This window comes from Arthrobacter sp. NicSoilB8 (genome assembly GCF_019977355.1).
Taxonomy (GTDB): Bacteria; Actinomycetota; Actinomycetes; order Actinomycetales; family Micrococcaceae; genus Arthrobacter.
Genome location: NZ_AP024655.1, coordinates 911,869 through 968,620, shown reverse-complemented (window position 1 = coordinate 968,620; position 56,752 = coordinate 911,869). Strand labels below are relative to the sequence as shown.

Below are 56,752 nucleotides of genomic sequence, written 5' to 3'. Positions count from 1 at the left end.
CGCCGAGCCGCTCCGCCAGGTGCGTGGCCCGGGATTCGCCTTCCCCCACAAAGCGCAGAACGCCCTGCAGGGCCACGCCGGTGTCCTGTCCGCGCAGGTTGGCGGCGGCGACGCAGCGGACCGCGCGCTGGAGGTCGAAGATCTGGTAGACGAGTTTTGCTGCAGCGTTGGATTCAACTGACATGATGGACACCCCTCTTTTGTTTGCCCCAGGCAACTATATACCTAAATTGGTTACTTTGGGAAACTAACCCTTTGTGCCATGGGCACAAGAGGGCCGCTGGAGGGGCCGCCGGGGTGCCCCTGAAGGGGCCGTTGGAGTGGCCCTGAAGGGGCCGTTGGAGTGGCCGGGCGCGTGCTTCAAAGGCCCTTAAACGCGTGACGCGGACCGGCCGGTCAGCCCCTCACGGTGAGGGGCAGACCGACGGGTCCACGCCGGTGTTGCGGTGTTGCGGTGTTGCGGTTAAGCGCTGCTGCGGTGGAGTTGCGTGGCGGTGCCGGGGCGGCCTGGTGGCGGTCCGTTTAGGCGGCCGGGCCGCTTAGGTGGCCAGGTGGGTGGGGCCGAACATCTTGAGCAGGGTTTCTACGACGACGACGTTGGGGCCGTCCGCCGCAAAGCCGGCCCTGAGGGCGTCCCCGATGTCCTCGGGGGCGACCCGGACGGCCGGGACGCCGAAGGCCTCGGCAAGCTTGACGAAGTCGGGCCGGGCGAGCTCGGTGGCCGTGGCCTTGCCGAACGCGCCAACCATGTACTCGCGCAGGATGCCGTAGCCGCCGTCGTCCACGATCAGCCAGGTGACCGGGACGTTGTGCTGCTTGGCGGTGGCGAGCTCCGAGATGGAGTACATGGCCGATCCGTCGCCGGAGACCGCGAGCACCCTCGCCGAGCGGCCGGTCTTGCCGGTGGTTTCGAGGCCGACTGCGCCGCCGATCGCGGCGGGGAAGCCGAAGCCCAGCCCGCCGGCGCCCTGCGCGGAGTGGAACTGGCCCTCGCGGGCGTCCCAACAGCTCCAAGCCCAGTAGGCCGAGATCGTCATGTCCCAGAACGTCTGCATGCCCGAGGGCACGGCCTCGCGGATGTCGGCCATGAATGCCAGTTCCTTGGCCAGGTCCTGGGATTCGAGCCGGGCCCTGACCTTGGCCAGGGTGTCCTTGACGAGCACCTCGGGGGCGGTGCCGTGCCAGCTGGCAGCCGTTTCCTGCTCCAGCTGGAGTGCGGAGTCGAGGGCAGAGTCCAGGGCGGCGAGGGCCTGGCCGGCGTCGGCCCGGATGCCCAGGCCGGGCCGGTTGGATTCCAGGACGCGGGGTTCGGCGTCGATCTGGATGATCCGGCCGCGCGGTTCGAAGGTGAAGTAGTTCGAGGTCACTTCCCCGAGCGAGGAGCCGATCACGATCAGGACGTCGGCGTCCTCGAGCAGCTCGGTCATGTACCGGTCCTCGATCCATGCCTGGAGCGAGAGCTCATGGTTCCACGGGAACGCGCCGTTGCCGCCGGGCGTGCAGATCACCGGCGCCCGCAGCTTCTCCGCGATCGAGAGCAGGGATTTCTCGGCCCGGCCGCGGCGGGTGCCGCCGCCGGCGATGATCGCGGGACGTTCCGCCCCCGCAAGCCATTTCACGGCCTCGCGGACCAGTTCCACGCGGGGCGGGTTGTCCGCGGCCTCGGCGAGGGCATCCTCCACGGGAGGCACCATGATCGGGTCCAGGAGCACGTTCTGCGGGATTTCGAGCCACACCGGGCCCTGCGGCGAGGAAATCGCCTCGGTCCAGGCGTCCTGGATGGCCGACGGGATGCCGGAGGCGTGCTGGATCAGCCGCTGGGACTTGGTGACGTTCGCGGCCGAGGCCTTCTGGTCATCGAGCTGGTGCAGCATGCCCTTGCGCCGCGCGCCGAGCCCTTCCAGCGGGATCTGGCTCGCCACGACCACCATCGGCACGCCGGTGGCGTAGGCCTCCTGCAGCCCGGCCAGGGACGTCAGCGCGCCCGGGCCCGTGGAGAGGAACAGCACGCCGACCTCGCCCGTGGCGCGGGAGTACCCGTCCGCGGCGAAGGCCGAGTTGTTTTCCACCCGGGACGAGACAAACTGCAGGTTCCCGCGGCCCATCGCGTCGAACAGGCCCAGGGCATGCTGGCCCGGGATGCCGAACACCGTCTTCGCGCCAAGCGCTTCGAGTGTTTCGACGACGAGGTCGCCGCCGTTGCGCACGCCGGTCATCGCGAAGCCACCGGCGAAGCCACCGGGGAGCCGAATCCGGCCGGGCGGCGGGATTCCTGGCCGAGCGCCTGAGCGGCGTAGCCGTTCGGGGCGCCGAAGCGGTCGCCTTCGACGGCGCGGTCCGCCATCAGGGTCACGAGCTCGTACGCGACGTGGCTGGCCGCAACGCCGGTGATCTCGGCATGGTCGTACGCGGGGGCGACCTCGACGACGTCGGCCCCCACCAGGTTCATGCCGCGGAAACCGCGGATGATTTCCAGCAGTTCGCGGCTCGTGATGCCGCCGGCTTCCGGCGTGCCGGTGCCCGGCGCGTGCGCGGGGTCAAGGACGTCGATGTCCACCGAAATGTAAAGCGGGCGGTTGCCGATCCGGTCCCGGACCTTGGCCACCGTCTCCAGCACGCCCTGGTAGTAGACGTCCGCGGAGGTGACGATGCCGAAGCCGAAGCGGTGGTCGTCGTCGAGGTCCTTCTTGCCGTAGAGCGGGCCGCGGGTGCCGATGTGGCTGATGGCCTCGGTGTCCAGGATGCCTTCCTCGACGGCGCGGCGGAAGGGGGTGCCGTGCGTGTACTCGGCGCCGAAGTAGGTGTCCCAGGTGTCCAGGTGCGCATCGAAGTGCAGCATGGCAATCGGCCCGCCGGCGCGCTCGGCGGCGGCGCGCAGCAGCGGCAGGGCGATGGTGTGGTCACCGCCGAGGGTCAGCAGCTTGCTGCCGGAGGCCGTCAGGTCCAGGGCGTTCTGCTGGATGGTTTCGATGGCCTCGTTGATGTTGAACGGGTTGACAGCCATGTCGCCGGCGTCCGCCACCTGGATGGTCTCGAAGGGGCTCACGTCCCAGGCCGGGTTGTACGGCCGCAGCAGCCGGCTGGCCTCACGGACGTGGTTGGCCCCGAAGCGGGCACCCGGGCGGTACGAGACGCCGGAGTCGAAAGGCACGCCGACCACGGTGACGTCGGCCCTGGCCACCTGGTCCAGCCGCGGAAGGCGGGCATAGGTGGCAGCCCCGGCATAGCGCGGGATGCGGGATGAATCGATGGGGCCAAGGTTGCCATTGGCCTCGATGCGCAGCTCTTCCAAAAGAAGCCTCTCCTTCGAGGATTGACCGACGGTTGTGACAGCCATCATACACTCGAAGTTTCTCATTGCGCATCATTTGTTTACCTGAGGCGCGAAGGCGCGGGCCCCTCAGGCGATCGCAGAGGCGCCCCGCTCCCCCGTCCGGACGCGGACGGCGTCACATACGTCAATGATCCATATCTTGCCGTCGCCGAAGCGGCCCGTGCGCCCGCCCTCTTCAATGGCGGCCATGACGCCGCCCAGGGCGTCCTCGTTGACCAGCACTTCCAGCCTCATCTTGGGCAGCAGGTCGGAGTTGTATTCGGCGCCCCGGTAGACCTCGGTGTGGCCGCGCTGCCGGCCGTAGCCACTGGCCTGGCTCACGGTCAGGCCGTTGACTCCAAACCGCTCCAGGGCCGCGCTGACGGCATCGACCCTGTCCGGCCGGACGATGGCCGTGACGAGCTTCATGTCGACACCTTGCCGCGAACGGCCTCACTTTCGGACTGGGCCGGAGCCTGGGCCACTACGGCATCAGCCTTGGCGTGCGGGTCGCCGGGATGGAAGCTGCCGCCGACCATGAGGAGCTCGTAAGCCGTCTCGGCGTGTTCGGTCACATCGATGCCGGAGAGCTCGTCAGCCTCGGAGACGCGCATGCCGATGGTCTTGTGGATCGCGAAGCCGATCAGCGTGGTCATGACGGCGCTCCACGCCGTGACAATCAGCGCGGTGAGAATCTGCGGCCAGAACTGCGCCAGGCCACCGCCGTAGAACAGTCCGCCGCCGGTCTTGGCGGACGGAAGTGCGAAGAACCCCAGAGACAGGGTGCCCCACAGGCCGCCGACGAAGTGCACGGCCACGACGTCCAGGGAGTCGTCCAGCCCGATCTTGAACTTCAGCCCGACGGCGAGCGCGCACACGACCCCGGCGACGGTGCCGATCAGGATGGCCCCGATGGGGTCCACGAACCCGCAGGCCGGGGTGACGGCCACGAGTCCCGCGACGGCTCCCGAGGCGGCGCCGAGCGAGGTGGCATGCCCGTCCCGCAGCCGCTCCACGAACAGCCAGCCCAGCAGGGCGGCGCTGGTGGCAAGCAGCGTGTTGGTCCAGGCCAGGGCGGCCGTGGCGTCGGCGGCGAGTTCCGAACCGGCGTTGAAGCCGAACCAGCCGAACCAAAGGAGTCCCGCCCCAAGCATGACGAACGGCAGGTTGTGCGGGCGGATGTTGGGGTCCTTCATGAAGCCGAGACGCTTGCCCAGCACCACCGCGAGCATGAGCCCGGCAATGCCGGCGTTCATATGAACCACCGTGCCGCCGGCGAAGTCCAGGGCCGAGATCTTGCTGCCGATGATGCCGGTGGGCCCGAAGATGCCGCCGCCCCACACCCAGTGCGCGATCGGAGCGTAGACAAGGGTGACCCAGAGGGCGGCAAAGAGGAGCCAGGGTCCAAACCGGACGCGCTCGGCCACCGCCCCGCTGATCAGCGCCACGGTAATGATGGCGAACGTGGCCTGGAAGCCGATGAACACCATGTCCGGCAGGCCGGCCGCCTTGGAGCCAATGCTGGCGGTCAGCCCGCTGAGGCCGAAGTTGGTGAAGGGATCGCCGACGAAGCCGCCCAGCGTATCCGGGCCGAACGCCATCCCGTAGCCCCACAGGGCCCAGACCACGGCCACCACGCCCATGGCGCCGAAGCTCATCATCATGATGTTGAGGACGGATTTCATCCTGACGAGCCCGCCGTAGAAGAAGGCGAGCCCGGGGGTCATCAGCAGGACGAGGGCGGACGCGGTGAGCATCCACGCCGTCGATCCGGGGTCAAGGGCCTGGGGATCTACATCCATTCCTACTGCAAGAACAGAGAAATTCATCGCGGGAGCCTTCCTCGAGTGCCGGCGCTCCGAGGGCGCCGATTAGGCGAGACCATGTGACGTTCTTGGGACTGTTGGACGTCCCCCCGCAGATGACGCTACCCACGGTGTGTTTCAGGAAGGCGTACCTCTTTTTGCGGGCACGTTACGGGATGGGCCCGGGCATGAATTTGCCGTTTCCGGCAGATTGCCGGAATGTGACGTAAATCTCACCACGGCCCAGTGGCGGTCAGCTGTACTTGAGGCTGAGGAGCAGGCGCTTGAGCTGGCTGTACTGTTCCGTGGTCATCCAGGTCCGCGCGGCGTCGACGGACGCGAACGCGGGACTGCCGAAGAGCACCTTGGCTTCGGCTCCGCCGTTGGGGAACTGGACGTGGGAGTAACCGGCGTCGGTGACTCCGGGCGCGAAGTCGCGTTCTTTGCGGACCCCCATGTGGAAGTCCGACTGGTCGGCGAAGGAATCAAAAGCGAACCCGAAGGCAAGCTGCTCGCCGTCCACGTCCTTCAGCCCCGGAACCGGGGCGGCGTCCAGGACAGTGCGGGCTACGGGACCGGATGCGCTGCTTGCGCTCGTGCTGCTGGTGACGGACGCCAGCTCGTTGCCCGTGGCGTCTGCAATGACGGCCTGCACGCCCCGCAATTTGGCGGCGTTTTCGGCCGAGCCGACCATCCGGATGGACCAGTTGCTCGGGTACGAAAAGGACAGGTGCCCGTCCGGGAAGGTGAAGGTCTTCACGCCGGCCACTGCACTGGCAGTCGGCGCGGCACTGGCGGTCGGCGCCGCGGCGGTGGGGGTGGGTGCCGGCGTGGCGGCCGTGGCGGTGGGCTCGGCCGATGCGGCGGGGCCGGACTCCTGCTGCGTCGGGGCGGTCGCTGCGGCGCTGGCCGGGCCCGTCTCGCCGGCCTTCTGGCCCGCCGCGGCGCAGGAGCTAAGGCCGAGGGCGGCGGCGAGCGCGGCGGCCACTGCCAGCGACGGAAAGACGTTCTTGCGGTTCATGGAATCCCCCAGTTGATGACGCGAGCGGCTTAAGCTCGTCCTGTATGTTTCCGGCTTGGCCATGGTGGTTACTTCCGGAACGGTCATTTCCGTGGTTGTGGCCTTACCTGCTGGCAGCCGGCACGAGCACCCACAGGACCTCGACGGCGTCGTCCGTGGGGTTGACCCAGGTGTGGGGTTCCCGGCCCGGGAACGTCACGGTGTCCCCGGTGCCGAGCTCGAATTCCTCGTTGGTGAGGATCAGCCGGATGCTGCCTTTGACCACATGCAGGACGTCGACATCGCAGTCCACGGCATAGAGTTCGGACTCGCCACGGCCGCGGGGCTCAATCACGGCCTGGATGATCTGGACCCTGCGCTCGGAGCGCGCGGTCAGCAGGCGCTCGACGATCCCCTCACCCCCGAGCGAGATCCGCGGGCCCTCGTTCTGCTTGGTGAGGTGGGTTTCCGGGGCGGCGAAAAGGTCGCCGATCGAGATCGACAGGACCTGGCACAGGGTCACCAGCGAGGCGACCGAGGGCGAGGTGAGGTCCCGCTCGACCCGGCTGAGGAATCCCTTGGTGAGCCCGGTGGCGTCGGCGACCTGCTCTATGGTGAGCCGCTGCGACTGCCGGGCGGCGCGGATCCGCGAACCGATGGCAACGGGAACGTTGCTCGGTTCAACTGGTAGAGCCTTCATCTAGGAACCTTTCACGGCCGGCCGCTTGGCCCCATCATTGGAGCAATCCTAGCGGGAGCGGGGCTTCGTGACGCGGATGCGGCGGCGACGCGCATTGCGCCTTGACTGTTACCGGAATCACAACATACCCTTTGGCAACATGTGTTGCCTATTGGGCAATCTATTCGGCAACACCGGAGGGTCCGACGGACATCCTCCTCCAACCACGTCACGCAGCGTCAGTCTTGCCAAACGCATCGTTGAGGCCCGGCAATGCCCGCGCACGCTGCCAACCCGCTCCAAGGAGCCCTTTTATGGACGCAAGTTTCGTCAACATCGCCATTGTGGTGGTGTATCTGCTCGCCATGCTGGCGTTCGGATGGTGGGGCAAGTCCCGCACCAAAAACAATAGCGACTTCCTCGTCGCCGGCCGCCGCCTGGGCCCGTTTCTCTACACCGGCACCATGGCCGCCGTCGTCCTGGGCGGCGCCTCGACGGTCGGCGGCGTGGGCCTGGGCTACAAGTTCGGCATCTCCGGCATGTGGCTCGTGGTCGCAATCGGCGCCGGCGTCCTGCTGCTGAGCCTGCTCTTCGCCAGCACCATCCAGAAGCTGAAAATCTACACCGTCTCCCAGATGCTGACCCTGCGCTACGGCAGCAATGCCACGCAGACCTCCGGCATCGTCATGCTCGCCTACACGCTCATGCTCTGCGCCACCTCCACCGGCGCCTACGCCACCATCTTCGTGGTGCTGTTCGGCTGGGACCGCGCGCTCGCGATCGCCGTCGGCGGGGCAATCGTGCTGATTTACTCGACCATCGGCGGCATGTGGTCCATCACGCTGGCCGACCAGGTCCAGTTCGTCATCAAGACGGTCGGCATCTTCCTCCTGATGCTGCCGTTCACGCTCAACGCCGCGGGCGGTTTTGAGGGCATCCGGGCCCGTGTTGACGCCAGCTTCTTCCAGATCGACGGCATCGGCGTCCAGACCATCATCACGTATTTCGTGGTCTACACCCTCGGCCTGTTGATCGGCCAGGACATCTGGCAGCGTGTGTTCACCGCCAAGACGCCTGAGGTGGCCCGTTGGGGCGGCGCCACGGCCGGCATCTACTGCATCCTCTACGGTGCGGCCGGCGCCCTGATCGGCCTCGGCGCCCGCGTCGCGCTGCCGCAGATTGACGTCAAGGCCCTCGGCAAGGACGTTGTCTACGCCGAGGTCGCCACCCACCTGCTGCCCATCGGCATCGGCGGCCTCGTGCTTGCCGCTGCCGTGGCCGCCATGATGTCCACCGCCTCCGGCGCCTTGATCGCGGCCGCCACCGTGGCCCGCGCCGACGTGCTGCCGTTCGTCGCCGGCTGGTTCGGTAAGACCGTCAACACCGACGACACCGACAACCCGGAGCACGACGTCAAGGCCAACCGCATGTGGGTCCTGGGCCTCGGCGTCGTGGCGATCGTGATCGCCATCATCACCAAGGACGTCGTCGCCGCCCTGACCATTGCCTACGACATCCTTGTGGGCGGCCTGCTCGTGGCCATTCTCGGCGGCCTGGTGTGGAAGCGCGGCACCGGCGTTGCCGCCGCGGCGTCCATGGCAGTCGGCTCGGTCATCACGCTCGGGACCATGATCATCCTGGAAATCAATGCCGAGGTTCCGCTCGACGGCATCTACGCCAACGAGCCGATCTACTACGGCCTCGTGGCCTCGGCGGTCGTCTACATCGCGGTGTCGCTGCTGACCAAGCCGACGGATCCTGCAGTCATGCAGAACTGGCACCGGCGGGTCGCCGGCGGCGCAGCCGAGGAGGAACAGGCTCCTGTCCTGACCCACTAAAGTCCTGATCGCGAGCGACCAGGTTAAGAGCTAACCAGATTAGAGCCCGACGGCGGCGCTCCCCTTTCCGGGGGCGCCGCCGTCGGGCTTTAATCCGCTCAGAGGATAATGCATTCAGACGTTAATGCATTCAGACGTTAATGCACGCAGAAGTTAATGCACTCAGAAGTTAATGCACTCAGAAGCGGGCGGGGGAATCACTCATTTTCCTCGGGTTCCAGGAATTCCTCGCCTTCCAGCGGCACTACCGGTTTCTCATCGCCCAGAAAGTCCTCCGCGTCCAGGGGAACCAGTCGGTCGGCCTCTTCGAGGAGCTCTTCCTCCTCAGTCTCCGCGCCAGCACTCACGGGTGCGTCCTCGGCGTAGTCGTAGGCGGGATCGGATTCGAGGGAATCCCGGGCCGGCTGGATTGGGCTAGAGCCGATGTTGTCCATGGCAACCTCCGTGTGACTTCGGTGGCGGCAAGGGCCCCGGAGAGCCTGCCCTGGGTTTCATTCGAGCACCGTGTGCGCGGCCGGTCAAGGGCTGGCAATCGCTTCCGGAAACTATGAGCGGGCGGCCCCGCCGGAGCCCGCCGGTTACGGGGTCCCTAAACTTTCCGCTGAGGGCGGCCGACCGGAAACGCGCGGAATTACGCGGTACTCTGGAGTCGCAATGGGGCCGGACCATGCCCGACCAAACCCAGGAGTTTTTTCGTGTCTCAGCACACCGAATCGGACCACAACGATTCTCAGCAGCATCCCCCGACACACGCCTCTTCGGTCCATAAAGCGGACCCGCGCCCTGCCCCGCCGCAGGCCTCCTCCGAACCGGGCGCCGCTCCAAGCTCCGGTCCCGGCTCGACGCACGGCACGACGAACGGCACGACGGCAAGCGCCGCGGACATCAAGCGCTGGCGCCAGTATCTTGCCGATGAGCGCGCCGAGGCCGCCGTCTACCGCGATCTTGCGCAGAACCGCAGCGGCGAGGAGCGTGCCATCCTGCTCGCCCTGGCCGAGGCCGAGGGACGCCACGAGGCGCACTGGCTCCAGCTGCTGGGCGAGCACGCCGGCAAGGACCGGCATGCCTCGCTCCGGAGCCGGTTCCTGGGCTTCCTGGCCCGCCACTTCGGCTCGGTCTTCGTCCTGGCCCTGGCGCAGCGGGCGGAGAGCCGTTCCCCGTACGCGAACGACCCGTCCGCCACGCCGGCCATGGTCGCCGACGAGCAGATCCATGAAGAAGTGGTCCGCGGGCTGGCCACCCGGGGCCGCAACCGGCTGGCCGGAACCTTCCGGGCCGCGGTCTTCGGCGCCAACGACGGGCTGGTCAGCAACCTGTCCCTCGTCATGGGCATGGCGGCCTCGGGCGTCGGAAGCCAGGTGGTGCTCCTCAGCGGTGTCGCCGGACTGCTGGCCGGTGCGCTGTCCATGGGAGCCGGCGAATTTATCTCCGTGCGTTCACAGCGCGAGCTTCTCGCCGCCACCCGTCCCACCCAGATCACGTTGGCGGCGGCTCCGCTGCTGGACATCGAGCACAACGAACTCCTGCTCGTGTACCTGGCGCGCGGCATGTCCCGGGAGGCCGCCGAACACCGCGTCGCGGAGCGCATGGGCCTGCTGGACTGCGACTGTGATCCGAGCCTGTCCCTGCAGCCCGAACTCCCGGAAACCGAGGACCAGCATGAGGCCGTCGGCACCGCGTGGGGCGCGGCGGCGTCGAGCTTCTGCTTCTTTGCCTCCGGCGCGGTTGTGCCCATCATTCCTTTCCTGCTGGGCATGACAGGGATTGCCGCGCTGGTAGTGTCAGCCACGCTCGTGGGCCTGGCCCTGCTGCTCACCGGCGGCGTCGTGGGCCTTCTGTCCGGCACCTCCCCCACCACGCGCGGGCTGCGCCAGCTGGCCATCGGCATGGGCGCCGCCGGCGTTACGTACCTGCTGGGCATGGTGTTTGGCGCCGTGGTCGGCTAGTGGAAAGTCCCGAATTCAGGGACCGCGGGCCGCGGCACAGCCGCCCCGCCACGGCGCTGCGGGTGATCAGAAACCTTGCCGCCGCTGCCGTGATCGCCGGCGCGGCCTTCCTCGCGGCCGGGCTCATCTACGGCGACCCCCGGTTCACGGGGCTTTTTGAGGTCTCCCGCGGAGCGGGGCAGAACACGGGTCACAACGCCGGGCAGAACCCAGGACACAACCAGGGCGCCGACCCGAAGGCGGCGCCCCGGTCCGGCCGGGAATCGGGCCAGCCCGCCGTGCCGGCCGGAGAGTCCCGGGCGGACACTCCCCCGCCCGGGATTGAGGAGCAGGACAATCCCCTCGGCTCGCCCCGGAAACCCGAAACCGCCAGCACCTCGTACAAGTTCCTCGCAACGAACGAGGACGGCAGCCCGGTGGGCTACTCGCCGTGCCGGCCGCTGCACTACGTGGTCAATGCCGCCCTGGCTCCCCCGGGTGCCGGACGGCTGGTAGACGACTCGATCCGGACGATCTCGGAGGCCACCGGGATCAGGTTCATCAATGACGGGCCCACAAGCGAGCTCTCCTCGCCTACCCGTGAGCCCTACCAGAAGGAGCGCTACGGTGACCGGTGGGCGCCGCTGCTGATCGCGTGGACCACGCCGGAACAGGCGCCGCAGCTCAAGGGCCCGGTGATCGGCACCGGGGGCAGCACCCACTTCAGTTTCGGCGACGGCCCCAAGAGCTTCGTCACCGGCAGCCTGGAACTGGACGCCCCGCAAATCGCGGAAGACCTGGACCGGACCCAGGGTGCGGCCTACGCCACGGCCGTCATCCTGCACGAACTCGGCCACGTGATGGGCCTGGAGCACGTCGATGACCCGGCCCAGCTGATGTATCCGGAAATCGGATCCCCCGACGGGCTGGCAGCCGGCGACCTTAACGGACTGTACGAGCTCGGCCACGCCCAGTGCCGCAAGGACCTGTAGCCGGATGACGCGGTCTCGTTAGCGCGACAGCACGTCGAGCGCTTCCTCCACGGTGTCGACCAGGAAAATCCGGCCCTCCATCCGCCGGCCGGAGGCCAGGCTCTGCAGGAGAGGCCATGCCGGGAACCGCCGCAGCCAGTGCTCCTGCCCCACGAGGACCATGGGTGTGATGGTTTCCGGGGCGCCGTAGTAGTTCTCGCAGGCGTCCTGGAAGATCTCCTGCACCGTGCCGCCGGATCCCGGCAGGAAGACAATGCCGCCGTTGCAGAGCTCAAGCAGGACCGCTTCCCGGATGGCGTTCGCGAAGTACTTGGCCACATGCGTGGCGAAGAAGTTGGGCGGCTCATGGCCATAGAACCACGTGGGAATCCCCAACGACGGCGTCCCCTCCGGGTGGCGTTCGACGACGTCGGCGGCCGCCCGCGCCCACGCGGACACCGAGGGGAGGAAGGACGGTACCGCGGCAAGGTCGGCCAGGGCCCGGCGGAAATCCTGCTCCGGGGCCTCGCTGAGGAAAGCGCCCAGATTGGCGGCCTCCATGGTCCCGGGGCCGCCGCCGGTGGCCACCACACGGTTGTTCCGGGCCAGCAGCCGGCCCAGCAGGGCGGCCTCTTCGAAGAGGGCCGTGCCGCGGCGGGCCGCATGGCCGCCCATGACCCCCACCATCGTTCGGCCCGCGCAGAGGTCCGAACGGGTCAGATCATCGAGGGCATTGCCGATCGAGTGGTCATGCAGCGCCGCCGCCAGGGTGGCCTCGAGCCGGTGGCGCTGGCCGGGCCCGATGCTCCACTGGTAGATCCGCGCGTCGAGCATGTCCTCATAGCGTGACGTGGCGATCCCGGCATACAGTTCCTGCGGCGTGTAGAGCTGGCCGCGGTACGGGTTGAAAGGTACAGCCTCGAGCCGGGGAAAGATGAGGGCGCCCCGGCTGCGCAGCGAGTCCTCCGCGCCGCCGTCGAACGTGCAGCCCAGGAAGATCGCGCCTTGCGGGTCCAGCGCCTCCAGTTGGGCCCGGCGGCCGCGGAGGTCCAGCGACTGGACGTGCCAGCCCTGCATGCTGCGGGCCCCGGCCGCGATCAGCCGGTCGAGGCCCGCAACGCTCTCGACCTCCAGGGTGCGGGGGCTGGGATACAGGCTGCGGGTGGCGCTCATGGAGCCAGCCTAGACCGTGATCGGGATGCGCCGGGGAATCGGCGACGGCACGGTTCCGGCAGGGCCTTCCGCCCCCGTTGCGCCGTCACGCGTGGCGGCCTGTTCCAGGGTTCAGGTCCACAAGTGATGACGCAACGGGGGCTGCGGCTACCGGCCGGTCAGGAGACGACCGGTAGGAGACGGGCGGTCAGGAGACGGGCGGTCAGGAGACCTGGAGGCCGCCGTTGATGTCATACGTGGCCGCGGTGATGTAGCCGGCGTCCGGGCCGAGCAGGAAGGCGATGAGGGCCGCGACTTCTTCGCGGCTGCCGACCCGTCCCATCATGATGCCCTCCGACATCTGCTCTTTGCGTTCCTCGCTCAGCGTGCCGCCCATGATGTCGGTGTCGATGGGTCCGGGGGCGATCGCGTTGACGGTGACCCCGAATTCTCCCACCTCGCGGGCCAGGGCACGGGTGAAGCCGATGATGCCGGCCTTGGACGCGCTGTAGGCCACCTTGGAGTAGGTGCCGCCGCCGCGCTGAGCCGAAATCGAGGAGATGCTCACGATCCTGCCGAGCCTGCGCTCGATCATGCCCTTGAGCACGCGCTGGGAGACGATGAAGGATCCGCGCATGTTGATGGCGAAGACCTTGTCCCATTCTTCGACCGTGGTTTCCATGAACGGCGTCGGGGAACTGATCCCGGCCAGGTTGGCCAGGGCCACTATGGGGGGCAGCGAGCCCTCGATTTCGGTGATGGCGCGGTCCACCGACGCGGCGTCGGAGACGTCCGCGCCGACGCCGATGGCCTTGACCGCCCGGTTGGACCCGATTTCGGTGGCAGCGGCGCTGGCGTCCTCGGCATTGATGTCCAGGATCGCGATGGACCAGCCCTCGCTGGCCAGGCGGTCGGCGGCGGCGCGGCCGATGCCGCGGGCCGACGCGGCGCCGGTCAGGACCACGGTGCGTTCAGCGGGGAAAGGGGTAACGGTTGTCATGACTCGGGTTTCCTTCTGGGAGTTCGGGGTTAGGAGACTTTGGCGGGATCGACGGCGGCCGCCGCTGCGACAGCGGGGTCAAGGGCGGCATCGCCTTCGGGGCGCTTGCGGGCGTAGAAGTAGGTGGCCACCGCGGTGATGCACAGGCAGAGGGAGAGGAACAGCAGCCCGCTCTGGTTGCTGCCGGTAGCGTCCTTCAGGAGGCCGACGGCGTACGGGGAGATGAAGCCGCCGAGGTTTCCGAGGGAGTTCACCAGGGCGAGTCCGGAGGCCGCGGCCGCGCCGGTGAGGGCGGCGGAGGGCATCGAGAGGAACGGGGCGATGGCGCCGTAGATCCCCATGGCCGAGACCGTCAGGCCGATCATCGCCAGGACGGGGTTGACGGGCAGCAGGTAGCCGGCGGCCAGAAGTCCAGCGCCCGCCAGGACCATGCTGACGGCGGCGTGCCAGGCGCGTTTGCCGGTCCGGTCTGCGCGCTTGCTCCAGAAGTAGACGAAGACGGCGGCCACGGCATAGGGGATGAAGACGATGAAGCCGATCTCGGCAGTGGAGAACTTGCCGAGGGCTGCGACGATGGTGGGCATCCACAGGCCCAGGCCGTAGATCCCGCACACCAGGCCGAAGTACAGGGCGGAATAGACCAGGGTGCGCTTGTCCTTGAGACCGGCCAGGAAGCTGTGCTTGCCGGACTGGGATTTGGCAGCCAGTTCGGCGTCCATGGTGGCGGTGAGCCAGTTGCGCTCGTCGGCCTGAAGCCATTTGGCGTCCCGCGGGCGGTCCGTCATGAGGATGGGTGTCAGGAGGCCCAGGAGGATGGCCGGGATGCCTTCGATGATGTAGAGCCACTGCCAGCCCTGGAGGCCCATGACGCCGTCCATCTGCAGGAGGAGCCCGGAGACCGGGGCGCCGAGTGCATTGGAGACGGGCTGGGCGAGGATGAAGATGCCCAGCACTGTCACGCGCTGCGCGGCGGGGAACCACAGCGTCAGGTAGAACAGGATCGCCGGGAAGAATCCGGCCTCGGCGGCGCCCAGCAGGAAACGGACGATGTAGTAGGTGCTTTCGCCGTTCACCAGGCACATGGCGGTGGCGAAAATGCCCCACGTGATCAGGATGCGGGCCAGCCACTTCCGGGCGCCGAACCGGTACATGCCTGCGTTGCTGGGAACTTCGAGGAGGGCGTAGCCGAGGAAGAAGATGCCGGCGCCAAGGCCATAGGCGGCGGCGTTGAGGCCGATGTCCTCGCTCATGGTGAGCTTGGCGAATCCGACGTTGTTGCGGTCCAGGTAGGCAACGAAGTAGAGCAGGACAATCAGCGGCATGACGCGGCGGCGGACCTTGCGGAGCGTGCGGTCACCCAGTTCGCCGAGTCCGGAGGACTTGGTGTTTAGCAGAGTCATCATCGACCTTCTTATGTGCAGTTCCCGCCGGCGGCCTTGCCGGGACGGGAATCGTGGGTATGTGGGAGAGGTCCTGCCCGCCGCTGGGGTTGGGCTTTGGCTTGGCTTGGCGTGGGCCGGGGCGTGGCGTGGGCTGCGGGAATCAGGATCAACCTTTGAGTCAGATGTCAGACATCTGACTCAAGAACTAGGCACGAGCTTAGGATGTGATCCGGATTACGTCAAGGGGCCGCAGGCGGACGTCAGGCCTTGGCGCCGCGGACGTAGCGTTCGTAGTCGGCGTTGGTCTGGTCCATGTGCGCGTCCATGGCCTGCCGCGAGCGCTCGGCGTCGCCGCTCAGGATGCTGTCCAGGACCCGCTGGTGGTAGTCGATGGCGTGCTCCTGGATGATGTCAACCGCCGACGTTTCGCGCCGCGTCATGTACAGCAGCTGGCCCAGCTGGGCGAACAGGGCGCGGACAAAGGGATTGCCGGAGGCCCTCAGGACGGCGTCGTGGAAGCCAATGTCCGCCTCCACGAAGCGGTCCAGGTCGCCGGACTCGTGGAACCGCTTCATGTCCTGGATGCATTCGCGCATCCGTTCGGCCTGTTCGGGGGTATAGCGGGTGGCGGCAAGCGCGGCCGCCCCGGTTTCCACCATGCGGCGCATCTCGATCAGGCCAACCGAGACTTGATCGGCCGCGTTGCCGTGCGAGGCTGCCTTGAAGATCGCGTCCAGGCCCGTCCAGTTGTCCGTGGGATTGACGAAGGTTCCCCTGCCGGCCTTCACGTAGAGGATGTTTTGCGCGCGGAGCGCCTTGAGGGCCTCGCGCACGGTCAGCCTGCTGACGCCGTAGGCCTTGGCGATGTCGGCCTCCGGCGGAATGGCGCCGTGGGGCTGGAGCTTTCCGTCAAGGATTTCGGTCAGCAGGCCGTCGACGAGATCGTCGACCAGTGTCCTGCGGCCCATCCCAGTTCCTACCTTCAGTCGCGGTTCATGCTCTCATCCACATTACCCAAGCCGCCGTGCGCAGCCATGTAGGCGTCGAGCTTGGCCAGCGTTTGATCCAGGTTGACCGGATGGCGGCGCAGGTAGCCGGCCAGCCGCAGGAGGCTCTTGCCGCGGACGCGCCGCGCGTCCCATTGTTCGGTGACCAGGGTGCCGGCGGTGCCGTCCGGGCCTGTTGCCGGATCGAGCAGGTAGCGCCACACGTGGCCGTAGAAGTGCCGCCACGCGATCCGGTGGCCTTCCTCGAACTCGCAGACCCTGTTCAGGATCTTGTAGTTCAGCCGCATTTTCATTTGCATGCCGAACTTGGCGCCGAGGTACAGCCGTCCCGGTCCGCGCGGCTGCGCACCCTTCACGGTGTCCGAACCGTCGATCTCGCTGTGCAGGGCCGGCGTGGCAAGCACGTCGAAGATGGCATCCGGGGCGGCGGCGATGAATCTGCTGCGGGACACGAGATAACGGGCATTCATCTGGCAATCCTAGTCCGCGGATCGTGTTGCAGAATGAAGGATGCAGACTTCCCCCAGCGGCCTGGGCAACCGCCCCCGCATCGGCGTTCCTATCCGCCTCACTAGCTCCGCCGATCCCGACCCGCGCGTTGCGGCAGCCAACGGATTGTTCGAGTACATTGTGGAGCTGCTGCGTGAGGGCGGCGGAGAACCAGTGCTGCTCACCGCTGCCGGAATGAACGACGGCGGGTTCGCCGCGGCACTGGCGTCCCTCGACGGCGTCGTGCTTCCCGGCGGCGGCGACCTCGACCCCGGCCTCTACGGCGAGCCGCGAGGCGACTTCTGCTACGACGTCAGCCCCGCCCAGGACGTGCTGGATGTCGCGGTGGCGCGGCAGGCGATCGACGCCGGGCTGCCGCTGCTCGGCATCTGCCGCGGGCATCAGCTGCTTAATGTGCTCTACGGCGGGACGCTCATCCAGGACATGGTGCCGGGGACGGTGGCGCACCGCGAGCCCGCGCCGGTGCACGGGGCCGGCCCGTGGGCCTGGCACGAGGTGTCGGTGCAGGCCGGTTCCAAGGTGGCCGCCCTATACGGCGGCGAATCCGGCGGCGTGAGGGTGAAGATCGCCTCCGGCCACCATCAGGCCGTGGCCCGGGTGGCCGGAGCACTGACGGTGACGGCCACGGCCGAGGACGGCACGGTCGAGGCGCTGGAGGATCCGAACCGCTGGGTGGCCTCGGTCCAGTGGCACCCAGAAGCCCTGGAACTGCCCGCCGGCGAGCGGCTCGCCCCGTTCAGGGCCTTCGTCGAGGTGTGCCGGGCCGCCGCTGAGCCGGACGCCTCGAAACTGGCTGGTCGCTCCCAAACCCAGGCGCATCACGCCAGATAGCCGGAACCCCCGGGGCATTTTGGCCCCGGGGGTTCCGGTTCACTGCATTGCATTGCAGCCTGCATTCCATCCCAGGCCAGCGCTCCCGCACGAGGCCTGGGCTCAGCTGGCGACGCTGACCGCCACGCGGACAGGGACGCCGGTGGCCAGCGATTCCTGCGCGGCATCGGCAACCCGGGAGGCCGCCACGGCGTCTTCCGGCGTGCAGGGATTCTCCCGGCGGCCAAGGATCAGTTCGACGAAGGCAGCCATCTCGGAGCGGTAGGCCTGGTCGAACCGCTCGGCAAACGTCTGGTGCGGCTTCCCCGCCGGGAAGGTGATCCCGGCTTCCGCGGAAGCCAGCGCCGTCTTGTCGTCCAGACCCACCATCAGCGAACCGCGGGAGCCCTGGATTTCCAGCCGGACGTCGTGGCCGGCCCCGTTGTAGCGGGTGGCCGAGACCGTTCCCACGGTGCCGTCGTCGAACGTCACCAGCGCGAGGGCCGTGTCCACATCGCCGGCTTCACCGATGGCCGGGTCCCCGTTATTGGAGCCCTTGGCGTAGACCTCGACGATTTCGCGGCCGGTGAGCCAGCGCAGGATGTCGAAATCGTGGACGGAACAGTCCCGGAACAACCCGCCGGAGCTGGCGAGGAACTCGACCGGGGGCGGCGTCATGTCGCATGTGACGGCACGCAGGGAATGGATCCAGCCCAGCTCGCCGGCCTGGTAGGCGCGGCGGGCTTCCAGGTATCCGGCGTCGAACCGGCGCTGGTGCCCGATCTGGACCACTCCCTGCCGGTCCCGGATGTAGTCGAGCACCGGCAGGGCGTCGGCCACGTTCAGGGCCACCGGCTTTTCGCAGAACACCGGGATCCCGGCGTCCACGCCGGCCTTGATGAGTTCGGGGTGGGTTCCGGTGCCGGTCGCGATGACAAGGCCGTCCACGCCGGAGGCAAGCAGGGCCTCGACCGTGGGCAGGAATTCGGCGCCAAGACCGGCTGCCACCGTCCGGGCATGCTCTTCGGCGACGTCCGTGAGGCGGAGGCGCACGTTGATCCCCTGCGGGTTCAGGACCTCGTTGAGGGCCGCGATGTTGTTGGCGTGCATGACGCCGATGCGCCCCACCCCGACAAGTCCGAGGATTACGTCTTTCATACTTCTACTCTCGTGTTTAGTGCGGGCACGGCGGATGCGGCCCGGAGGGACCCAAATGCTTCAGGGACGGGACAGCCGTTACCCGTAGGTCTTGCCGGTCGTCTGGGCCACGTCGGCGACTTCGCCCTGGACTTCTTTGACGATGTCGCCGTGGCCGCCGAGTTGTTCGAGTTCGTGGGCGAGTTCGGCGAGTTCGGCGCCGCCGGCCATTTGGGCGGTGAGTTCGTCCAGGGTGATGTCTTTCTTGTCGTAGTAGCCGATCGATTTGCCGCGCTTGAGCAGCAGGAAGCGGTCACCGACGGGGAAGGCGTGGTGCGGGTTGTGGGTGATGAAGATGACGCCCAGGCCGCGGTCGCGGGCCTGCAGGATGTAGCGCAGCACCACGCCGGACTGTTTCACGCCCAGGGCCGCGGTGGGCTCGTCCAGGATCAGGACCTTCGCGCCGAAGTACACGGCGCGGGCGATCGCGACGCACTGGCGTTCACCGCCGGAGAGCTGGCCGATGGGCTGTTCGACGTCGCGCAGGTCGATGCCCATCGCGGCGAGTTCCTTGAGTGTGATCTCCTTCATCTGCTCGACATCCATGCTCTTGAACGGGCCGAAGCCCTTGGTGAGCTCGGAGCCGAGGAAGAAGTTCCGCCAGATCGGCATCAGCGGCACCACCGCGAGGTCCTGGTAGACGGTCGCGATGCCCACATCCAGCGCGTCACGGGGAGAGGTGAATTTCCGTTCCTCGCCCATGACCTTCAGGATCCCGGCGTCGTGCTGGTGCAGCCCGGCGATGATCTTGATCAGGGTGGATTTGCCCGCACCGTTATCGCCCAGGACGCAGGTGACGCGGCCGTTGTCCACGGCCATCGTGACATCGGACAGGGCGATGATGTTGCCGTAGTGCTTGGCGACCCCGTCGAGGGAGAGCAGGTGCACGGGGGTGTGGGTGAGCGGGTCTTTTTCGTTTTGCAGCAGGGTCTGCTGGTCGATCTCTTTGGCATTCATGGTTCCCGGGGCCCCTTTACTTCAGTTCCGAGCGGCGCTTGACGATGAGGTTGACGATGGTGGCCAGCAGCAGCATCAGGCCCAGGAAGAACTTGAACCAGTCCGGGTTCCACTGGGCGTAGACGATGCCCTTGTTGGCCATGCCGAAGATGAACGCGCCGATCGCGCCGCCGATCGCCGAGCCGTAGCCGCCGGTGAGGAGGCAGCCGCCGATGACCGCGGCGATGATGTAGAGGAACTCGTTGCCCACGCCTTCACCGGACTGCACGGTGTCGAAGGCGAAGAGGTTGTGCATGCCCAGGATCCAGGCGCAGAACCCGACGGCCATGAACAGGCCGATCTTGGTGGCCTTGACCGGCACGCCCACGGCGCGGGCCGCGTTCGCGTCCCCGCCGACGGCGAAGATCCAGTTCCCGACGCGGGTCCGCATCAGCACCCAGGTGGCGACCGCGACGAGGAGGAACCAGTAGAACACGGTGATTTTGACGTCGACGCCGCCGATGTTCACCGAGGAGGCAAACACCGCCCGGGCCGAGGCGAAGCCGTCCATGGACGAGATGGAAGGCGAGGACACGGAGCCGCCAATCAGGCGGGTCAGGCCCAGGTTCAGGCCGGTCAGCATCAGGAACGTGGCCAGGGTCACGATGAAGGAAGGCAGCTTGGTCTTCATCAGGATCCAGCCGTTGATGAAGCCGATCGACAGCGAGACCACCAGGGCCAGGCCGACGCCGACCCAGACGTTCGTGGTGAAGTACCAGCTGAACAGGGACGCGGTCAGCGCCGAGCTGATCACGGCGACGCCGGTGGAGAGGTCGAACTCCCCGCCGATCATCAGCAAGGACACCCCGACCGCCATGATCCCGATCGTGGAGGACCCGTACATGATGGTCGCCAGGGCACCGGGCTGGGTAAACGTCGGGGACACCAACGCAAAGAAGATGAAGAGGACGATCGCGCCAACCAGGGCACCGACCTCGGGACGTCCCAGCAGCTTCTGGAACGGACTGCGCTTGGCGACGCGCTCATCGGGCGCCGGTGACTTTGTCTTTGTCTGGGTGATGGTCATGTTAATTCTCCTTGCTGCCGGGCCGGCGCGAGCCGGCCCGGCCAGCGGGCTGTTAGCGGATACCCTGCTCGGCGAACTTCAGGACATCGGCCGCATTTGATTTGTCGACGATCGCGGGTCCCGTCAGGACCGGCTGGCCGCCGCCGATCTTGAATCCACCGCGCTTGTTCTGCCACAGCGCATCGACTGCGCCGTAGCCCTGCAGCCATGGCTGCTGGTCCACCGTGAACAGGACAGCGCCATCGACGATCTTCTGCGCCAGTTCCTTGTTCAGGTCGAAGCTGGCAACCTTGGCCGAACTTCCGGCGGTCGCCACGGACTTCAGGAGGGTAAGGGTGATGGGAGCGCCCAGCCCGATGATCACGTCAGCGTCTTTGGAAGCCTGCAGCTTTGCGGTCGCCGTCGACTCGACCGAGGTCATGTCCGCACCGTTCACGTACAGGATCTCCGTCCCGGGTACCTTGGCCTTCACACCGGCACACCGAGCTTCGAGTCCCACGTGCCCCTGCGCCTGGATCACGCAGATTGGGTGCTTGTAGCCGTCATCGGCCAGCTTGGTGCCCACGGCCTGACCGGCGAGTTGCTCGTTGGAGCCAAAGTGGGTGAATGCTCCCAGCTGGGAGGAGACTGATTCGCCGGCGTTCAGGCTGACAATCGGGATGCCCGCGTCAGTGGCCTTCTTCAGCGAGTCCTTCAGCGCGTCCGGCGTGGCCAAGGTTACGGCGATGCCATCGACTTTCTGATCGATGGCCTGCTGGATCAGCTGCGACTGCCGGCCGGCTTCCGGATCGCCCGTGTACAGCAGTTCAACATTGTCCTTCGCTGCCGCTTCTTCGGCGCCCTTGCGGACGGTGTCCCAGAACGTGTCACCGGCCGGAGCGTGGGTGATCAGGGCAATCTTGATCCGGGGCGTCGAAGCGGCCTGGCCTCCACCAGCCGCGTTGCCTGTGTCCGCGGGCTTGCCGCCGGTGCTGGAACACGCGCTCAGGGCCAGCATGGGTACAACGGCCGCCACAAGGGTCGCTTTCCGCCACGAGAACTTGGTCACGATCAATCTCCTTCGATTCCGGGCCACGCCGTCCGCTTCATCGCGTCGGTCTGTGAGCCATCTACCACCGATCATGGTGACTTCAATCACAGATGTCAATAGTTTGTCCTGACATTAGGATGTTTTGACGTAACGCTACGCGATGGAAATGCCGCATTCGTGGGCTTGACCAGCGCAAAGCCATCCACCTGCCCCCTACTCGCGCCGCTTCCCTCAATGGCCCTTGGCTCACTATTGCCGCCCTGCTACTATCAGAAAAAGGCAGTATGTCCTATCAAGCGAACATGCGCCTGACATACGCGGACAGGCCGGCACTTCGGCCACCGCGGAGCACAAGGGAGCACGCCCCGTGGCGAATCAACTAAATCTGCAGATCGACCGTTCTTCCCCGGTACCCCTGTACCACCAAGTGGTACAGGGTATCGAGGCTGCGATACACACCGGGCTCCTCGAGCCTGGCAGCCGGCTGGAAAATGAGATCGATCTGGCCGCCCAGCTCAACCTTTCCCGCCCCACGATGCGCAAGGCCATGGATGAGCTCGTCCGCTCCGGCCTCCTGGTCCGCAAGCGCGGCGTAGGCACCCAGGTGGTATCCAGCCAGGTCCGCCGCCCGCTGGAACTCTCCAGCCTCTACGACGACCTCAGCAACAACGGCAGCAAGCCCACCACGGATGTGCTCAGCTTCTCCCATATTGAAGCCGACGCGGCGATCCTGAAAGCACTGCAGCTCCCCGCCGGCGCCAAGGTCTACCACTTCACCCGGCTCCGGAAAGTGGGCGGCAAGCCTCTGGCTTTGATGGAGAACTGGGTACGCGACGACATCACGGCCCTCGACGAGGCGACCCTGGCATCGCAGGGTCTCTACGGCATCCTGCGCAACGGCGGGGTGAACTTCCGCCTTGCCTCGCAGCGTATCGGCGCAATGATCGCCAACGATTACCAGGCACCGCTGCTCGAAACCACTCCCGGCTCCGCCCTCGTCACCATGGAGCGCACCGCCGTGGACGACACCGGGCGGATGGTGGAAACCGGCCACCACGTCTACCGGGCAGATTCCTACAGCTTTGAGATGACACTCGTTCAGAGATAGGCGATCAGAGATAACCGCTCAATTCTGGGCGCCTCGAGATTGGCGTTTGTAATCAACGTTCAGATCTAGGCGCTTCAGAAAGGCGGTCACGGGCGGTCGCTCAACCACGGGCTCCGCCGCTCCAACTCCGCACACACGCGCCGCTCTCCGGCGCGACAACGAAAGGGCAGCTTCCATGGCCAACTGGGTCTATCCGCTCGGCACCGCCGCCGAAGGCAAGTGGGACATTTCCATCGGAACCTCCGATTCCGGACTGGAGGTGGACGGCTGGGCACACACCGGGCTGAAAGTCGCCACACTGACGGCCGGCGGCGCCGTCGGACTGGACGCGGCGGCGGAGGAACGCATCGTGATCCCGCTCAACGGCTCCTTCGTGGCAACGGTGGACGGACAGGATTATCCCCTGGCCGGCCGGGACAACGTCTTCAGCGGCCCCAGCGATGTGCTCTACACGGGAACCGGCAAAGCTGTCACCATCACCTCGGCCGACGGCGGACGGGTGGCGGTAGCCACCGCCCCGGCCAAGGCCTCCTACCCGACGCGCCTCATCACGGCCGCCGAGACGCCGGTGGAGCTGCGCGGGGCGGGCAACTGCTCCCGCCAGGTCCACAATTTCGGCACCCCCGCCGCGCTCGAAGCGGACCGCTTCATCGTCTGCGAGGTCCTCACCCCGGGCGGCAACTGGTCCTCCTATCCCCCGCACAAGCACGATGAGGAAAAGGACGGCGAGACCAACCTCGAGGAGATCTACTACTTCGAAACCCGGGTCACTCCCGGGGCGCCCGCGCGCCCCGGCGCCGACGACGCCATCGGCTACCAGCGCGTCTATGCCTCCGACGAGCGGCCCATCGACGTCGCGGCCGAAGTCCGGACCGGCGACGTCATCCTGGTGCCCTACGGCTGGCACGGGCCGGCCATGGCCGCCCCCGGTTACGACTTGTACTACCTCAATGTCATGGCCGGCCCGGGCCCGGTCCGCGAGTGGCTCATCAGCGACGACCCGCACCACGGCTGGATCCGCCAGACGTGGGAGGGCAAGGACCTGGACCCGCGGCTGCCGTTCGGCCGGTAGATGCCGCGGAGTGACGCGAGGGCGGCCGAGTAGGCGGCCACCGCCGGCCCGGCTACGGCCGGGTCAGCTTCAGCTGGACCGGCTTCAGCTCGGCTTCGGCCGGGCCGTTAGGCCGGCTGCAGCTCAGTCTCGGAATCCGTCGTGGAACTCTCGACGTCGGCCGGCCGTCCGGCGTCGTGCTTCCTGGCAGCGGCTGCCGCGAACGCCATCACCGCCAGGCCCAGCAGGGTAATTCCGGCGCCGGCCCAGATCGGCGAGGTGTAGCCGAGGCCGGCGGTGATGGTGACGCCGCCCATCCATGCCCCCAGGGCGTTGCCTACGTTGAAGGCGCCGATATTGGCGCCGGAGGCCAGGGTGGGCGCGCTGCTGGCATACTTCATGACGCGCATCTGCAGCCCGGGAACGGTGGCGAAGCCGAAACCGCCCAGGAGCACCATGGAGGCGATGGTCATCGGCTGGTTGCCGGCGGTCAGGGCGAACACCACGAGCACCACCACCAGGACGGCGAGCACCACGAGCAGGGTGCGGTCCACGTTCTTGTCGGCTGCCTTGCCGCCGATCGTGTTGCCGACGAAGAGTCCGACGCCGAAGAGGATCAGCAGCCACGGGACCGTGGTGGCGGAGAAGCCTGTGACCTCGGTCAGGGTGAACGCAATGTAGGTGAAGGCGCCGAACATGCCGCCGTAGCCGAGGATAGTGACCAGGATAGAGAGCCAGACCTGCCCGGACCGGAAGGCCCGGAGCTCGCCGCGCAGGCCGCCAGAGGCAGAACCCGCGGCGGCGTCCCCTGACTCTGTTTTGGGGACCAGCGTTAGGATGCCGGCCAGGGCGAGGACGCCGATCACCGTGATCGCCCAGAACGTGGAGCGCCAGCCCGCAGCCTGGCCCAGCATGGTCCCGAACGGGACGCCCAGCACATTCGCCGCCGTGAGGCCGGTGAACATGATCGCGATCGCGCCGGCCTTCTTGTTCGGCGCCACCATGCTGGCGGCCACCACGGCGCCGATACCGAAGAAGGCACCATGCGCCAGCGCGGCGATGATCCGGCCGATCATCATGATCGAGTAATCCGGTGCAAGCGCCGAGACGAGGTTGCCGGCAATGAAGAGCATCATCAGCACGGCCAGCACGGGCTTGCGCTCGAAGCGCGTTACGGCAGCGGTGAGGCCCAGTGCCCCGACAACGACGGCGAGCGCGTAGCCGGAGATGAGCCAGCCCGCAGTGGCCTCGGTGACGTGGAAGTCTGCGGCCACTTGCGGCAGCAGACCCATAATGACGAACTCGGTGAGTCCGATGCCGAACCCGCCAAGGGCGAGGGCTATCAGGCCAACAGGCATGGAGGTGCTCCTTACAAAGCTGTACGGAAGGGGGTATGGCGCGTAAGCTAGTAGTTGCAGACGCGTTATTTATTGTTGCACAAGCAGATATGGCGCGCAAGCAACTATTATTTGATGTGTCCGGCAGCACCCTCGCCGGGCACGCGAGTTGAAGGGAATTACCAGATGGGCATCAAGGACGACGCCGTCGAGGTCCGGGCGCAAGGGTGGCGGACCCTGGCGGCCCTGCACGGGCTGATCGAGGCAGAGCTGGAGCGTTCCCTGCAGGCCGAGGCCCAGCTCTCCGTCGTGGAGTACACCGTGCTGGACGCGCTGAGCCGGCAGGACGGCTGGCACATGCGGATGCAGCAGCTGGCCCGCGCCACGGCATTGAGCGCGAGCGCCACCACGCGTCTGGTCAACCGGCTCGAGGACCGCGGGCTGTTGACCCGGATCCTCTGCGCGGATGACCGCCGCGGGATATACACCGAGCTCACGCCCAGCGGCATCGCACTTCTCGAGCAGACCAGACCCGTTCACGACGCCACGCTGGAGCGGGCGCTCGCCGAGGCCCAGGAAGTCCCGGAACTGGCCCCGTTGGTCGACGCCCTCCCCCGGCTGCACGCCCGGGTCTAGCGCGACACTTCAGAAGCCACCGCAGGAAGCCCCGCCCCAAGGCCCAACTGACTCGCAGCAGGGGCCGTTATGAGGGCTCATAACGGCCCCTGCTGCGAGTCAGTTGGGTGCCCGGGGCGGGGCTGTCTGCTTGTGTGGCTGTCTGCTTGTGGGGCTATAGGGTGGCGGGCTGCTTGACGGCCGCCTGCTTGAAGAAGTGCTCCAAATCCTCCAGGCTCTTGCCCTGGGTCTCCGGAACCACGCGCTGGACCCAGACGATGGCTGCCAGCTGGATCGCGACGAAGATGAAGAATGTCACCGAGACGCCAATCCAGGACACCATCTGCGGGAAGAAGAACCCGATCAGGAAGTTGATCATCCACAGCACGAAGACACAGATGCCCATGCCAATCCCGCGGACATGCAGCGGGAAGATTTCGGCCATCGTCAGCCACGTCACTGTGCCAATGCAGGACTGCATCGAGGCCAGGAACGTCACCATGAACAGCAGCACAAGGTAGCCGCGGAGCGTGCTCTCCGGGATGACCATGGAAATGATGCCGATGGCCAGCAGGGACGATGACGTTCCGATCAGGCCGGCGACCAGCATGGACTTGCGCGGCAACCGCGACATGAGGGACATCCCGACGACGACGGCGACCACCGAGGTGACGCCGTTGACGACGTTGGCGATGAGGGCGCCCTGGTCGCCGAAGCCCGAGCTGGAGAGGATGGAGGTGCCGTAGTACATGATGGCGTTGACGCCGCTGATCTGGTTGATCACGGCCAAGCCCAGCCCGACGACGAAGATGCGCCGGATCCACGGAACAGTGAGGTCGCGGACGGTGCCGAGCTTGGATTGGTAGTCTTCCCGGGCGGCCTGCCGGACCTCGTCGAACTCGGTGGAAATGTCCTCCGTGGCGCGTGTCCGGCGCAGCACGTCCAGGACCTCGCCGAAGCGGCCGGCCGACGCCAGCCAGCGGGGGCTTTCGGGCAGCAGCAGCATGCCGAACCACAGGATGACGGCGGGCAGCGTGGCAATAACGAGCATCCACCGCCACACGTGGGAGGCCTCCGGGAAGGCGTTGCCCAGGACGGCGTTGAACGTGAAGGCCAGGAACTGTCCCGTGACGATCATGAGCTCGTTCTGCGTCACGATCCGGCCGCGCTGGGCTGCCGGGGACATTTCGGCGAGGTAGACCGGGACGATCACCGATGCCCCGCCGACGGCCAGGCCCAGCAGGGTGCGGGACGCGATGAGCATCTCGGTGCTGGGCGAGACGGAGCAGGCGATCGTGGCCACCGCGAAGATCAACGCGAGCCCCATGATGGTCCTGCGCCGGCCGAAGCGGTCCGACAGCCGGCCCGCCGAGATCGCGCCGAACGCCGCGCCGAAGAGCAGGGTGGAGGTCACGAGCCCCTCGGTCAGCGGGGTGAGGCCGAGGTCCCGCTGCATAAACGGCAGGGCGCCGTTGATGACGCCGGTGTCATAGCCGAAGAGGAGGCCGCCAAACGTGGAGAAGAGCGCCACGCGCCGCATGAAACCCTTGGGATTCGAGGCGCGGCCCGCGGCCCGGGCCGCGGGTTCCTGGAGCGCGGCTTCCCGGACGTCGGAGTCGGCGGAGGAGTCGGCCGTTGATTCGAACGTGGAGTCCGAAGCTGAGTTCGTCAGTGTGCCGTCGGACTTCGTCATAGGCTCGCCTTCTCGATGCGCTGCGTCATCGTCTCCAGCTGGTAGCGGGAGACTTCCGCGGCGTTGTCGTCCTCGGCGAAGACGCTGGAGACCATCACTGTGTCCTCGCGGTCCAGGAAGCCGATTTCCTTGAGTCCGCCGAAGAACTCGTCCCAGTTGACGTCGCCGTCGCCGATCTTCAGGTGCTGGTGCACGCGGACGGGGTTGCCCGGCGGGTTGGTGATGTAGCGCAGGCCGTGTGAGGCGTGGTGGTCCATGGTGTCGGCGACGTGGACCAGGCGCAGCTTGTCCCCCGCGGCCCGCATGATCTCCAGCGGTTCGTTCTTCATGTGGAAGCTGTGCGAGGCCACGTAGACCAGGCCCACATTCTTCGAGTTCAGTCCGCGGATCACCCGGATCGCGGCCAGGCCCTCCTCGACGAAGTCGTCCGGGTGCGGATCGATCAGCAGGTCGATCCCCTCCCGCTCGATGATCGGGAGCAATTCCTCCATGGAGCGGTAGAAGGCGCGCTCGGATTCCTCGGCCTTCTCCGGCCGGCCGGAGAACTCGGTGTTCATGGTGCTGACGCCCAGGTCCACAGTGATCTGGATGGCGCGCTTCCAGTAGCGGACGGCGGCTTCGCGGGCATCCTCGTCCGGTCCGGACCAGCGCAGCACGGGCAGCACCGAGGCGATTTCGATTCCCGCGTCCTTGCAGGCCTTGCTGAGCTGGCCCACCAGCTCGTCGTCGGCCTTCGGGTGGTTGTAGAAGGGAATGAAATCGGCATGCGGGGTCATCTGCATGTACTTGTAGCCGAGGTCGGCAACAACGCGCGGGAACTCCAGGAGTCCGCGGCTGTGGTGGAACGGCGTGGGGTCAAGGGCGATTTTCACGGTGAACACTCCATTGTGGATCTGGTGGGCGTGCAGCCGGCCGGCGCCCCGTACTTTGCGGTAGAAGAGGGGCGCCGGCCGGCAGAGTTTCTAGCGGTAGAGGGCGGGCTTGGCGTTGAGCTTCACGGCGACCTTTTCGCCATTCTTCTGCGCCTCGACGCCGGCCTCGCAGCAGGCGGCCGTGGCGTAGCCGTCCCAGGCGGTGGGGCCGCCGATCTCGTCGCGAAGGGCCGCGTCGACCCATGACTGGATTTCGACGTCGTACGCCGCCCCGAAACGTTCCTCGAAGCCGGGCGTGACGTTGCCGCCCCAGTGGCCGTTGCTGCGGGTGTACGGGCCCTTGTCCCCGCCGATGCTGACAATGCCGTCTTCGAAGGAGGCCTGGGTGGCCACTTCGTAGCCGAACTTCGCGTTGACGTAGATCTCGACGTCGGCCAGCACGCCGGACTCGGTCTCGATCAGGACGTGCTGCGGGTCGTGCTGTCCGGCCGGCGCGTTCCGCGTGGCTTTGCCGAGGCGGACCTGGACCGAGGTGATTTCCTCGCCCGTGAAGTAGCGGATGGCGTCGAATTCGTGGACCACGGAGTCGTTGATCAGCATCTCGTTGGTGAAGCCCGCCGGGGTGGTGGGGTTCCGGTGCTGGTGGTGCAGCATGAGCAGCTCACCGAGTTCGGAGTCGCGGATGATCTTGCCCAGGGCGGCGTATTCGGCGTCGAAACGGCGCATGAAGCCGACCTGGATGCGCTTGTGGCCCAGCTTCTGCTCGGCCTCGACAATCTTCCAGGAGGATTCGGCATCCGGGGTGAGCGGCTTCTCGCAGAGGATCGGGATGTCCTTGGCAATCGCCTTGAGCAGGATGTCCTCGTGCAGGAAACCGGGGGTGGCGATCAGCACGGCGTTGACGTCGCCGTTGTTGAGGGCTTCCTCGGCGTCGGCGAGGGCGACGGCGCCCGGGATGCCTTCGATGGCGGCCTGGGCACGGGCGAGGTCGACGTCGACGACGGCGGCAACTTCGGCTCCGTGGATGCGGGTGTTGAGCCGCTGGATGTGGTCTGCGCCCATACGGCCGGCGCCGATGACAGCAACGCGGAGGGTCTTGGTCATGATCTTGTCCTCAGTTCTAGTTGACGGCGGTGCGGGAGCCGCAGGAGAGCAGGTAGTTGCGGGTGCGCTTGGCGATCGGCATCGGGACGTCGAAGGCCACGGGGTACATGTCCTGTTCCACAATGCCAAAGATCGGCCGGTTGAGCGCCTCGACGGCTTCGATGACGGCGCGCAGGTCCGGCAGGCCGTTCGGCGGCTCGGTCATCACGCCGGCCAGGTTGGCGGCGGCCCACGTCATGTTTTCCTCGTTGACCTTCTTGAGGATGTCCGGGTTGATCTGCTTGAGGTGCAGGTAGCCGATCCGGTCCGGGTAGTTCTTGATCAGATCGAGGCTGGAGGCCCCGCAGTATTCGGCGTGACCGGTGTCCAGGCACAGGTTCAGGTACTTGGGGTCCGTGGCGGCGAGCAGGGTTTCAATGTCCTCCTGCGCGCCGACGTGGGAGTCTGCGTGCGAGTGGAACTGCTGCTTCAGGCCGAAGTCCTCCAGGAGGGTCTTGCCCATGCGGTTGTGGCCGGCGAAGAGGTCGCTCCACGCCTTCTCGGTCAGCTCGCCGCTCTCCACGGCCTCGCCGGTGACGTCGTCGCGCCACATTGCCGGGATGACCACGATGTGCTCGCCTCCCATCGCGGCGGTGAGTTCGGCGACCTTGCGGGCCGGCTCCCAGGCCTCGTCGTACTGGTGGGCCCCGCGGTGGAAAGCGGTGAAAACCGTTCCGGCCGAGATCTTCAGGTCGCGCTGCTTGAGCTCTTCGGCCAGGCGGGCCGGATCGGTGGGGAGGTAACCGTAGGGGCCAAGTTCGATCCACTTGTAGCCGGATTCGGCGACCTCGTCGAGGAAGCGTTCCCAGGGGGTCTGCTGGGGGTCATCCGGGAACCAGACGCCCCAGGAGTCCGGCGCGGTGCCGATGATGAGTTTGTTCTCAGTCATTGTTCAATCCTTGTGTCGACTGCTCCGTAAGTGCCCTTCGTGGGCTCAAAACGGCACTTACGGAGCAATGGGTGGCTGTGGGTGGGCCCACGCCGCCGGGGTTCCCCGGCCGTGGGGCCCCACCGGCGAGGGCCCCTGCCTGAGCTTGCGAAGGCTGGGAGCCGGTGGGGACTTGCGAGGCCAGGGTGGCGGTGGGACTAGTTGGACGGGAAGTTGTAGGAGGCGCCGGAGGCGTGGGTCGGTTCGGGCCACCGGGAGGTGATGACCTTGCCGCGGGTGTAGAAGGAGACGCCTTCGGGGCCGTAGATGTGCTTGTCACCGAAGAGGGATGCTTTCCAGCCGCCGAAGGAGTGGTAGGCCACGGGCACGGGCAGCGGGACGTTGATCCCGATCATGCCCACCGTGACGCTGCGCTGGAACTTCCGGGCCGCGGCGCCGGACGAGGTGAAGATCGCGGTGCCGTTGCCGTACGGGTTGGAGTTGATCAGGGCGATGCCGGCGTCCAGGTCCTCCACCCGGACCACAACCAGGACGGGGCCGAAGATTTCCTCGGTGTACGCGGTCATTTCGGTCTTGACGTGGTCCAGGACGGTGGGGCCGACCCAGAAGCCGTCCTCATGGCCGGGGACCACGAGGTCGCGGCCGTCCACCACCATGGCGGCGCCGGCGGCTTCGGCTTCGGTGACGATCTTCACGATGCGTTCCTTGGACGCCGGCGTGATGACCGGGCCCATTTCGGCGTCGGGCACGGTGCCGTTGTTGACCTTGACGGCCAGGGCACGCTCCTGGACCTTCTTGACTAGCAGGTCGGCGGCTTCGCCGACGGCGACGGCGACGGAGATCGCCATGCAGCGTTCCCCGGCGGAGCCGAAGGCGGCGGCGGCGAGGTGGTCGGCGGCGTTGTCGAGGTCGGCGTCGGGCAGGATGATTGCGTGGTTCTTCGCCCCGCCCAGGGCCTGGACGCGCTTGCCGTGTGCGGTGGCGGTCTCGTGGACGTAGCGGGCGATCGGGGTGGAGCCGACGAAGGAGATGCCGTCGACGTCCGGGTGGGTCAGCAGGCCGTCGACCGTTTCCTTGTCGCCGTGCAGGACCTGGAAGACGCCGTCGGGCAGGCCGGCCTGCTTCCACAGCTTGGCCAGGAGCATGGAGGCGGAGGGGTCGCGTTCGGAGGGCTTGAGGATGAAGGCGTTGCCGGTGGCGATTGCCATCGGCGCCATCCACAGTGGGACCATGACCGGGAAGTTGAACGGGGTGATCCCGGCGACGACGCCGAGCGGCTCGCGGAAGGAGAACACGTCGATCCCGGTGGAGACCTGGTCGGAGTAGTCGCCCTTGAGCAGCTGCGGGATGCCGCAGGCGAACTCGATGACCTCCAGGCCGCGGCCGATCTCGCCCTTGGCGTCGGAGAGGACCTTGCCGTGTTCGGCGGTGATCAGCTCGGCGAGCTCGTCGATGTGGGAGGCGACGAGTTCGCGGAACTTGAACAGCACGGCGGTGCGCTTGGCCAGGGAGATGTCGCCCCAGGTGTCGGCGGCGGCGCGGGCAGCGGCGACGGTGGCGTCGAGGTCTTCCCGGTTGGCCAGCCGCAGCTCCGCGGAGACGGCGCCGGTGGCCGGGTTGTAGACGGGCTGGGTGCGGGTGCCGGTGCCTGCGGTTTCGGCGCCGTTGATGAAGTGCTGGATGGTCTTGGTGGTGACGGTCGTCGTTGACATGGTGATGGACTTCCTTGGTCTGTGACTATCTTTGTCTGGGGCGGTTCGGGGTGATGAAGGGGAGGTCAGCCGAGCAGCTTGCGCTGGCGGCTCTTGTGGTCGACGTAGGTCTGGAAGGCCTGTTTCGTGGAATCGAGTTCGGAGACCTGGGAGACCGGAACGTCCCACCACGACTCGGAGCTGGGGGCATCCAGCAGCGGGTCGGATTCGACGTGGATGACAATCGGGCCGCCGTTTTCGGGAGCGGCCTTGGCGTCGCGGATGGCCTGCTCGAGCTCGGCGATGACTTTCTCGCCCGGTTCGATCCGGATCACCTTCACGCCGAGGCTTTCGGCGTTCAGGGCCAGGTCCACCGGGAGCCGCTCGCCGTCGTCGAAGCTGTGGTGTTCCTCGTCCAGGGCGCGGTACTGGGTGCCGAAGCGCTGGGAGCCGAGGGACTCGGAGAGCGAGCCGATCGAGGCGTAGCCGTGGTTCTGGATCAGGACGACGATCAGTTTGATCCGCTCGGCGACGGCGGTGACGAGTTCGGTGTGCATCATCAGGTAGGAGCCGTCCCCCACCATCACGACGACGTCGCGCTGCGCCCCGCCCTTCGCGGCTTCGGCGAGGGCGGCGCGCTTGACGCCGAGGCCGCCGGGGATTTCGTAGCCCATGCAGGAGTAGGCGTATTCGACGTGGTAGCCGAACGGATCCCGGACACGCCACATCTTGTGCAGGTCACCGGGCAGGGACCCGGCGGCGCAGATGACGACGTCCTGGGCGTCCATGGCCCGGCTCGTGGCGCCGATGATCTCGTTCTGCGCCGGCAGCGGCGTGAAACGGGTATCGAACGCCTGATCCACCGTGGCGTTCCAGCGGGCCTTCTCGTTCGCGATCTGCTGCTCGAGATCCGCGCCGATCCGGTAGCCGCCGAGGGCCTGGTTCAGCTTGACCAGGGCCTTGCGGGCGTCCGCGACGATCGGCAGGGAGGTGCCGTGCTTGTAGGCGTCGATTGCGGCGACGTTGATGTTGATGAACTTCACGTCCGGGTTCTGGAACGCGGTCCGGGACGCGGTGGTGAAGTCCTCGTAGCGGGTGCCGATGCCGATGATCAGGTCCGCTTCGGCGGCGATGGCGTTGGCCGCCGTCGTGCCGGTGGAGCCGATCGCGCCGAGCGAGAACTTGTGGTCCCACGGCAGGACGCCGACGCCGGCCTGGGTGTTGCCCACCGGGATGCCGGTCAGCTCGGCGAACTTCGCGAGTTCCTCGTTGGCGTAGGCGTAGAGCACGCCGCCGCCGGCGATGATCAGCGGGCGCTTGGCGGCGCGGATGGCGTCGGCGGCGCGGCGGATGTCCTCGTCGTCGGCGTCGGGGCGGCGGATCCGCCATTCGCGCTCGGCCAGGAACTCCTCGGGCACGTCGAAGGCCTCGGCCTGGACGTCCTGGGGCAGGGAGATCGTGACCGCGCCGGTCTCGGCCGGGTCCGTCAGGACGCGCAGGCCGTGGTGGAACGCGGAAAACAGCTGCTCGGGCCGGGAGACGCGGTCGAAGAACTTCGACAGCGGCCGGAAGGCGTCGTTGACCGTGATGTCGTAGGCGTAGGGCTGCTCGAGCTGCTGCAGCACGGGGTCCGCGGCCCGGGTGGCGAAGGTGTCACTGGGCAGCAGCAGGACCGGCAGCCGGTTCGTGGTGGCCAGCGCCGCGCCGGTGAGCAGGTTCGAGGAACCCGGGCCGATCGAGGTGCTGATCGCGAAGGTCTGGCGGCGCCGGGTGTGCCGGGCGTAGCCGACGGCCTGGTGCGCCTGGGCCTGTTCGTTGCGGCCCTGGTAGTACGGCATGATCGTCGGATCGAGCTGCTGGTACTGCTTCAGGGCCTGGCCGACGCCGGCAACATTGCCGTGGCCGAAGATGCCGAACGTGCCCGGAATCAGGCGCTCCCGGAAGTCCTGGCCGCCGATCGAATCGACGGTGTACTGCTGGGACAGGTATTCCACCACGGCCTGGGCCACGGTCATTCTGCGGGTTCCTGATGCAGTTCTCATTCCCATGGGAATTTACTCCGATGCTTCTTCGGTGCGGGTGGATTCTGGGTTGGCATGGTGCAGCAGCGAGGCGGCGGTCGCCACGGCTCCGGCGACGTCGCCGTCATGCGGGTACAGCAGGGTCCGGCCGACCGTGAGGCCCTGGACACCCGGCAGGGCCAAGGCGGCCTGCCAGGAGGCGAACACCTCGTCCTGGCCGGCGTCCGGGTCTCCGCCGAGGAGCACGGTGGGCATAGTGGTGGACGCCATGACACGTTCCATCTCCGGCACCACGGGCAGCTTCATCCAGGTGTAGGCGCTGGTGGAACCCAGCCCCTCGGCGATGCCGACTGACTTGATCACGGCGTTGGTGGAGAGGTCGTTGCGGACCTTGCCGTTCTCGCGGACGGAGAGGAACGGCTCCACCATGGCAATCAGCTTGCGCTCGGCCAGGGAATCGATCGCCCTCGCCGTTGCCTCGAGCGTGGCCACGGTGTCCGGGTCACCGAGGCAGATGCGGGTGAGCATCTTGCCGCCGTCGGCACCCAGGGCCTGGAGCGCGGCCGCGGTGTGTCCGGTGAAGCGGTCATCGAACTCGTTCACCAGGCCGGAGAGCCCGCCGCGGTTCATCGAGCCGAAGAGCAGCTTGCCCTCGAGCGCGCCGAGCAGCAGGAGGTCGTCCATGATGTCCGGCGAGGCGAGCACGCCGTCGACGTCGGGGTTGGCCAGGGCAATCTGGAGGCGGTCCAGGAGCTGGCGGCGGTCAGCCATGGCCACGGGGTCGCTGCCGACCGCGAGGGCGCCGCGGGCGGGGTGGTCGGCGGCAACGATGAAGTTCTGCCTGCCGGCCTTGACGCCGGGGTGGCGGCGCCTGGCCTTCGCGGCGCGGGCGACCGCGTCCGGGTCTTCGAGCCGGATGATGCTCAGGTGCTCGTAACGGCGGGGATCATCGCCCACGGTGAGGGTGGCGGAGGCTGGGGTGACACTCACAGTGTTGCTCCTTCGGAGGCGTAGGTGCCGGGCACGAGGCGGCCGCGCTCGGCGAGCAGGCCGGTGACTTCGTCGGGCGTCGGCATCGCGTCGGCGCAGGACAGGCGGGAGGCGACGAGGGCGCCGGCGGCGTTGGCGAAGTCGAGGACCTGGGCGAGCGGCCAGCCGGAGAGCAGCCCGTGGCAGAAGGCCCCGCCGAAGGAGTCGCCGGCGCCGAGGCCGTTGACGGTTTCCACCGGGACCGGGGCGGAGACGACGCGTTCGGTGCGGGTCTTGGCCATGACGCCTTCGGGGCCAAGCTTCACGACGGCGATTTCGACGCCGGCGGCGAGCAGCCGGTCCGCCTGCTCGTCCGGGGTGCCCTCGCCGACGGCGACGGCGCATTCCTTGTCGTTGCCGATCGCCACGGTGACGTGCGGCAGGATTTTGGCGACCTGTTCGCGGGCTTCTTCCTCGGAGGCCCAGAACATCGGCCGGTAGTCGAGGTCCAGGATGGTGAACTGGCCCGGCTTCAGCCTGGTGCGGGGCCGCGCCTCGTGGGCCGCCAGATGGGCGGTGCGGCTGGGCTCCTGGCAGAGTCCGGTGACGGTGGACCAGAAAATTCCGGCGTCCCTGATGGCGTCCAGGTCCAGTTCCTCGGCCTTGATCTGCAGGTCCGGGGCCGTGGGGAACCGCCCGTAGAAGTAGAGCGGGAAGTCTTCCGGCGGCTTGATCGCGCAGAACGTGACCGCGGTGGGCCATTCCTTGACCGCGGTGACGAAGGAGTCGTCGACGTTGAACTTGCGCAGCTCGCGGTGCAGGTATTTGCCGAAGGCGTCGTCGCCGGTGCGGGTGATGACAGCGGTGCGGCGGCCATGGCGGGCGGCGGCGACCGCCACGTTGGACGGGGATCCGCCAAGGTACTTTCCGAAGGACGTGACATCCTCCAGATCCACCCCGATGTCGTTCGGGTAGATATCAACGCTGATGCGCCCGATCGTGAGCAGTTCGTGGGTCACGGTGATCGTGGACCTTTCTGGTGTGAACTCGGTACCTTCGCGCAGCCTAGGCTTCGGTGCTTAGGGGGCCGGCGTGAGCCCGGCCACATCCACTACTTTGCCCTAGAATCTATGTACTGTCAAAGGTTTGTACTGACATATTTACAACATGACACGGAGCGCTCCGGCAGCCCCGCGGCGCGGGTGCCAAGACGGTGCCGAGACGGCCCGGCAACGGCGTCGAGCCGGCGCCGGAAGCCCCCTGCGGCTACTTGCTGGGGACTCCAAGTTCGCCCGTAATGTACTGGGCCTGGCCAAAACCAAACGACCAGTCCCCCGCCGTGTTCTCGACATAGCCGATGAAGACGTCCTCGCCGGCGATCCCCTGGGCGGACAGGCTTTCGGCGATGGCGGCAAACAGGGACTGCTTGGCGGGCTGGCTGCGGCCGGCCTGGGTGAAGATCTGGATCATGACAACATCGGGCGTCCGCTCGAAGCCGAGCCCGGCGTCCTGGGCGACAATCTGCCCGGCGGGATGCTCGGTCAGGACGTGGAAGTAGTCCCGCTCCGGTATGCCGTATTCGGCCACGATGGCCGCATGGATTCCCTGACTGAGCCCGCGGAGCTGCTCCGGGGTCCGGCCCTGATTGACGTCGATTCGCACGAGGGGCACTCGCATCTCCTTCAGTAGTTTGTCCTGACATACTAACAAACTCTCAAGAGGCGGTGCAAGCATCCCCGCCCCCCACAAAGCAACGCGGGGTCACTTGGCGCCCATCCCGGGGTGCGGGACGGGCGCCAAGTGACCCCGCGTTGGGGTATTGCGCGGCGCGAAGTGTCGGCGTAGCGTTAACAACCAAGAGGTTGATCAAAGAATAAGTTGATCACCGAACACTGCTGTCGAGGAGGCGCCCACCCATGGATTCCAGCGACGACGGCGGGCTCGACGCGGCCTTCCTGGCCCTCGCCGACCCGGTCCGCCGCCGCATCATTGCCCGGCTTAGCCGGGGTCCGGCCACCGTCAATGAATTGGCGGAACCTTTCGCGATCACCAAGCAGGCGGTCTCGAAACACATCCAGGTCCTCGAGCAGGCTCAGCTGGTCACGCGCACCCGTGACGCCCAGCGCCGGCCCGTGCACCTGAACCCCGCACGGCTGGAAGCGCTCACCGCTTGGATTGACCAGTACCGGCTGGTCCGCGAAGGGCAGTTCCGCAGCCTTGACGCCGTGCTTGAAACCCGCGCCGCCGAGGGCGGCACCCAGGCAAAGGATGCATCATGAGCAACGCACTGACACTGACAGTCCCCGAGGGGCTGCCCTTCATCGACTTCGAGCGAGAGTTCGACTTTCCCGTTTCCGAGGTCTACCGTGCGCACAAGGACCCCGAGCTCGTCGCCCAGTGGCTCGGTCCGCGGCGGATGACCATGACCATTGACCACTACGACTTCCGGACCGGCGGCAGCTACCGCTACACCCACACCGCACCGGACGGCAGCGCGTACGTCTTCAGCGGCGTCTTCCACACTGTCCGCGAGAACGACTTCGCCATCCAGACCTTCGAATTCGACGGCTACCCGGACGTGGTGAGCATCGAGTTCCTGACCTTTGAAGACCTCGGCGGCGGCCGTTCCCGGCTCAGCGGCCGCGCGGTCTACCCCAGCATGGAGGCGCGCGACGGCATGGCACAGTCCGGGATGGAGGGCGGCATGTCCGAAGGCTATGAGCGGCTGGAGGAAGTTCTCACCGGGGCAAAGGTCTAGGAAGAGCGTCCCTGACTTAAACAAACAACGCGGGGTCACTTCGCGCCCATCCCAGCGAGTGGAATGGGCCGAAAGTGACCCCGCGTTGCTTCTGGTGCTTGGAGCCTAGAGGGTTGCGAAGACTTCGCGCAGGAGCTTGGCGGTCTCGGACGGCGTCTTGCCGACCTTGACGCCGGCAGCCTCGAGGGCTTCCTTCTTGGCCTGGGCGGTGCCTGCGGAACCCGAGACGATGGCGCCTGCGTGGCCCATGGTCTTGCCTTCCGGGGCGGTGAAGCCGGCCACGTAGCCGACAACCGGCTTCGTGACGTGCGCCTTGATGTAGTCGGCGGCACGCTCTTCGGCGTCGCCGCCGATTTCGCCGATCATCACGATCGCCTTGGTTTCCGGGTCGGCTTCGAAGGCTTCGAGGGCATCGATGTGGGTGGTGCCGATGACCGGGTCGCCGCCAATGCCGATGGCGGTGGAGAAGCCCAGGTCGCGCAGTTCGTACATCATCTGGTAGGTCAGGGTGCCTGACTTGGAGACGAGGCCGATCGGGCCCTTGCCCGTGATGTTGGCCGGGGTGATGCCGACGAGGGCCTCACCCGGGGTGATGATGCCGGGGCAGTTCGGTCCGATGATGCGGGTGACCTGCTTGCCGTTGGCATCGACCTTGGACTGGGCCAGTGCCCAGAACTCGGCGGAGTCCTGGACCGGCACGCCTTCGGTGATGACGACGACCAGGCCGATGCCGGCCTCGATGGCTTCAACGACGGCGTCCTTGGTGAAGGCCGGCGGGACGAAGACGATGGAAACGTCAGCGCCGGTCTCGGCCATGGCTTCCTTGACGGTGCCGAAAACGGTGATCTCGGTGTCGCCGTGCAGGACCGTGGTGCCGGCCTTGCGGGCGTTGACGCCGCCAACAACGTTGGTGCCGGCCTTGAGCATCAGGGCGGTGTGCTTGGTGCCTTCGCCGCCGGTGATGCCCTGGACGATGACCTTGGAGTCCTTGTTCAGATAAATAGACATAGTCCAGTCCCTCTACTTCGCTGCGTTGGCGAGCTCGGCAGCCTTGTCGGCGCCCTCGTCCATGGTGGCGGCCAGGGTAACCAGCGGGTGGTTGGCCTCGGCCAGGATGCGGCGGCCTTCCTCAACGTTGTTGCCGTCGAGGCGGACGACCAGCGGCTTGTTCGCGGAGTGGCCGAGCTCGGCCAGCGCACCGACGATGCCCTTGGCGACGGCGTCACACGCGGTGATGCCGCCGAAGACGTTGACGAAGACGGACTTGACCTGCGGGTCGCCCAGGATGACGTCGAGGCCTGCTGCCATAACCTCGGCGGACGCTCCACCGCCGATGTCCAGGAAGTTCGCGGGCTTGACGTTGCCGTGGTTCTCGCCGGCGTAAGCAACGACGTCGAGGGTGGACATCACGAGACCGGCACCGTTACCGATGATGCCGACTTCGCCGTCCAGCTTGACGTAGTTGAGGTCCTGCGCCTTGGCCTTGGCCTCGAGCGGGTCAGCAGCATCCTTGTCTTCAAGGTGGGCGTGCTTCGGGTGGCGGAAGTCCGCGTTCTCATCCAGGGAGACCTTGCCATCGAGGGCAACGATGTCGCCGGCGCCGGTCAGGACGAGCGGGTTGACCTCCACGAGGGTGGCGTCTTCCTTCTTGAAAACGTCCCAGAGCTTCAGAATTACGCCGGCGACCTTGCCGCGCAGTTCCTCGGCGAAGCCTGCAGCGGCAACGATTTCATCGGCCTTGGCCTGGTCGATGCCGACGGCCGGGTCGATCGCGATCTTGGCCAGGGCTTCGGGGCGCTCAACGGCGAGCTGCTCGATTTCCATGCCGCCTTCAACCGAGCACATGGCCAGGTAATTGCGGTTGGCCCGGTCCAGCAGGACAGAGAAGTAGTATTCCTCGGCGATGTCCGCGCCCTGGGCGATCATCACGCGGTGGACGGTGTGGCCCTTGATGTCCATCCCGAGGATGTTGGTGGAGTGTTCAAATGCCTCATCAGCGGTCTTGGCGACCTTGACGCCGCCGGCCTTGCCGCGGCCTCCGGCCTTAACCTGTGCCTTGACGACAGTTACGCCGCCGATTTTCTCGGCAGCTGCCTTTGCTTCTTCAGGGGTGTGCGCCACGATGCCAGCAAGCACGGGTACACCGTGCGCCTCGAACATATCGCGCGCCTGGTATTCAAACAGGTCCACGGTTTAGTGTCCTTCTACGTCGAAGTAGTTTCTGTACAGCCGGACCCCACGTACTCGCGGTTACCGGGCTGCGGAATAAACGCACCCTGCGACAAGCTTGGAAACGAGCCACACGGCGCAATGCTCCTCTGGGAACTCTAGTCCTTCGATCGGACCAGCCCGTTCCAGAGTACCCGTTATGTGAGTAAGGACACTATTCTATGGAGCGTAGAAAAACCGCTAGATTACGCGGTTTTTGGGGTGTTCGATGCCCACTGGGAGGTCTCTGGGGTCCGCGACGGCTGCGGGGATGACGGCGATTGCCGCTGCCGGCGCCGGGCTCAGACGGCTGGTGTCCCGCCGGAGCCGGCGGCGGCTTTGATGACCTCGATGGCGGCCCCGACGCTGTCTTCCGCCTCGAACTGTCCGCGCATCTCCTGCGCCCGCGCGCGCCAGGACGGATCGCTCAGTAAGGTGTCGACGGCGGAGCGGACCGCCGCGGCGCTGGGCGTCTCCGTCTTCAAGTTGACCCCGACGCCGGCGAATTCCACCCGGGCGTTGACATCGTTCTTCCCCTCGTTGAGGCCTGCCGTCACGAGCGGGACGCCGTAGGACAGGCTCAGCAGCACTCCGCCGAATCCGCCGTTGGTGACGAAAACATCCGTGAAGGGAAAGACCCGGGCAAAGTCGATGTAGTCCTCGACAACGACATTGGGCTGCGGATACCGCCGTCGCAGTTCTTCGGTGCCCGCACCGCCGGTCGCCACGATGATGCGCGAATCAGTGTCTTTCAGCGCCTCGATCGTGGGGACCATCAGCTTTGCCGGGTCCCTGTTGTCAACGGTTCCCTGGGTGACGACGACGGTCCGGCGGTAGGTCCCGTCCGACGTCGGCTGCCGGGCGTCCGCGGTCAGGGCAGCAGCCGTCCCGGGGCTCGCCGTGCCTCCCGGACGGTGCGGCAACAGGGCGCCGACATAGTGGACTTTCGGGTTAACGGTCCGCCGCGGAAAGTCCAGGGAGGCGGTGCCCGTCTGGATGATCGCATCGGACCATCGGTACGGCTCGTCGGTGATGGGTTTCCCCCGCTCGGTGTGGAGACCATAGCCGCGCAATTGCCGGACATAGCTGTTGCGCGCCGGTTTCGTGACGAACTGGTCCGACACCAGCCGCGCACCGGCATGGAGGATCTTGTGGGCGGGGGTACGGGCCGGGGCGAAGCCGAAGAACATCGGGGGCACCAGCGGGTCACTTTCCATGTTGCCGATGGGGACGAAGCTGACCACCGGTTTGCCCAGCACAACAGCCACGAGCCGCTGGACGAACATGGTGTTGTCCACGACGACGACATCGAACGGAAACTGCTGTTGGACATCCCTGATGTCTTCGAAGAAATTGGTGACGTTGCTGGCAACGATCCGTTCGCCGTCGAAGCGGATGGCCATCGGTCCCTTGAGCTTGGCGCGTTGCGGGTAGAGCTCATTGAGGTTGTCCCCGGTGTGCTCAATCGCGCGATCGAACGGGTAGTGCGGGATGCCCAGGCCCTCCAGTTTGCCGGCGAGCGTGCGGCCCGTATACCAGCCGACGTCGTGGCCCTCGTCCTTCAGCCGGACACCGATGCCCGTCATGGGATTGAAGTGCCCGGGGATGGCCTGGCTGGCCAACAGAACTTTCATGCCGGCTCCGTCGCTGTCCTGATGCGGCGTCGCGGACGGAATTCCGCTTCGCGGCGCTCGATGCTCAGACTGTAGGCGGCTTGCGTCCGCGGCACAATGCTTCAGGGCAGCGGCAGCCGATCGCTAGCCGATGCCCGAAGCCGCTCGGGTGCGGGGTTTTGGCTGACGATCCGGTGTGACGCGCCAGCCGTCCAGAGGAGTCAGGCGTCCAGCTTGGTGAGCGGCGCGTAACGCAGCAGCAGCCGCTTCTCGCCGACGTCGAACGTCACCTTGGCGACCGTCTTGTCCCCGGCGCCCTCCACCGCCAGGACGGTGCCGTTGCCGAAACTTGTGTGGTTGACCTTGTCCCCCACACTGACGGCGACGATTTCCTTCTGCGGCTGGACCCGGTTCTTGGCGACGGCGGCGGGAACATCGGCGTTGAAGCCCGCGGACGGGCTGGCGCCGGTGCCGCGCGCCGTTCCGGCACCCCAGAATGATCCGCCATAGCGGCTGGAACCGATCGGAGCGCCGCTCCCCCAGCCCCCGCTCTGGCGGGTGGCGCCTTCCCGCTTCCACTCGACGAGCTCGGCCGGGATCTCCTCGATGAACTGGCTGGCGGGGTTGTACTGGCTCTGGCCCCACATGCTCCGGACCTCGGACCGGGTCAGGTAGAGGCGCTTCCGGGCGCGGGTCAGTCCCACGTAGGCCAGACGGCGTTCCTCGGCCAGTTCCTTGGGATCCGTGGCGGAGCGCTGGTGCGGGAACAGCCCGTGTTCCATGCCGGTGAGGAACACCACCGGGAATTCCAGCCCCTTCGCGGTGTGCAGGGTCATCAGCGTGACGACGCCCAGTCGCTTGGCCTCGGCGACGGCCGCGGCCAGCTGGTCGGCGGTCCCCGCCGGGGCATCCGGGATCTGGTCGGCGTCGGCCACGAGGGAGACCTGCTCCAGGAACGCTCCGAGGGAACCTTCGGGGTTGTCGCGTTCGTATTCGCGCACGACGGCGACCAGTTCCGCAAGGTTTTCCACCCGCGATTCGTCCTGGGGGTCCGTGCTCGAGCGCAGCGCCGCCAGGTAGCCGGTCTGTTCGAGCACCGCTTCCAGGGCGGCGGCCGCACCGGAGCCGGAGGCCACTTCGGCGAGGTCGTCGAGGAGTTTCACGAAGCCCAGCACGGCATTGACGGAGCGTGTCGCCATGCCCGGGGCCTCGTCGGCGCGCCGCGCGGCGGCCATGAAGGAGGTGCGCTCGCGCTCGGCAAGGGCAGCGACGGCGCCCTCGGCACGGTCGCCGATGCCGCGTTTGGGTTCGTTGAGGATCCGGCGGAGGTTGACGTCGTCGTCCGGGTTGACCAGGACCCGCAGGTAGGCGAGGGCGTCCTTGATCTCCTTGCGCTCGTAGAAGCGGGTGCCGCCGACCACCTTGTACGGCAGGCCCACCCGCACCAGAACATCCTCGATCGAACGGGACTGGGCGTTGGTGCGGTAGAAAATGGCGACGTCACCGGGGCGCAGGTCGCCCTCATCCTGCAGGCGGTCGATTTCCTTCGCGATGAACTGGGCCTCGTCGTGCTCATTCTCGCCGACATAGCCGACAATCTTTTCGCCGTCCCCCTCAGCCGTCCAGAGCCGTTTCTCCGGCCGGTTGGGGTTGCGGGAGATGACCGAGTTCGCGGCGCTGAGGATGGTCTGGGTGGAGCGGTAGTTCTGCTCGAGCTTGATGGTCCGGGCGTCCGGGTAGTCCTTCTCGAACTCCACGATGTTGCGGATGTCCGCGCCGCGGAACGCATAGATGGACTGGTCGGAGTCGCCGACGACGGTGAGCTCGGCAGCGCCGGGGCCCTCGCCGACGATCTCGCGCACCAGGGCGTACTGGGCGTGGTTCGTGTCCTGGTATTCGTCCACGAGGACGTGCCGGAAACGGCGCCGGTAGGAATCGGCGAGGGCCGGGAAGGCCCGGAACATGTAGACGGTTTCGGCGATCAGGTCATCGAAGTCCATGGCGTTGGCCTGGTGCAGCCGCTGGGTGTAACCCTTGAAGACCTCGGCGACGGCCTGCTCGAAAGGATCGTTGTAGTTGGCGCTGGAGGTGTAGCTGTCGGCGTCGATCAGCTCGTTCTTGAGCGCGGAAATCTTGTGCTGGATGGCCTTGGGCGCGAACCGCTTGGGGTCGAGGTCCAGGTTCTTGGCGACGAGCGTGATCAGACGCAGCGAGTCCGCGGAGTCGTAGATCGAGAAGTTGGAGTTCCGCCCGACGTTCTTGGCCTCGCGGCGCAGGATCCGGACGCAGGAGGAGTGGAACGTGGAGATCCACATGGTCTTGGCCCGGCCGCCGACCAGGGCCTCGATCCGTTCCCGCATCTCGGCCGCGGCCTTGTTGGTGAAGGTGATGGCGAGGATCTCACCGTGGTGCGCCCGCCCCGTCGCGATGAGGTACGCGATCCGGTTACTGAGCACCCGGGTCTTGCCCGACCCCGCCCCGGCCACGATCAGCAGGGCACTGCCGGCGTGCTTGACGGCTTCCTCCTGCTGCGGGTTCAGTCCTTCGAGGAGCTCGCTGGCGTCCGGAAGCTGCGGGCGATCCCAGCCGCCGCCTTGGGCGTTTCCGGGTCCGTTGGCGTCCGCGGCGTTACCCTCCGGGGCATAGGCAGCGCCGTGTCCCGCGCCTGAATCCAGGCCCGCGAGGCCCGTCCCGGCGCGCGCTTTGGCCCCTGCCGCCGCCGTGGGGGCAGCTTGGAAGGGTCCGTCGGCGTAAGGGTCAAACAACATATCCATGGTGTATCTAAGTCTAGGCGGTGGCACTGACGGCTGGGTCCGCCCCTCCCGGACATGCCCTCCGCCGCCCGCCGCCAATGGACATGATGCCCTTGTGCCCGTTCCTCACCGCGAAGAATGAGCATGTCCCACGGATCCAGCACTAAGAAATGAGCATGTCCCACGCAAACCGTCCGGACATCATCCCCGGTCCTGACGGCGAAGAACGAGCGAGTTCCCCGGACACGGCGCTGGCGAATGAGCATGTCCCGCGGACCCTGGGCTGAGCAGTGAGCATGTCGCACGTAGCAAACAACGATCGGACATGATCCCTTTATGCCCTGTCCCGACCACGAAGAATGAGCATGCCCCCCGCCCCCTGGACTGAAGAACGAGCATGTCCTCCAGCGAGGCCCGTCCGCGGGGAGCCTAGCCGACCGCGCCCGAGGTGAGCGCCGCGCGCAACTGTTGCACCGCCGTCGAGCCTCCCGCGATGAACCACTCGAGTCCGTTAACGCGCACGACGTCGGTCGCGCCGCCGGCCGCCTCGACGATTGCCTTGCCGGGCAGCCAGTCCCACTCAGGGCAACTGTGCTGGAACCAGCAGCCGAGCTCGCCGTCGGCCACCCTGCTGAGGTCGCAGGACCCGGACCCGAACATGCGCAGCGCGGCCGCCGACGTCGCTGCCGCGTGCCAGGGCATGGCGCACATCGGATCGGCGAGCCACGTCGGGTGGATGTACGTCGCGGCACCGAGCTCGGACACCGGGGTATCGGACCTCCCCTGGCCGCCGGACACGCCGGGCAGGAACGTGAGCAGCCGTTCGCCGTTGAGTGTGGCTGCCCGCGATGTCCCGCCGAGCCAAAGCTTGTCCTCGTCGGGCTGGAAAACGGCGCCAAGCCTTGCACCGGTTGAATCCTTCAGGGCAAGGGCCGAGCACCAGTATGTGGACCCGTGGAGGAAGTTGTAGGTCCCGTCGACGGGGTCAATGACCCAGGTCCGGCCGCTGCTGCCCGCCACGGAGGCACCCTCTTCGCCCAGGATCCCGTCATCGGGCCGGCAGCGCCGGAGCTGCTCCAGCACGTAGGACTCGGCGGCGTGGTCGGCAGCCGTCACCACATCCGAGACCGAGGTCTTCTGCCTGCCTTCAAGTCCCGCCTGCCGCATCAGCAGCGCCAGCGTGCCGGCTTCGCGGACCAAGGCTTCGGCGAGTTGGTAGTCATCCAGCGACGGGTCGAGATCAGCGGTGCTGTGCCGGCCAAGCCGGTGTCTTCCTAGTTCGGTCACGCCTTCCAGACTATCGGCGCCTGTTCGCAGTGAACAGCCAGCGCAGGCGGCCGTGCCGGGCGGCCGTGCCAGGCGGGCGTGCCAGGCGGGCGTGCCAGGCGGGCGATAATGGAGCCATGGCCAAGACACCCGCACAGCGGATCAAGAAGCACGGCGCGAATGCGGCGGTCCCCCAGCACCATCTCCCTCCGGTGATCAACCCGACCACCAGCCGGACGCCGCAGAAGGCGCAGAGCAACAGCAATCTGATTGTCATTGCCGGGGTCGTGGCCAGCTTGTTCCTGTTCTGGTACCTGCACCTGCTCACCCTGAACCAGCTGACGCAGTTGTCCGACGGCCAGCCGATGCCGGACTCGCTGGTGGGCGGCTTCGACCAGGGGTTCGTGGAGCAACTGCGCGCGGCCATGGACTCCGACGCCCGGGGCCAGCTGAGCTATGTCCACAAGACAGCCGGCACGCTCTTCCCGCTGATCTTCGGCTTCACCTGGCTGCTGCTGATCGGCACCAACGTGGCCCGGAAATCCCTGCGCTGGGCCTTGTGGGCGCTGCCGCTGCTCTTCGCGGCGGTCAGGCTCTGGGGCAATACGGTGATCGATGCCATGATGTCCGCTGACACCGTCGACGGCGGCCAGGTCGCCCTGGCGTCCGGGCTCACTGTGGCCGGCTGGACACTCCTGGCGCTCAGCCTCGTTGCCGGCGGCGTGGCCGTCTTCCTGGGACGCAGGGCTGCGGCCGCTTCCCCCGCCGCGGGACATGTCCAGTCCTAGTTCCGGTCACTGGACTCCTCACCTGCGCCCGGTTTGAAACTACGGGACATGTCCAGTCCTAGTTCCGGTCACTGGACTCCTCACCTGCGCCTGGTTGGGAACGCGGGACATGTCCAGTCCTGGGCACGAGCATCGGACCAAGTGGGCTTATGTCCATTATTCAGACCCGGCACGGGGCATGTCCGCCGTGCCGCAACATCCGAGGCGGGACATGTCCATCCGTGAACGTTGCCGCTGGACACAGTCCCGCTGTGTCCAGTCCTCGCCCGGTGGGTATGTCTTCAGCGAAGGATCAGGACACGTCCGTTAGGAACTCAAGGGCCTGCTCCGCGCGCTGCGGGGCTCCTGCCTTTTCAAAGTGGTCGGCGGCGTCCAGCAAGTGCTTCCGGGCTTCGGCGCCGATTCCGAGTGCGGCGTGTGACCTGCCCAGCAGCAAGCACGCTTCGCCCAGAATCTGCGGCGAGGTACTCTCCGGTGCCGGAAAGATGCCGCTCAGAATCTCTATCGCTTGCCTCGGGTCGCCGGCGAGATAGTTCCAGTGACCGCGGTTCAGCTTCAGCAATATGTGATCCTCGTCGGACCCACCGATGACGTCCGTGGCGAGTTCGGCCCTTTCAATGCAACGCAACGCATCCGCATCCGCGACGTCGGCCGCGAGCCGCATGGCCGCAGAAGCGTTGTTGAACTTTGCCCAGACAGTGAGGTTCCGGGCCGGGGAAAACGTCGCGGCCGCGAGGTCGTGGTAATACAGCCCGTCGTGCACATTGTTGGAGAGAAATGCGACGTTTCCGATAACCCAGTAGGCCTTACCCACCAACTGGTCATCGACTTCACCGGATATGACTTCGGCCATGATGAGGCTTTCCGCCCATGCCTCCTCAAGCTTTCCGCTGTCAGCCAGCGCGGCGATCAGTGCCTGCCGGGCCTTCACGTTTATTTCCACGTCGCCCTCGTCTTTCGTCAGATCGGCGGCGGCCCGGGCTTCATCGGCAACCTCATCGAGCATTCCGAGGCCGTGGCGCGCTTTCGCCTTGAGGATCCGCACCTGCGCCTGAAGCTGAAGGTTTCCGTCCCCCGGTTCGTCAAGGAGCGCCCCGGCAACTTGCGCGCAGGCTTCAAAGTCCCCGGCGGCAAGCAGGCTCTCCGCGCGGAAGAACGTCATATGCCACCATGACGACGAATCACCTTCGTCACCGGCAATGTCCGCGGCCGCCTGCGCGGCGATTGCGGCCTCGCGGAAGTCGTGGCTGGACCAGTGTTCGCGCGCCCGCAGCTCTGCGGCGGCGTACGAGGGTGAAACGGAGCTTTGTTGCATGTATCAATTATCCGTTGCCGCGCGAGCGGAATCGAACAAACCGCACAAGCAAGACCTGCGCAGTATTGGCTCAGGACTTGCCAAGCTTCGCGCGAATAACACGAATCCGCGCATCGGGGTGCGAATCTTTATACGGCGGCGTGTCGCATACCCATATACTGATCTTGCATCACACGAGCCACATCAGCCTCTTACGTATCAGGAGTCTTCATGAAGAAAACCCTCGCAACACTCCTCGTCGCCGGTGCGCTGGCCGCGGCTGGCCTGTCTGCTGCATCTGCCATCTCGGCGGCCGGCGACAACTCGGGTCAAGGCTCCATCGCGGCCTACGGCTGGTGGCCGGACTCCACTAAGAAGTAGCGGAGACGGCATTGACAGGCGGCGGGTGCCGGAAGTTATTCCGGCACCCGCCGTCGCTGTGTCGCCTCAAAGACTGACCCTCGGGACGCGGACACGATCCGGCACTAGGAACCCGGCGTACTGCGGTTCATCAACTCGACAATGTCAGCGGCCGGAGCGGGCCGGCCGAAAAAGTAGCCCTGGCCGCTGCCGCAGCCCATCTCCCGGAGCATCTCGGCCTGTTGCGCCGTCTCAATGCCCTCGGCCAGCGCCTTGAGACCGCAGGCATGGATGAGGTGCAGTACCGCGGCCACGAAGTCCCGCTGTTGCTCGTCGTCGCCCAGGCCGCTGATCAGGCTCCGGTCGATCTTCACCACGTTCACTGGCAGCTTGCGCAGGTAGCTGATGGACGAATAGCCGGTCCCGAAGTCATCGATCTCAAGCTGCACGCCGAGTCGCCGGAGGCCGTTGAGCGAATACTGGTCCACATCGCCGCCGTTGACGGCCATGGATTCCGTCAGTTCCACGATCAGGTTTGACGCATCCACCCCGGTTTCCCTGAGGATGTCCCGCACATGTTCGATCAGCTCGAGGTTTTGCAGTTCGGTGGTTGAGATGTTGACGCGGACGTTGAAGTCGCTGTCGACCTGCAGTTCCTGCTGCCACTGCCGCAATTGGCGCACGGAATTGCGCAGCACCCAGTGGCCCAAGTCGACGATCATGCCGGTTTCCTCGGCCAGGGGAATGAACTGGTCCGGCATGAGCAGGCCGCGCCCCGGGTGGTTCCATCGGACCAGCGCCTCCACGCCCTCGATCCTTCCCGTGGCAAGGTCCACCACCGGCTGGTAATGCAGGGTCAGCTGGTCCTGCCGGATCGCCTCGCGCATTTCCGTGACCATGACGCTCTGGAGCCGGCGCGCGTACAGCAGGGCGGGCTCGAACACCTTGATGCTGCCGTGCGGCTGGGCCTTGGCGGCGTACATGGCCGTGTCGGCCTCCATGACGAGGTCGTCGACCGCCTGGCCGGGTTCAGCGACCCGCAGGCCGATGCTGGTTCCGCACGTGATTCTCAGGTCACCGACGTCGAGGCTCTCATTGAGCGCGGTGAGGATCCGGTTCGCCACCCGGCGGGCCCGGACAAGATTGGACTTCGGCAGCATGACGGCGAATTCGTCCCCGCCCAGCCGCGCCACGGTGTCTGTCTCACGGACGGCGGCCTGGAGCCGGCGTGCAATCACCCGCAGGACGTCGTCGCCGGCGCTGTGTCCGAGGGTGTCATTGATGCCCTTGAACGAATCGAGATCGAGAACCAGGAGTGCCGGCGGCAACTCGCCTCGCGCGGATTCGGCCAGGGCATGGCTCAGGACCGAGTTGAGCGCTGTCCGGTTGGCGAGTTGGGTCAGGGGGTCAGTCAGCGCCATGCGTTCGAGTTCCACCTGCGCCTCGCGCAACATGGCCGTGCGGCTTTCGACCCGTTCCTCGAGCTCCTGGTAGATGGTCTGCAGGTCATCAGCCATCAGGTTGATGCCGGCGATGACGGCGGCAACGTCGTCGCGGGCCCCGGAATGCGGGATCCTGGTGCTCAGGTCGCCTCCCGCGATCCGCACTATGCCCTCCACCAGGGCGTGCAGACGGGGGTCCGGCGCGTCACTCTTCACGGGCGAACTGCCTTAGCCACTCGACGGCCGCGGATTCAGAGCTGAAGAACTGGGCCGGGATCGTCTCGCTTCTGGACCGCAGGAGATAATGCGCGATGACCCGGTCCACCGGGCTCTCGCCCACCAGGGCGAACGCGGTCGCCGCTATGGATCCCGTGTAGACCTGCCGCGCCTCAACGCTGACACCCACGACGCCGGTGATCACCAGGAGCACCGGCATCCGCCGTCCCGCGGCGAGGGCACGGACCGCGTCACCGGCAACGCGTGCCTCCGGCCCTTCGATCTCCTGATTGGGGGGAATCAGGACTTCGATGATTCCGCCGTCGATCATCCGCACCCCGATGGCGCGGTCCGCATCGCGGTCCGCACCCGGGTCGGCGAACAGCACGTCGTTCGTCGCAGCCGTCCCTATTGTCGTGACGGCAGCATTGGACGTGGGGGCACCGTTTGCCTCGTCCGGAAGCCGCTCGTCGGGCCCGACCAGGGCCTCGACCGTCACCGGACCGCAATTCGACGACGACGGTCCGTGAAATCCCGGAGGCCTACGCTCAGCCGGCGATCGCCGTGATTAAGAATCGCTTCCCAGCCAACGTCGTTACCTGTCTCGGCAATCACTTGGCTCTCCTTCGCTGTCTTGGACCGGCGACTGACATACAGCAAGTTAACCATCCCGATGATCACATCCACTGCGGAGTTGCGGACCCGGATACGGGCGAAGCCGGCACCTGCGCACAGGAGCTACCTCAAGGCAGAAAAACGTCAGGAATATTACGACGAGAAGGTGGGAGAGCATCGCAAACTGAAACCTAAAACCTGCATTAGGGTTATCCGCGAAATCCTTCAGAATGACGCAAATAGCGACCGTAATCCCGGCGGCAGGTGACGTGGGAATTCGCAGCCAGCCAGGGCCGAATTGGCGCCGGGACGAAATGGGATGAAAAATTGACGGCGTCGCGGAAGGTCCTTCGATCCCCGGCTGCCGGTGCCAGACGTTACCGTCCTGTTCGGAGGTCACGCTCGCCGCATCCAATCGCGGCAACACAGGCTGATCTGGCATTAGTCCCCATAAGACTGCAAAGTCGGCATCTTGGCATGCGCCACGGCAGAACTCGCACACCGCACCGGAATGTTCCGGTGAGTGCCCTCATGATAATGCAAGCTAAGACGCTTACCGGACATCAGACACCACCGAAATCACCCGGGCTGATACCGGAGGCCGGCGCTTGCCGGTTCATCAACGAAACTGCCCCCCCGCGTGACTTGTGTCCGAATAATTACCCGACCCCGAGCCGGCACCGGTCCCCGGAAGTGTCAGCGCGCCCGCCGACGCAGCGTGCGCTCATACTGGACCCGCTGGGCAATGACGAGTCCGGCCGCGGCGACTCCAACCGTAATGGGGTACCCCATGAGCCGCTCCAGCGTGCCTGGTTCCGGCACGCGCATGCCCGTCAGTCCGCCCGCAATAAGCGCTGCGAAGGACACCACGCCGCAGGCCAGGATGATCCACGCCAAGGGTGTCTGACGCAGCCAAAGCCCGCCCAGGACCAGGAGGGCCAGGGAGCCTGCCGCGAAGTACATCAGGGCACCGGCCACATGCCAGGCGGATCCCGTGTCCTCGGGCACGAGCCCCACGATCACCGTGCCCGCACCGGCGGTGCCGGTCAGCAGCCGGGCGGTGCCCGCGGCGGCCACCCCCGCGCCCCAGCGCGCCCGCGCCGCCCGCGCCGCCTGCCCTGCGCGGCCGGCCGGGCCCGCCGCAATGCCCCGCGCGAACGGGACGCCGCCCCGCGCGAACGGGACGCCGGTCCGCGCGGCGCAGCACAAGAGCGCCGAACCGAGCAGGAACGCCCCGACGATCATGCCAAGGCCCTGGACCGCGAAGGACACGTTCATCAGCAGATGCGCCGGCGAGCAGACGTCGCGGCCGGAAAAATCCCCGCAGGCCAGGGCACCGAGGTCGCTGATGTAGCCCGTGCGGCGGCTGTACGGTCCCTGGCCTGCCCAGGCCCCAATCACGGCCGACTCTGCCACGAAATACTGCAACACGCTCAGCTTCGCGAGTGCCCCCACGTAGAACCGCGTGGACGCGACGTCCGGGTAGTAGAGGGCTCCGGCGGAAAGCTCGGTGGTTCCTGCGGTCATGCCAAGAGCGTAGTACGCGCGCTCACCTTGTATGCTTATATCCGTGTCCGACCGGGCCGGCCCTTGACCGGCCCCGGATGCGCGCCCTCGTAGCTCAGTGGATAGAGCACGGCTCTCCTAAAGCCGGTGTCGTTGGTTCGATTCCAATCGAGGGCACTTGAATATTCCTGCCCCGGACGAAACCCCGGACCCGGGTCCGGACTTTGACCTCCGCACCTACCTGCGCGGCTCCTGGTCCGTCGACCGCACCCTGCTGGACCGCAGCAACGGGACCCGCGGGACCTTCACCGGCGTCGTGCGCTTCACGGACCACGACGACGGCGGCCTGTACTGGCGCGAAGAGGGCACCGTGCGCTTGGCCTCCTCGAGCGGCGCGCCGTTCAGCGGGCCGGCGAGCCGGGAATACGTCTTGCGGCCCGCGGACGCGCCAGCCGTCTTGGACGTGTACTTTCCGGATGGCCGTCCCTTCCACCGGATGGGCTTTGCCGGGCAGACCAACCAGGACGTGCACTGGTGCGATCCTGACACGTACCGCGTGACGTACACGGTGCTGGGTCCGGACGAATACGGCTACCGCTGGGACGTCACCGGGCCGGCCAAGGACCAGCTGCTCGAATCGGTCCTGCGCCGGCTGGACGCCGCGCCGGACCCGGATCAGGACCCGGATCAGAACCAAGATCAGGACCCGGATCAGGACGCAGCCCCCGCACCCGCCACCGGCCCTGCCCCCGGCCCAAGGCCTGCAGAGTGAACCCCCGCATTGTCGTCTCCGCCGTCTGCGTCTTCGATGACGCCGGACGCCTCCTGACCGTCCGCAAGCGCGGCACGGACAAGTTCATGCATCCCGGCGGCAAACCGGAGGCCGGCGAAACGGCAGCAGAGGCCGCGGTGCGCGAGCTCCGGGAGGAGGTGGGGATCGTGCTGGCCCCGGACCGGCTGGATCTGCTGGGCTGCTGGCTGGCGGACGCCGCGAACGAGGCCGCCACCCAGATCGAGGCCACCGTCTTTACGGCTCCCGGGGTGTGGAGTGCCCGGCCGTCGGCCGAAATCGCCGAGATCCGCTGGCTGGACCTGGCCGCCGAGCTGCCCGGCGACCTCGCCCCGCTCCTGACGGACCATGTGCTGCCGGCACTGTCGGCCCAACCCGTGAAACCGCCGGGCTAGGCCCGGCCTAAAACCGGCCTAAGACCGGCTCAACACCGGACTAATTACCGGATTAATACCCGGGCACGGCCTCCTGAGCGACAGCACTGGCCTCGGCGAACTGCGTCCGGTACAGCTCCGCGTAACGGCCCTCGGCGGCGAGAAGCTCGCTGTGGGTGCCGCGCTCCACAATCGAGCCGCCCTCCACCACCAGGATCGCGTCGGCCGCGCGGATCGTGGAGAGCCGGTGGGCGATCACGACGGCGGTGCGGCCTTCCAGCGCGGCGCCCAACGCCTCCTGGACCGCGGCCTCGTTGGTGGAGTCCAGTGCGGCGGTGGCTTCGTCGAGGATGACCACCCGCGGCTGCGCGATGAGCAGGCGCGCGATCGTCAGGCGTTGCCGTTCGCCGCCGGAGAGCCGGTAGCCGCGCTCCCCCACCACGGTGTTCAGGCCATCCGGCAGGGAGCGGATCATGTCTTCGAGCCGGGCACGCCGCAGCACATCCCACATCTGCTCTTCGGTGGCCTCGGGCCGGGCCAGGCGCAGGTTGGACGCGATGCTCTCGTGAAACAGGTGACCGTCCTGTGTCACCATGCCGAGGGTCTCGCGCATCGAATCGAAAGTGAGGTCGCGGACGTCCACGCCCGTGCCGGGCTCGGTGCCGCCGAAGCGGACGGCGCCCGAATCGACGTCGTACAGGCGGGACAGAAGCTGCGCGATGGTGGACTTCCCGGCGCCCGAGGAACCCACCAGGGCCACGGTCTGGCCGGGCTCCACCCGGAAACTGACGCCGTGCAGCACCTCCTCGCCGCCGCGGGTGTCGAGAGTCAGCACGTCCTCCAGGGAGGCCAGTGAGACCTTGTCCGCGGAAGGGTAGGCGAAGCGGACGTTATCGAACTCCACCGCGAGCGGACCGCGCGGGGAGGCCACCGCATCCGGCTTCTGCTCGATGAGCGGCTTGAGGTCTAGGATCTCGAAGACGCGCTCGAAGCTGACCAGGGCGCTCATGATCTCCACCCGGGCATTCGAGAGCGACGTGAGCGGCGCGTAGAGGCGGGTGAGCAGCAGTGCCAGCACCACGACGTCGCCCGCGGCCAGCTGCCCGGCGAGCGCGAGCCAGCCGCCCAGTCCGTAGACCAGTGCAAGGGCCAGGGCCGAGACCAGCGTCAGGGCCGTGACGAAGGTGAACTGCAGCATGGCGGTGCGGACGCCGATGTCCCGGACCCGGCCGGCCCGGAGCGCGAACTCGCGGGACTCCTCGTTGGGGCGGCCGAAGAGCTTGACCAGGGTGGCGCCCGGCGCGGAGAAGCGCTCGGTCATCTGGGTGCCCATGGCGGCGTTGTGTTCGGCTGCTTCGCGGCGCAGATCGGCCAGCTTGGAACCCATCCGGCGGGCCGGAATCAGGAAGATCGGCAGCAGGATCATGGCAAGTACCGTCACGAGCCAGGACTTGTTGAGCATGACCGCGAGGGTCAGGGCCAGGGCCACGACATTGCTGACCACTCCGGAGAGCGTGCCGGCGAAGGCCGACTGCGCTCCGATGACGTCGTTGTTCAGCCGGCTCACGAGGGCACCGGTCCGGGTCCTGGTGAAGAAGGCAATCGGCATCTTCTGGACGTGGTCGAACACCTTGGTGCGCAGATCCACGATCACGCCTTCGCCGATCGTGGAGGACAGCCAGCGCGTCACGAGGCCCAGCCCAGCCTCAGCCACCGCGACGATCGCGATCAGGACGGCGAGCCAGATCACCGTCGCGGCATCCGCGTGGGCGATGATCTCGTCAACCACCTGCCCGGCGAGGACCGGGGTGGCGACCGCCAGGAAGGCCATCACGATGGACAGCAGCACGAAGGCAATCAGCTTGCCGCGGTGCGGGCGGGCGAAACTGAAGACGCGCTTCAGTGTCTCCTTCGAGAACGGCTTGGACCCGCTCGAGGCGCGGGTGATGTTGTAGAGGGAACTCCAGGCGACGCGGTCCATGCTCATTTGGTGTTGCCTTTCGGGGCATCGGCGTGCAGTTCGGTGACGACGCCGTTCTCGACGTTCCAGCGTGCGTCGAGGCGCACGTTTTCCAGGAGCCGGCGGTCGTGGGTGACGAGCAGCAGGGCGCCGTCGTAGCTCTCGAGGGCTTCCTCGAGCTGTTCAATGGCGGGCAGGTCGAGGTGGTTGGTCGGTTCGTCCAGGACCAGGAGGTTGACGCCGCGGGCCTGCAGCAGCGCGAGCGCGGCCCGGGTCCGCTCCCCCGGGGAGAGCGAGTCGACGGACCGGCTGGTGTGATCGGCCTTGAGGCCGAACTTGGCCAGCAAGGTGCGCACCTCCGCCGGGGTCTGTTCCGTCAGCACGGCCTCGACGGCGTCGCCCAGCCTCAGTTCGCCGGCCAGCAGCCCGCGGGCCTGGTCGATCTCCCCGACGGCCACGGACGCACCCATGGAGGCATCCCCGGAATCGGGCTTCTGGACGCCCAGCAGGAGCCGGAGCAGGGTGGACTTGCCGGCACCGTTGGGACCCGTGATCCCGATCCGCTCCCCCGCATTCAGCTGCAGGTTCACCGGTCCCAGGGTGAAGTCGCCCTGGTGCGCGACGGCGTCGCGCAGGGTGGCCACCACGGCACTGGACCGGGGCGCCGCCCCGATGCTGAACTGCAGCTGCCACTCCTTGCGCGGCTCCTCGACCTCTTCGAGCCGGGCGATGCGCGATTCCATCTGCCGGACCTTCTGCCCCTGCTTTTCCGAGGACTCGGTACTGGCCGCCCGGCGGATCTTGTCGTTGTCCGGGTTCTTCTTCATGGCATTCCGGACGCCCTGGGAGCTCCACTCGCGCTGCGTGCGGGCCCGCGAGACGAGGTCGGCCTTGGTGGCGGCAAATTCCTCGAAGCGTTCACGTGCGTGCCGGCGCGCGACGGCGCGCTCCTCCAGGTAGGACTCGTACCCGCCGTCGTACACGGCCACCGAGTTCTGGGCCAGGTCCAGTTCCACCACCGTGGACACGCAGCGCGCCAGGAACTCGCGGTCATGCGAGACCAGGACCACGCCGCCGCGCAGGCCCTGCACGAAGGCCTCCAGTTTGGCCAGGCCGCCCAGGTCGAGGTCGTTGGTGGGCTCGTCGAGGAGCACGATGTCGAAGCGGCTGAGCAGCAGGGCTGCGAGGGCAACGCGCGCGGCCTGGCCGCCGGACAGCCCTGTCATCCCGGCATCCGGCCCCACCTCAAGGCCCAGGTCCGCCAGAACGGCCGGGATCCGGTCCTCGAGGTCGGCGGCGCCGGAGGCCATCCAGCGGTCGAATGCGAGGGAGTACGCGTCGTCGGCGCCCGGGGCGCCGGATCCGAGGGCCTCGGCGGTGGACTCCATGGCTGCGGTGGCCTGGGCGCAGCCCGTGCGCCGGGCGATGTACCCGGCGACCGTTTCGCCGGCAATCCGTTCGTGTTCCTGGGGCAGCCAGCCCACGAAGGCGTCGGCCGGGGCCAGGCTCACTGTGCCCTCCTGCGGTTCGTCGACGCCGGCCAGCAGCCGCAGCAAGGTGGATTTGCCGGCGCCATTGGCGCCGACGACGCCGACGACGTCACCGGGGGCCACCGTCAGGGAGAGTTTTGAGAAGAGTGTGCGGTGATCGTGACCACCGGAAAGATCTTTGGCAACAAGGGTTGCAGTCATTAGTTCATCCTCTCACTGCGGCCCAAAACGGGCAGTCCCCGCTGGCAGATACCGCCGTCCCGACCGGGCGAAACCGCACCGGGCATA

At 67.0% G+C, this 56,752-nt stretch carries 51 protein-coding genes and 1 tRNA gene (1 of these 52 cut by a window edge); 14 read left to right on the top strand and 38 right to left on the bottom strand.

Annotation, left to right across the window (positions count from 1 at the left end):
* From LDO15_RS04405 to LDO15_RS04375, 7 genes are all read right to left on the bottom strand, one after another.
* A protein-coding gene (locus LDO15_RS04405) for a MarR family transcriptional regulator (RefSeq protein ID WP_223984385.1) crosses the window boundary here: on the bottom strand, positions 1-184 show its start. It extends 302 nt beyond the left edge of the window; only the first 184 of its 486 coding nucleotides appear in the window; the start codon lies at positions 182-184; its stop codon lies off the left edge, out of view.
* 355 nt (positions 185-539) lie between these two features.
* The gene (locus LDO15_RS04400; RefSeq protein ID WP_223984383.1) at positions 540-2,216 is read right to left on the bottom strand and encodes a thiamine pyrophosphate-binding protein; all 1,677 of its coding nucleotides are present in this window, start codon (positions 2,214-2,216) and stop codon (positions 540-542) included.
* A complete protein-coding gene (gene speB / locus LDO15_RS04395; RefSeq protein WP_223984382.1) occupies positions 2,213-3,292 on the bottom strand; it encodes an agmatinase in 1,080 nt (359 codons plus the stop codon). Before speB ends, LDO15_RS04400 begins: the two co-directional genes overlap by 4 nt.
* Before the next feature lie 108 nt (positions 3,293-3,400).
* Positions 3,401-3,742, bottom strand: a complete 342-nt coding sequence (locus LDO15_RS04390) for a P-II family nitrogen regulator (RefSeq protein WP_223984381.1) — start codon at positions 3,740-3,742, stop codon at positions 3,401-3,403.
* Positions 3,739-5,142 (bottom strand): ammonium transporter, encoded by a 1,404-nt coding sequence (locus LDO15_RS04385; protein WP_223984380.1) that lies wholly within the window; start codon positions 5,140-5,142, stop codon positions 3,739-3,741. The genes LDO15_RS04390 and LDO15_RS04385 overlap by 4 nt, the downstream gene beginning before the upstream one ends.
* Positions 5,143-5,371: 229 nt before the next feature.
* Positions 5,372-6,139, bottom strand: coding sequence for a hypothetical protein (locus tag LDO15_RS04380; RefSeq protein ID WP_223984378.1), 768 nt, complete (start codon positions 6,137-6,139; stop codon positions 5,372-5,374).
* A 103-nt stretch (positions 6,140-6,242) separates the two neighbouring features.
* Entirely contained in the window at positions 6,243-6,818 is a 576-nt protein-coding gene (locus tag LDO15_RS04375; RefSeq protein WP_223984375.1) for a cupin domain-containing protein, read from the bottom strand.
* Between the two features lie 293 nt (positions 6,819-7,111).
* Between LDO15_RS04375 and LDO15_RS04370 the strand changes: the two genes are divergently transcribed.
* Positions 7,112-8,635, top strand: a complete 1,524-nt coding sequence (locus tag LDO15_RS04370; RefSeq protein ID WP_223984371.1) for a sodium:solute symporter — start codon at positions 7,112-7,114, stop codon at positions 8,633-8,635.
* Between the two features lie 197 nt (positions 8,636-8,832).
* On the opposite strand, the gene LDO15_RS04365 is transcribed toward LDO15_RS04370, so the two are convergent.
* Positions 8,833-9,069: a hypothetical protein gene (locus LDO15_RS04365; RefSeq protein WP_223984368.1), complete on the bottom strand. Its 237-nt coding sequence runs from the start codon at positions 9,067-9,069 to the stop codon at positions 8,833-8,835.
* Positions 9,070-9,330: 261 nt separating this feature from the next.
* Here LDO15_RS04365 and LDO15_RS04360 point away from each other — a divergent pair, with 261 nt between their 5' ends.
* Together LDO15_RS04360 and LDO15_RS04355 are read left to right on the top strand one after the other, a co-directional pair.
* Entirely contained in the window at positions 9,331-10,581 is a 1,251-nt protein-coding gene (locus tag LDO15_RS04360) for a VIT1/CCC1 transporter family protein (RefSeq protein ID WP_223984364.1), read from the top strand.
* 56 nt (positions 10,582-10,637) lie between these two features.
* Positions 10,638-11,552 carry a matrixin family metalloprotease gene (locus LDO15_RS04355; protein WP_223987070.1) on the top strand — a complete coding sequence of 305 codons (915 nt, stop codon included), beginning with the start codon at positions 10,638-10,640 and terminating at the stop codon, positions 11,550-11,552.
* 18 nt (positions 11,553-11,570) lie between these two features.
* On the opposite strand, the gene LDO15_RS04350 is transcribed toward LDO15_RS04355, so the two are convergent.
* From LDO15_RS04350 to LDO15_RS04330, 5 genes are all read right to left on the bottom strand, one after another.
* Positions 11,571-12,704 (bottom strand): Rossmann fold nucleotide-binding protein, encoded by a 1,134-nt coding sequence (locus tag LDO15_RS04350; RefSeq protein ID WP_223984361.1) that lies wholly within the window; start codon positions 12,702-12,704, stop codon positions 11,571-11,573.
* A gap of 202 nt (positions 12,705-12,906) precedes the next feature.
* Entirely contained in the window at positions 12,907-13,683 is a 777-nt protein-coding gene (locus LDO15_RS04345) for an SDR family NAD(P)-dependent oxidoreductase (protein ID WP_223984357.1), read from the bottom strand.
* A gap of 29 nt (positions 13,684-13,712) precedes the next feature.
* Entirely contained in the window at positions 13,713-15,083 is a 1,371-nt protein-coding gene (locus LDO15_RS04340; RefSeq protein ID WP_223987068.1) for an MFS transporter, read from the bottom strand.
* A 242-nt stretch (positions 15,084-15,325) separates the two neighbouring features.
* Positions 15,326-16,033, bottom strand: a complete 708-nt coding sequence (locus tag LDO15_RS04335; RefSeq protein ID WP_223984354.1) for a FadR/GntR family transcriptional regulator — start codon at positions 16,031-16,033, stop codon at positions 15,326-15,328.
* Between the two features lie 14 nt (positions 16,034-16,047).
* Entirely contained in the window at positions 16,048-16,542 is a 495-nt protein-coding gene (locus LDO15_RS04330) for a polyketide cyclase / dehydrase and lipid transport (RefSeq protein ID WP_223984351.1), read from the bottom strand.
* A 40-nt stretch (positions 16,543-16,582) separates the two neighbouring features.
* On the opposite strand from LDO15_RS04330, the gene LDO15_RS04325 reads away from it, so the two are divergent.
* Complete coding sequence (locus LDO15_RS04325) at positions 16,583-17,413, top strand: gamma-glutamyl-gamma-aminobutyrate hydrolase family protein (protein WP_223984348.1); 831 nt, start codon at positions 16,583-16,585, stop codon at positions 17,411-17,413.
* A gap of 102 nt (positions 17,414-17,515) precedes the next feature.
* On the opposite strand, the gene LDO15_RS04320 is transcribed toward LDO15_RS04325, so the two are convergent.
* From LDO15_RS04320 to LDO15_RS04305, 4 genes are all read right to left on the bottom strand, one after another.
* Positions 17,516-18,550, bottom strand: coding sequence for a Gfo/Idh/MocA family oxidoreductase (locus LDO15_RS04320; protein ID WP_223984345.1), 1,035 nt, complete (start codon positions 18,548-18,550; stop codon positions 17,516-17,518).
* Between the two features lie 78 nt (positions 18,551-18,628).
* Positions 18,629-19,546: an ATP-binding cassette domain-containing protein gene (locus tag LDO15_RS04315; protein WP_223984342.1), complete on the bottom strand. Its 918-nt coding sequence runs from the start codon at positions 19,544-19,546 to the stop codon at positions 18,629-18,631.
* A gap of 16 nt (positions 19,547-19,562) precedes the next feature.
* A complete protein-coding gene (locus LDO15_RS04310; RefSeq protein ID WP_223984339.1) occupies positions 19,563-20,612 on the bottom strand; it encodes an ABC transporter permease in 1,050 nt (349 codons plus the stop codon).
* A gap of 52 nt (positions 20,613-20,664) precedes the next feature.
* A complete protein-coding gene (locus LDO15_RS04305) occupies positions 20,665-21,660 on the bottom strand; it encodes a substrate-binding domain-containing protein (protein ID WP_223984336.1) in 996 nt (331 codons plus the stop codon).
* A 349-nt stretch (positions 21,661-22,009) separates the two neighbouring features.
* Here LDO15_RS04305 and LDO15_RS04300 point away from each other — a divergent pair, with 349 nt between their 5' ends.
* Both LDO15_RS04300 and iolB read left to right on the top strand, forming a co-directional pair.
* On the top strand, positions 22,010-22,750 hold the full coding sequence (locus tag LDO15_RS04300) for a GntR family transcriptional regulator (protein ID WP_223984333.1): 741 nt from the start codon (positions 22,010-22,012) through the stop codon (positions 22,748-22,750).
* A gap of 175 nt (positions 22,751-22,925) precedes the next feature.
* On the top strand, positions 22,926-23,822 hold the full coding sequence (iolB, locus tag LDO15_RS04295) for a 5-deoxy-glucuronate isomerase (RefSeq protein ID WP_223984330.1): 897 nt from the start codon (positions 22,926-22,928) through the stop codon (positions 23,820-23,822).
* A 107-nt stretch (positions 23,823-23,929) separates the two neighbouring features.
* Here the strand turns inward: iolB and LDO15_RS04290 are convergent, their stop codons facing one another.
* Positions 23,930-25,159: an MFS transporter gene (locus LDO15_RS04290; protein ID WP_223984327.1), complete on the bottom strand. Its 1,230-nt coding sequence runs from the start codon at positions 25,157-25,159 to the stop codon at positions 23,930-23,932.
* A 165-nt stretch (positions 25,160-25,324) separates the two neighbouring features.
* On the opposite strand from LDO15_RS04290, the gene LDO15_RS04285 reads away from it, so the two are divergent.
* The gene (locus tag LDO15_RS04285) at positions 25,325-25,774 is read left to right on the top strand and encodes a MarR family transcriptional regulator (protein ID WP_223984324.1); all 450 of its coding nucleotides are present in this window, start codon (positions 25,325-25,327) and stop codon (positions 25,772-25,774) included.
* A 154-nt stretch (positions 25,775-25,928) separates the two neighbouring features.
* Here the strand turns inward: LDO15_RS04285 and LDO15_RS04280 are convergent, their stop codons facing one another.
* From LDO15_RS04280 to LDO15_RS04240, 9 genes are all read right to left on the bottom strand, one after another.
* The gene (locus LDO15_RS04280) at positions 25,929-27,446 is read right to left on the bottom strand and encodes a sugar porter family MFS transporter (RefSeq protein WP_223984323.1); all 1,518 of its coding nucleotides are present in this window, start codon (positions 27,444-27,446) and stop codon (positions 25,929-25,931) included.
* Positions 27,443-28,318: a sugar phosphate isomerase/epimerase family protein gene (locus LDO15_RS04275; protein WP_223984322.1), complete on the bottom strand. Its 876-nt coding sequence runs from the start codon at positions 28,316-28,318 to the stop codon at positions 27,443-27,445. The genes LDO15_RS04280 and LDO15_RS04275 overlap by 4 nt, the downstream gene beginning before the upstream one ends.
* Positions 28,319-28,408: 90 nt before the next feature.
* Positions 28,409-29,422, bottom strand: coding sequence for a Gfo/Idh/MocA family oxidoreductase (locus LDO15_RS04270; RefSeq protein ID WP_223984321.1), 1,014 nt, complete (start codon positions 29,420-29,422; stop codon positions 28,409-28,411).
* Between the two features lie 16 nt (positions 29,423-29,438).
* Positions 29,439-30,350 (bottom strand): sugar phosphate isomerase/epimerase, encoded by a 912-nt coding sequence (locus LDO15_RS04265; RefSeq protein WP_223984320.1) that lies wholly within the window; start codon positions 30,348-30,350, stop codon positions 29,439-29,441.
* A 197-nt stretch (positions 30,351-30,547) separates the two neighbouring features.
* Positions 30,548-32,062 (bottom strand): CoA-acylating methylmalonate-semialdehyde dehydrogenase, encoded by a 1,515-nt coding sequence (locus tag LDO15_RS04260; protein WP_223984319.1) that lies wholly within the window; start codon positions 32,060-32,062, stop codon positions 30,548-30,550.
* Between the two features lie 65 nt (positions 32,063-32,127).
* The gene (gene iolD, locus LDO15_RS04255) at positions 32,128-34,056 is read right to left on the bottom strand and encodes a 3D-(3,5/4)-trihydroxycyclohexane-1,2-dione acylhydrolase (decyclizing) (protein ID WP_223984318.1); all 1,929 of its coding nucleotides are present in this window, start codon (positions 34,054-34,056) and stop codon (positions 32,128-32,130) included.
* A 39-nt stretch (positions 34,057-34,095) separates the two neighbouring features.
* Positions 34,096-35,052, bottom strand: coding sequence for a deoxyribose-phosphate aldolase (locus LDO15_RS04250; RefSeq protein WP_223984317.1), 957 nt, complete (start codon positions 35,050-35,052; stop codon positions 34,096-34,098).
* Complete coding sequence (iolC, locus tag LDO15_RS04245) at positions 35,049-36,050, bottom strand: 5-dehydro-2-deoxygluconokinase (protein WP_223984316.1); 1,002 nt, start codon at positions 36,048-36,050, stop codon at positions 35,049-35,051. Before iolC ends, LDO15_RS04250 begins: the two co-directional genes overlap by 4 nt.
* Positions 36,051-36,297: 247 nt before the next feature.
* Positions 36,298-36,702 carry a tautomerase family protein gene (locus LDO15_RS04240; protein ID WP_223984312.1) on the bottom strand — a complete coding sequence of 135 codons (405 nt, stop codon included), beginning with the start codon at positions 36,700-36,702 and terminating at the stop codon, positions 36,298-36,300.
* A 245-nt stretch (positions 36,703-36,947) separates the two neighbouring features.
* Between LDO15_RS04240 and LDO15_RS04235 the strand changes: the two genes are divergently transcribed.
* Positions 36,948-37,310: a metalloregulator ArsR/SmtB family transcription factor gene (locus LDO15_RS04235; RefSeq protein ID WP_223984309.1), complete on the top strand. Its 363-nt coding sequence runs from the start codon at positions 36,948-36,950 to the stop codon at positions 37,308-37,310.
* The gene (locus tag LDO15_RS04230) at positions 37,307-37,789 is read left to right on the top strand and encodes an SRPBCC family protein (protein ID WP_223984306.1); all 483 of its coding nucleotides are present in this window, start codon (positions 37,307-37,309) and stop codon (positions 37,787-37,789) included. Before LDO15_RS04235 ends, LDO15_RS04230 begins: the two co-directional genes overlap by 4 nt.
* 105 nt (positions 37,790-37,894) lie before the next feature.
* Here the strand turns inward: LDO15_RS04230 and sucD are convergent, their stop codons facing one another.
* The 5 genes from sucD to LDO15_RS04205 form a co-directional block, all read right to left on the bottom strand.
* The gene (sucD, locus tag LDO15_RS04225) at positions 37,895-38,797 is read right to left on the bottom strand and encodes a succinate--CoA ligase subunit alpha (protein WP_018776033.1); all 903 of its coding nucleotides are present in this window, start codon (positions 38,795-38,797) and stop codon (positions 37,895-37,897) included.
* Between the two features lie 12 nt (positions 38,798-38,809).
* Positions 38,810-39,979 (bottom strand): ADP-forming succinate--CoA ligase subunit beta, encoded by a 1,170-nt coding sequence (gene sucC, locus LDO15_RS04220; RefSeq protein ID WP_223984303.1) that lies wholly within the window; start codon positions 39,977-39,979, stop codon positions 38,810-38,812.
* Positions 39,980-40,299: 320 nt separating this feature from the next.
* Positions 40,300-41,631: a nucleotide disphospho-sugar-binding domain-containing protein gene (locus LDO15_RS04215; RefSeq protein ID WP_223984301.1), complete on the bottom strand. Its 1,332-nt coding sequence runs from the start codon at positions 41,629-41,631 to the stop codon at positions 40,300-40,302.
* A 200-nt stretch (positions 41,632-41,831) separates the two neighbouring features.
* Positions 41,832-44,384 carry a DNA helicase PcrA gene (gene pcrA / locus LDO15_RS04210; RefSeq protein WP_223984300.1) on the bottom strand — a complete coding sequence of 851 codons (2,553 nt, stop codon included), beginning with the start codon at positions 44,382-44,384 and terminating at the stop codon, positions 41,832-41,834.
* A gap of 408 nt (positions 44,385-44,792) precedes the next feature.
* Positions 44,793-45,650: an inositol monophosphatase family protein gene (locus LDO15_RS04205; protein WP_223984299.1), complete on the bottom strand. Its 858-nt coding sequence runs from the start codon at positions 45,648-45,650 to the stop codon at positions 44,793-44,795.
* A gap of 116 nt (positions 45,651-45,766) precedes the next feature.
* Here LDO15_RS04205 and LDO15_RS04200 point away from each other — a divergent pair, with 116 nt between their 5' ends.
* The gene (locus tag LDO15_RS04200; protein ID WP_223984298.1) at positions 45,767-46,417 is read left to right on the top strand and encodes a hypothetical protein; all 651 of its coding nucleotides are present in this window, start codon (positions 45,767-45,769) and stop codon (positions 46,415-46,417) included.
* 292 nt (positions 46,418-46,709) lie between these two features.
* Here the strand turns inward: LDO15_RS04200 and LDO15_RS04195 are convergent, their stop codons facing one another.
* Positions 46,710-47,732, bottom strand: coding sequence for a hypothetical protein (locus tag LDO15_RS04195; RefSeq protein WP_223984297.1), 1,023 nt, complete (start codon positions 47,730-47,732; stop codon positions 46,710-46,712).
* A gap of 210 nt (positions 47,733-47,942) precedes the next feature.
* On the opposite strand from LDO15_RS04195, the gene LDO15_RS04190 reads away from it, so the two are divergent.
* Complete coding sequence (locus tag LDO15_RS04190) at positions 47,943-48,092, top strand: hypothetical protein (protein WP_223984296.1); 150 nt, start codon at positions 47,943-47,945, stop codon at positions 48,090-48,092.
* Positions 48,093-48,196: 104 nt separating this feature from the next.
* Here the strand turns inward: LDO15_RS04190 and LDO15_RS04185 are convergent, their stop codons facing one another.
* The 3 genes from LDO15_RS04185 to LDO15_RS04175 all read right to left on the bottom strand — a co-directional run bounded on the left by LDO15_RS04185 (position 48,197) and on the right by LDO15_RS04175 (position 51,871).
* Positions 48,197-49,729: an EAL domain-containing protein gene (locus tag LDO15_RS04185; RefSeq protein WP_223984294.1), complete on the bottom strand. Its 1,533-nt coding sequence runs from the start codon at positions 49,727-49,729 to the stop codon at positions 48,197-48,199.
* Positions 49,719-50,228: a hypothetical protein gene (locus LDO15_RS04180; RefSeq protein ID WP_223984291.1), complete on the bottom strand. Its 510-nt coding sequence runs from the start codon at positions 50,226-50,228 to the stop codon at positions 49,719-49,721. Before LDO15_RS04180 ends, LDO15_RS04185 begins: the two co-directional genes overlap by 11 nt.
* An 812-nt stretch (positions 50,229-51,040) precedes the next feature.
* Complete coding sequence (locus LDO15_RS04175) at positions 51,041-51,871, bottom strand: hypothetical protein (RefSeq protein ID WP_223984288.1); 831 nt, start codon at positions 51,869-51,871, stop codon at positions 51,041-51,043.
* A gap of 83 nt (positions 51,872-51,954) precedes the next feature.
* Between LDO15_RS04175 and LDO15_RS04170 the strand changes: the two genes are divergently transcribed.
* The 3 genes from LDO15_RS04170 to LDO15_RS04160 all read left to right on the top strand — a co-directional run bounded on the left by LDO15_RS04170 (position 51,955) and on the right by LDO15_RS04160 (position 53,035).
* A tRNA-Arg gene (locus LDO15_RS04170) sits at positions 51,955-52,027 on the top strand.
* A 1-nt stretch (position 52,028) separates the two neighbouring features.
* Complete coding sequence (locus LDO15_RS04165; protein ID WP_223984284.1) at positions 52,029-52,622, top strand: DUF6314 family protein; 594 nt, start codon at positions 52,029-52,031, stop codon at positions 52,620-52,622.
* Positions 52,619-53,035 (top strand): NUDIX domain-containing protein, encoded by a 417-nt coding sequence (locus LDO15_RS04160; protein ID WP_223984281.1) that lies wholly within the window; start codon positions 52,619-52,621, stop codon positions 53,033-53,035. Before LDO15_RS04165 ends, LDO15_RS04160 begins: the two co-directional genes overlap by 4 nt.
* A gap of 52 nt (positions 53,036-53,087) precedes the next feature.
* Here LDO15_RS04160 and LDO15_RS04155 read toward each other — a convergent pair whose 3' ends face one another.
* Positions 53,088-55,001 carry an ABC transporter ATP-binding protein gene (locus tag LDO15_RS04155; protein WP_223984279.1) on the bottom strand — a complete coding sequence of 638 codons (1,914 nt, stop codon included), beginning with the start codon at positions 54,999-55,001 and terminating at the stop codon, positions 53,088-53,090.
* Positions 54,998-56,665, bottom strand: a complete 1,668-nt coding sequence (locus tag LDO15_RS04150) for an ABC-F family ATP-binding cassette domain-containing protein (protein ID WP_223984278.1) — start codon at positions 56,663-56,665, stop codon at positions 54,998-55,000. The genes LDO15_RS04155 and LDO15_RS04150 overlap by 4 nt, the downstream gene beginning before the upstream one ends.
* Positions 56,666-56,752: the final 87 nt, after the last annotated feature.

Bases quoted from the DNA above. Each gene is read 5' to 3' on its own strand.
- LDO15_RS04400 (WP_223984383.1), bottom strand. From the start codon at position 2,216: ATGACCGGCGTGCGCAACGGCGGCGACCTCGTCGTCGAAACACTCGAA.
- LDO15_RS04390 (WP_223984381.1), bottom strand. From the start codon at position 3,742: ATGAAGCTCGTCACGGCCATCGTCCGGCCGGACAGGGTCGATGCCGTC.
- LDO15_RS04385 (WP_223984380.1), bottom strand. From the start codon at position 5,142: ATGAATTTCTCTGTTCTTGCAGTAGGAATGGATGTAGATCCCCAGGCC.
- LDO15_RS04380 (WP_223984378.1), bottom strand. From the start codon at position 6,139: ATGAACCGCAAGAACGTCTTTCCGTCGCTGGCAGTGGCCGCCGCGCTC.
- LDO15_RS04375 (WP_223984375.1), bottom strand. From the start codon at position 6,818: ATGAAGGCTCTACCAGTTGAACCGAGCAACGTTCCCGTTGCCATCGGT.
- LDO15_RS04370 (WP_223984371.1), top strand. From the start codon at position 7,112: ATGGACGCAAGTTTCGTCAACATCGCCATTGTGGTGGTGTATCTGCTC.
- LDO15_RS04365 (WP_223984368.1), bottom strand. From the start codon at position 9,069: ATGGACAACATCGGCTCTAGCCCAATCCAGCCGGCCCGGGATTCCCTC.
- LDO15_RS04350 (WP_223984361.1), bottom strand. From the start codon at position 12,704: ATGAGCGCCACCCGCAGCCTGTATCCCAGCCCCCGCACCCTGGAGGTC.
- LDO15_RS04345 (WP_223984357.1), bottom strand. From the start codon at position 13,683: ATGACAACCGTTACCCCTTTCCCCGCTGAACGCACCGTGGTCCTGACC.
- LDO15_RS04340 (WP_223987068.1), bottom strand. From the start codon at position 15,083: ATGACTCTGCTAAACACCAAGTCCTCCGGACTCGGCGAACTGGGTGAC.
- LDO15_RS04335 (WP_223984354.1), bottom strand. From the start codon at position 16,033: ATGGGCCGCAGGACACTGGTCGACGATCTCGTCGACGGCCTGCTGACC.
- LDO15_RS04330 (WP_223984351.1), bottom strand. From the start codon at position 16,542: ATGAATGCCCGTTATCTCGTGTCCCGCAGCAGATTCATCGCCGCCGCC.
- LDO15_RS04325 (WP_223984348.1), top strand. From the start codon at position 16,583: ATGCAGACTTCCCCCAGCGGCCTGGGCAACCGCCCCCGCATCGGCGTT.
- LDO15_RS04320 (WP_223984345.1), bottom strand. From the start codon at position 18,550: ATGAAAGACGTAATCCTCGGACTTGTCGGGGTGGGGCGCATCGGCGTC.
- LDO15_RS04315 (WP_223984342.1), bottom strand. From the start codon at position 19,546: ATGAATGCCAAAGAGATCGACCAGCAGACCCTGCTGCAAAACGAAAAA.
- LDO15_RS04310 (WP_223984339.1), bottom strand. From the start codon at position 20,612: ATGACCATCACCCAGACAAAGACAAAGTCACCGGCGCCCGATGAGCGC.
- iolB (WP_223984330.1), top strand. From the start codon at position 22,926: ATGGCCAACTGGGTCTATCCGCTCGGCACCGCCGCCGAAGGCAAGTGG.
- LDO15_RS04290 (WP_223984327.1), bottom strand. From the start codon at position 25,159: ATGCCTGTTGGCCTGATAGCCCTCGCCCTTGGCGGGTTCGGCATCGGA.
- LDO15_RS04285 (WP_223984324.1), top strand. From the start codon at position 25,325: ATGGGCATCAAGGACGACGCCGTCGAGGTCCGGGCGCAAGGGTGGCGG.
- LDO15_RS04280 (WP_223984323.1), bottom strand. From the start codon at position 27,446: ATGACGAAGTCCGACGGCACACTGACGAACTCAGCTTCGGACTCCACG.
- LDO15_RS04270 (WP_223984321.1), bottom strand. From the start codon at position 29,422: ATGACCAAGACCCTCCGCGTTGCTGTCATCGGCGCCGGCCGTATGGGC.
- LDO15_RS04265 (WP_223984320.1), bottom strand. From the start codon at position 30,350: ATGACTGAGAACAAACTCATCATCGGCACCGCGCCGGACTCCTGGGGC.
- LDO15_RS04260 (WP_223984319.1), bottom strand. From the start codon at position 32,062: ATGTCAACGACGACCGTCACCACCAAGACCATCCAGCACTTCATCAAC.
- iolD (WP_223984318.1), bottom strand. From the start codon at position 34,056: ATGACCGTGGCCCAGGCCGTGGTGGAATACCTGTCCCAGCAGTACACC.
- LDO15_RS04235 (WP_223984309.1), top strand. From the start codon at position 36,948: ATGGATTCCAGCGACGACGGCGGGCTCGACGCGGCCTTCCTGGCCCTC.
- LDO15_RS04230 (WP_223984306.1), top strand. From the start codon at position 37,307: ATGAGCAACGCACTGACACTGACAGTCCCCGAGGGGCTGCCCTTCATC.
- sucD (WP_018776033.1), bottom strand. From the start codon at position 38,797: ATGTCTATTTATCTGAACAAGGACTCCAAGGTCATCGTCCAGGGCATC.
- LDO15_RS04215 (WP_223984301.1), bottom strand. From the start codon at position 41,631: ATGAAAGTTCTGTTGGCCAGCCAGGCCATCCCCGGGCACTTCAATCCC.
- pcrA (WP_223984300.1), bottom strand. From the start codon at position 44,384: ATGGATATGTTGTTTGACCCTTACGCCGACGGACCCTTCCAAGCTGCC.
- LDO15_RS04200 (WP_223984298.1), top strand. From the start codon at position 45,767: ATGGCCAAGACACCCGCACAGCGGATCAAGAAGCACGGCGCGAATGCG.
- LDO15_RS04195 (WP_223984297.1), bottom strand. From the start codon at position 47,732: ATGCAACAAAGCTCCGTTTCACCCTCGTACGCCGCCGCAGAGCTGCGG.
- LDO15_RS04190 (WP_223984296.1), top strand. From the start codon at position 47,943: ATGAAGAAAACCCTCGCAACACTCCTCGTCGCCGGTGCGCTGGCCGCG.
- LDO15_RS04175 (WP_223984288.1), bottom strand. From the start codon at position 51,871: ATGACCGCAGGAACCACCGAGCTTTCCGCCGGAGCCCTCTACTACCCG.
- LDO15_RS04155 (WP_223984279.1), bottom strand. From the start codon at position 55,001: ATGAGCATGGACCGCGTCGCCTGGAGTTCCCTCTACAACATCACCCGC.
- LDO15_RS04150 (WP_223984278.1), bottom strand. From the start codon at position 56,665: ATGACTGCAACCCTTGTTGCCAAAGATCTTTCCGGTGGTCACGATCAC.